This is a genomic window from Stenotrophomonas sp. YJH_SMC_14-1 (assembly GCF_059372275.1).
The window spans coordinates 1-53,969 of sequence record NZ_JCAFVK010000011.1 but is presented as its reverse complement, the minus strand read 5'-3'; the positions used below and the strand labels follow the sequence as shown (position 1 = coordinate 53,969).

Below are 53,969 nucleotides of genomic sequence, written 5' to 3'. Positions count from 1 at the left end.
GCCGCCGGTGGAGGCTTCGGTCGGCGACTGCATCGGCATCGCCTGCGGTGCCGGGGCGGCCGGAGCGGCGTACACCGGGGCGGCGACCGGGGCGGCATAGCCGGCCACCGGGGCACGCGACAGGCGCACCGACTCTTCGCCTTCCTTGATTTCGATTTCAGCCAGGTTCGACTCTTCCAGCAGGTCGATCAGCTTCTTGATTTTGCGCAGATCCATGAGGGCCTCTTTGGTTTCTATCTAGGTGAGGAGAGCGCCGTGGGCGCCCGGGTCGACAATCAGGTGGCGGATACCCGCAGCAGCGCCGCGTCCATCGCGTAGCGGTAGCTGTCGGCACCGAAGCCGCACACCACGCCCACCGCCTTGTCACTGAAGTAGCTGTGCTGGCGGAACGGTTCGCGGGTATGCGGGTTGGACAGGTGGATCTCGATGAACGGCACCGCCACCGCGGCCAGCGCATCGCGCAGGGCAACCGAGGTGTGGGTGAAGGCGGCGGGGTTGATCAGGATGAAAGCGGTTCCGTCGTCGCGTGCGGCCTGCACGCGGTCCACCAGCACGTGCTCGGCATTGGACTGCAGGCTCTCCACCGCATGTCCGGCGGCCGATGCCTGGCTGGCCAGGGCCTGGTCGATGTCGGCCAGCGTGGTGTGGCCGTAGACCTCCGGCTCGCGTGTGCCGAGCAGGTTGAGGTTGGGGCCGTGCAGGACCAGCAGCTTCGCCATGGGATCCGGAAGACGGGAAAGGGCGGCAGTCTGGCGGAACCGGCGGATGCTGTCCAGTTCGGCGAAGTTTGCAGCGTTTCAATCGAACGTTTGAAATCTGCCGGAGCGCTTGTGGCCGTATGGCGGGCCCTGGATCAAGGCGCGCTGAATGGCTCGCAGGGCGGGGATGCTTGCACGTAGGCCGACGATGGCGGCAGGCATGGGCAGGCTGATGCTGCCATGGGCGGTGCTGCGGTAGATCCACGCCACGCGCGGATGAGGCTACCGGTCAGTAGATCCACGCCACGGGTGGATGATGGGCCTCCGGTCGGTAGATCCACGCCATGGGTGGATGAAGGACGTTCGGTACGTAGCACGCTACGCACCCACCGAGGGGCAGCCCAAGGTGCGCCGCACACCTACTGCCCCCCGCCACGCCCCCGCTCACGTCTCCAGCGGCACCGTCGGCACCACATTCGGAAACACCTCTTCCAGCGGTTCCCGTTCTCCAGGCTTCGGTGCCGGCCAGTTGTAGGCATTCACCGGCTGCGCGCGGTTTACCCACAACGCGTAATACAGGTGGTCGGCGCGGCCATCACCGGTATTGGGGTGGATCAGGATGGTCAGGCCCAGGCTGTTGAGCTGCAGCCAGGGCACCAGCACCGGCAGCAGGTCGTTGGTGAAGCCGAAGTAGAACGACGGGGTGACGTGCGGCCCGCGTGGTTCCAGGTTCCAGTTGCCCAGCTCCACCGGGAAGCGCTCGGCCGCCCAGCGCCGCAGCAGCGCAGCCTTCTCGAAGCTGTCCTCGTCGAAGTAGATGTGCGCGTGATAGCTCTTGATGTCGGTGTAGGCGCGTGGGGTCACGGGCAGGGTGGCCTCGCCGGGACGCACGCTGGCCGGGCGCGGGGTCGGTTCGCTGGCCGTGGCCTGGCCCCAGGGGCTGCGCCCTTCTGGTGCTGGCGGCACGATGGCACGGAAGCCGGGGCGGCCAGGCTCGGTGGTGTTCACCGCGTCGTTGCCGCGCGGTGCTGCGGCGGCCGTCGATGCACTGGCCAGGCCGCCAGCGGCCAGACCCGCCGAAGCGATCAGGCGGCGCCGCGCCGGCGACAGCAGGTCGGCCCAGTGGGCGTCATCATCGCCGGCGTCGGTGAGGGTCTGCGGGTCCGGGTGCATGAAGGGCTCCGTGGCGGCATCGTGTGGGCAGGCAAGCACGCTCGGGCACCCGCATCCACAGCGTCCAATAAGCAGGGGGCATCACCTCATGCAGGTGCGCCCCGTTGTCGTTGAGCGTGGCCGCTGGGCGGGCTAGGGTGCAGGTCTGCCGCCCGGAGCCCTTCCATGATCTCGCCCGATGCCGACACACAGCAAAAGCGCGCGTTCTTCCGCCAGCTGCACGCGCAGGGTTGCTTCGTGCTGCCCAACCCGTGGGATGTGGGCAGTGCCCGCTACCTGCAGCGGCAGGGCTTCCAGGCACTGGCCACCACCAGTGCCGGCTGCGCTTGGAGCGAAGGACGTCCGGACGGAGCGGTTTCGCTGCAGGCCACGCTGGCGCATCTGCGCGTGATGGCGGCAGCGACCCCATTGCCGTTGAATGCCGACTTCGGTGATGGCTTCGGCGCCACGCCGCAGGCGGTGCAGGAGGCGGTGGCCGCGGCGATCGACACCGGCATTGCGGCATTGTCGATCGAGGATGCCAGCGGCGTGGCCGATGCACCGCTGCGTCCGATCGACCAGGCGGTCGAGCGCCTGCGCGCTGCCCGTGCAGCCATCGACCGCGCGGGTGGCGACGTGCTGCTGGTCGGCCGCGCCGAGAACTTCTTCGTTGGCGTGCCGGATCTGCAGGACACCCTGCAGCGCCTGCGTGCCTACGCAGAGGCCGGTGCCGACGTGCTGTATGCACCTGGCATCAGCACGCGCGAGCAGATCAGCGCGGTGGTCGCCGCTGCCGGGTCGAAGCCGGTGAACCTGCTGGTCGGTGGACCGACACCGCTGCGCCTGCAGGACATTGCCGCGCTCGGCATTCGCCGGGTGAGCCTGGGCGGCGCACTCGCCCGTGCCGCGTGGGGCGGGCTGATGCAGGCGACCCAGCCGATCGTGCAGGACGGACGCTTCGATGGGCTGCAGCAGGCGGCGTCGGGCACGGCCTTGAACGCCCTGTTCCGCTGACGGAAACCCCGGCACTGGCCCAGGCCAGCAGACGGCAGTAGATCCACGCCATGCGTGGATGGATGCGCCTGCGATTACAGCGCCTGCATCCCGCCCTTGGGCAGCGTCACGCCAGGCTCCAGCGCCGGCAGCAGTTGCCGCAGCAGCGCGGGGTTGTCCAGCAGTGCAGCGCCGTCAATGAAACTCCATCGGGTTGTGCCGACGCGGCGCACGGCGAGCATGAACGAGGTGCTGCGCATCGGCGCCTCGCGCACGCGCAGCAGCGATTGGCGTGGCACGAAGCAGACTTCTTCATCACCGGCTGCATAGGTGCGGCCCGGCACACCGGCCTCGTCGCTGATGATGGTGACCCCGGCCTTGCGCAGCTCTTTCAGGGTGTCGCGGGTCATCCGCGCATAGGCCTCATCGCCCCCGGCCAGGCGCTTCAGGCTGGGATGGGTGCGGGCGATGATCAGCTCGGCATCGCCGCGGGCGAATGCGCCCATCATCGCCTGCACGTCCTGGCGCAGGGCCGCCGACTCGTCGGCGCTGAGTACGCCGGCCCGCGCCGCCGGGGCCATCGCGGCCAGCAGCAGGAGCAACAGGGGAACAAGCAGGTATCGGCGCATCGGCGGGTGTCTCACAGGGCACCGCCGCACTATACGGTGGATGCGAAAACAGCGTCCCATCGATGGCGCTGGTATCCCGAAAATCACTACTTACTATCGGTAGGGAGTGATTTCTGGAGACCCCCCATGCACAGCCTCATTGTCATCGCCCACCCTGAACCCGGTTCGCTGACCCATGCGATGGCGCATCGCATCGGCGACGCCATCACTGCTGCCGACGCCGGCAACACCGTGGCCTACGCCGATCTGATGGCCGAAGGCTTCGATCCACGCTTCAACGCCCAGGACCAGGCTTTGTTCCGCAGCACTGGCGCGGTACCGGCCGACATCGCCGCCGAGCACGCACGGCTGGAGGCGACCGATGCACTGGTGCTGGTGTTCCCGTTGTACTGGTGGTCGTTCCCGGCACTGCTGAAGGGCTGGATCGACCGGGTCTTCACCAACGAATGGGCCTACGCACAGGATGCGCAGGGCAAGCTGGTGAAGAAGCTGCAGCGCCTGAACGTGCATCTGGTGGGGCTGGGCGGCGCCGATGCAGCGATGGTTGAACGTCGTGGCTACGATGCGGCGATGAAGACGCAGATCGACATGGGCATCTTCGACTACTGCGGCGCGCGCGTGCTGACGTCCGACCTGCTGCTGGATGCCGATACCGGTGCGGCCGGAACGCATCTGCAGACCGCGCTGGCGATCGGCCGTAAAATAGGCACCCCGATGCGCTGATCGCCGTGTTCCGCCGATGCCTGCCAACGCCGCTCCCACGCGCCGCCGATTGACCCGCGAGCAACGCGCCCGCCAGTTGCTGGACGTGGCCTGGGCGCTGGTTGGCGAAGAAGGCACCGACGCGTTGACGCTGGGTCGGCTGGCCGAGGCGGCGGGCGTGACCAAGCCGGTGGCCTACGATCACTTCGTGACCCGCAACGGCCTGCTGGCCGCGCTCTACGATGACTATGACGGGCGCCAGACGGTGGTATTCCACGAGCGCATCGGCCGCGCCCGCGCGCAGCTGGCCGACCGTGCGGCGGCCATCGCCTCCGGCTACATCGACTGCATCCTCAGCCAGGGCAGTGAAGTGCAGGGCATCCTCGCCGCGCTGGTAGGAGCGCCGGAACTGCACGAGGTGCGGCGGCGTTACCAGCAGGACTTCATCGACAACTGCGACGTATGGCTGGGTCCGTTTGCCGCCGATGGCACGGTGCCCCTTGCTGGGCGCTGGGCGATTCTCGGTGCGGCTGAAGCCCTGTCCGAAGCCGTGGCGGCAGGCGCGCTGGACAAGACCAACGCCGAGGCCGAGCTGCAGCGGCTGATCGTGGCGACGGTCAAGCGGCGTTGAGCGGCTTCGGGCGTCAGGCCCCGGCGGTGGTGCTGGCCATCTTGGCGAATCCTGCCGCCAGCTGATCGCGCACCAGTGCGTCGCGCGCGTCACGGCTTTCAGAACCCAATACCACGGTGATCAGGCGTACCGGCTGATCCCGCCCGGGCACTGCCCGGCATGCGGTGGCGGCCAGGCAGAAGCCTGCTGCCTGGGTGTAGCCGGTCTTCAAGCCATCCACGCCGTCATCGCCAAGCAACGCGTTCTGGTTGTTGCGGCTGAAGCTGCCATGCACGAACGCGCGCTGCGCGGTGATTGCCCGTATCTGCGGATGGTCATTCAGCAGGCAGGCGGCCAGCACTGCCATGTCGCGCGCGCTGGATGCATGGCGCGGCGTGGTGATGCCGGAGACGCTGGCGAACCAGCTGCTGCGCAGGCCGAGCTGGCGTGCGTGCCGGTTCATGCGCTCCAGGAACGCAGGCTGCGATCCGTCCAGGTGGCGCGCGATGGCCAGCGCCGCGTCATTGCCGGAGACGATCATCAACCCTTCCAGCAGGCGCGCGAGCGTGACCGTTTCGCCGGGCACCAGGCCCATGCGCGTTTCATCGTCGGCGACCGCATGCACGTCGTCGGCGGCGATGGTGACTTCGTCGCGCCACGAGCGCCCGCGCTCCTCGACACATTCGTAAGCCGCGTAGGCGGTCATCAGCTTGGTCAGCGAGGCCGGCTGCCTGGCGATATCCGCGTTGTGCTGGTGAATCACCGCGAAAGTTGCCGCATCGAGGGTGATGGACGACAGCGGTGCACGCGCAGGAGCAGGAGACGGCATGGAAGCGACGATGGCAGTGGGAACCCAGGAGGATAGTGTGCGGCGGCTGCACGAAGCTGAAATATTGAAACGATATAACGTATCGCCATTGTGGGCCGCCGATGGCCCGACGGGACATCCGATGACTGCACGCATTCCACGCCGCTGGCTTCATTTTTCGTTGCTGCTCGCGCTGGCCGCACTTGGCGGCTGCCAGCCCAACCTGCGCGCCGAGGCTGTTTCCACCGCCGAAGCCGGTCCGCTCAATGTGATCGTGATGATCAACGACGGTGCCGGCTGGGGTACCTGGGACGCCGCCGCCTACTGGCAGTACGGCAGCCGTGAAGGCGCACCCTATGCGGATTTCCCACTGCGCCTGGCGGTGACCACCTTTCCGTTGAACGCGAGCAGCCAGCCGACCGGTGACAACGCGCAGACGCTTGGCTACGACCCGGGCAAGGCCTGGGATGACGCGCCGGTTCCTGCGCAGGACCTGCCCTTTGCGGGCTACCAGTACCTGGCCGCGGTGGCTACCGACAGTGCGGCGGCGGGCACTGCGCTGTCCTCGGGGATCAAGACCTACAACAACGCCATCAACTTCAACAACGATGGCCAGCCGGTCGAGTTCAATACGCTGCGCGCCAAGCGCCTGGGCATGGCCACCGGCGTGGTCACCTCGGTGCCGTTCGCGCATGCCACGCCGGCCGCGTTCGCGGCGCAGAACGAATCGCGCAGCAACTATCACGCCATCGCACACCAGATGCTGGCGCAGGGCCACATGGACCTGGTGATGGGCACGGGTGGCCCGGGCTACAGCGTCGACGGCCGCGCCTGCCATGAAGGTGCGGACGCCGCGAAGGCGGAGGGCTGTGCGAATCCATGGGAGTGGGTGTCGCAGCAGGATTGGCAGCAGCTGGAAGCGGGCAGCACCATCGGCGGCAATCCGGCGGGACCGTGGCGCCTGATCCGCAGCAAGGAAGCGTTCGCCGCACTGGCGCAGGGACGGTTGCCGGCCGACCGGCCGCTGATCGGTGTACCGCGCGTGGCCAACACACTGCAGCAGGCGCGCCAGCTGCAGGTGCTGGGCAAGGATGCAGGCACGCCCTCGGGAGTGAGGAAGATCGACAGCGTGCCCGATCTGGCGACCATGACGCGTGGCGCACTGCAGTTCCTGCAGCAGCGCTCGTCCAAGGGGCTGTACCTGATGGTGGAAGGCGGCGCCACCGACTGGGCCGCACATACCAGTGCGTGCGGCACCGAATGGCATTACGGCCAGTGCAGCGATCAGCCGCAGTATGGCCGGCTGATCGAAGAGACCGTGGAGTTCAATGACGCGGTGGCGGCGGTGGTCGACTGGATCGAGCGCAACGGTGGCTGGGAGCGCAACCTGTTGATCGTCACCACCGACCACGACAACAGCATGCCGATGGGCCCGGATGCACAGAACGTGGCTTTCGCGCCGGTACGCAACAACGGTCGCGGCCGCATGCCCGGAATCAGCTTCCGCCCCACCGGCAACCACTCCAACGCGCTGGTGCCGCTGTGGGCCAGGGGCGCCGGCGCGGAGCTGCTGGGCAAGCGCGTGCGGGGCGTCGATGCCGGCTACCGTCAGCACGTGCGCTGGAACGACGGCAGCTACATCGACAATACCGACGTGGCTGCCGCAGTGCAGGAAGCGCTGCAGCGTCCACGGTAACGCCCGGTTGCACGCGGACTGTTGTCGAGGCAGCCTGCGCACATGCAGTCGGATATCCGCATCGACGGTCGTGTCTTCGCCTACGTCTTCCCCTGTGCGTGGGAAGACTACGCGAAGATTGGTTTCTCACGTGATCCGCTTGGGCGCATCAGCGCATTGCACCGGCGTTGGTTCGAGTTCTTCGATCTCGACGCCGGTGCGCTGGTGGAAGCGGAAAGCGAGCGCGATGCGCGGGATCTGGAGCTGCAGCTGCGTTCGCCGTTCAAGGCGAACCGCGCGCCGGCGCCGATGACGGTCCAGGACAAGGCTGGAGGCCGCACCGAATGGGTACGTGGTGCCAACCACGCTTTGTCGCTTGCGGTTGCCGGCCTGGGCGAACAGGGCTATCGCTGCTATCCACTGAAGGGGTGGCTGCGAGCCGCCCTTCGCCTGCGCATGGACCGGCTGCACGACTGGGCTGCGGTGCAGCTTCCCGAAGAGGAAGGCCTGCGGATTCCCGGTGGCCCCGGCGAGGGCGCGCTGCGTGACACTCTCGACGGTTGTCGGGCATTGGACATCGATCCGATCCCATGGCTGCCTGAGCACGTCCAACGCTGGTATGCAGGTTGAGGAGCGTTCAACGGGTTCGCGGCGGCTGAACCGGCACGGCCGGTTGCCGCGCGCACTGCGGGGCAGGTGTGGACGGGCTGGCCAGCTGGCGTGCCAGCTCGGCGCTGGCCACGTGGCCCTGCAGGAACAACAAGCCGCCGAAGATGTTCATGAGCGTGCCTCCACTTGAGTGGATTGCACGATACGAGCAGCATGGACGGGCAAAAAGCGACATTTCCGCAAGCATGACTTGAGAGAATTTCAAGCCTTATGTCCCGCCCTCCGCTCCATGCCCTCCAAGGCTTCGTGGCTGCCGCTCGGCTTGGCAACCTGTCGCGCGCGGCGGCGTCGATGAACCTGACCGTCAGCGCGCTCAGCCACCAGATGAGGCAGCTGGAAGAACGGCTCGGGCAGCCGCTGCTGATCCGCCAGCCGCGTGGTATCACCCTTACCCTTGAGGGGCAGCGCCTGCTCGAGCAGGTGGGGCCGCATCTGGATGCGATAAACGAAGCCTTCCAGCCCTATGCCGCGCGTGCCGAGCACGTGCTGACGATCAGTGCGGTGCCATCGATGGCATCGGCCTGGCTGGTGCCGCGCCTGGGTCACTTCGTGGCTGAGCACCCGCAGATCGAGATCAACCTGCAGTCGAGTGAGCGCCTGATTGATTTCGAGCGGCAGCGCCAGTTCGACGCCGCGCTGCGGCTGGGCAGCGGGCAATGGCCGGGCCTGGTGGTGGAACCGCTGTTCGACGAGTGGCTGGTGCCGATGGCGAGCCCCGCGCTGATCGAGCGCATGGGGGGCATCGACCGTGTACCGCTGACCCAGTGGCCGCTGCTCGGTGATCCCGACGGCGCGTGGGGCGCCTGGTTCGCGTTGAGCGGGCAGAGCCCGCCATCGCGCTTCGTGGCGGTGCTGGATGATTCGGAGGCGCACCATCGCGCCGCACTGGATGGCGTAGGCGTGGCCCTTGGCCGGGTGACCCGGGCACGCCTGCTGCTGGAATCCGGCCAGCTGGTCGCGCTGTCCAGCCAGCGCCTGAAGACGGCGTGGCCGCATTGGCTGGTGTACCCGCAGCGCTCGGCCAGCCATCGCGGCTTCCTCGCGTTCCGCGACTGGCTGCATGCGCAGGCCGCCGAGCATGTGCAGCACATGGCGGACGCGCATCTGTAACGCCGCGCGGTGCTCGATCTCGACTCTACAGTCACTGCACCAGGGTGACCGCCTGCCCGGCACGCGCGAACGCTTCCTCCAGCAACGGGCCCGCCTTGATCGCTTCCACTTCCTCAAACAGCGCCCGCAGCGCATCGGCGGGGCGTGAGGCCGGTGCCGCCACTGCCTGCTGGATCGCGGTGAAGCGATCGGCCAGCACCCGATGGCCGGGATGTGCCTTCGCCCAGGCCGCCAGCGGCTGGCGTACACCGGCGGCGGCATCCAGGCCGTGCTGGTCGAACAGGGCGATGGCCGCTGCCGAGGTGTCCGCCCGCTCGATCGTGGCATGGCGCAGTTCCCGGCTCAGGAACAGGTCATAGGCCGCGCCACGCCCCACCGCGATGCGCAGTCCGTCGCGGTCGAGGTCGGCCACTTGCTGCGCCGGGCTGTCTTCGCGCACCAGGTAAGTGCCTTCGATCTCCACATACGGAGCGCTGAAGGCGATGCGGTCGGCACGCGCCGGATCGATCGCCAGGAAGGCCAGATCCCAGCCGTCTTCGCCCGCTGCGGCGACCACCGAGGCTGCGGCACCGTGGCAGGTGAAGCGTGCCTGCACCCCCATCCGTTGCGCCAACGCGGTAGCCAGTTCCAGCGAGGGGCCGCGCGGTGAGCGCGCGTCGCCCTGTGCCAGCACCGGGTTGCCCAGGTTGATCGCCACGCGCAGGAAACCGTGCGGTGCCAGCGTACGTCGGTGGTCGGCCAGGGACATGCAGGACTCCACGGGGCAGGGGAGACCCAGCATGCCAACAACGCTGTCCGCGTGGCGTGGACTCAGCCGCGCGCGGCGAAGGTGCCGTGGAAGCCCAGTGGCACCGCATACGGCAGCCACGCCTGGGCCAGCGGACCGTCATCCACATGGCGCGCATCCAGCACGGCCAGACCGCTGCGCTGGTTCACCGGATCGAGCAGGGTGCCGATCAGCCAGCCGTCATCGGCGTTGCGGCTGCGCGGGCGCGGTACGAACACATGCTCTTCGGCCATGATGTCCGCCCCGTAGTTCCAGAGCTGGCGGCGTCCGTGCTCGATCTCGAACGCGGCCACCGCGTTGAAGTACGGCGCAGTGGCCGTGCCGTCGATGGTCGGCGCATACAGCCGTGCGCCACGTGTGTTCGCCGAGCGCGGGTCGAACAACGGGAACTCCACGGCGCTGATGCCCAACGTCTGCCAGCGGGCCTGTCCACGACGCAGGTCCAGATGCAGCTCGACCAGGCTGGCGCCACTGTTGGCCGCGTGTGCGCCATCACCGGCCATCGCTTCCTTCATCGGCGAGCGCGCCTCATTGATGTCGTCGTGGCGCACTGCGCGCAGCACGATGCCGCCATCGCGGGTGAACGCGTCGCCGAAGTGGTAGATCGCCGCGAACGGGGCCTCGAACCATTGCGCCTTGTCCGGGGCATACTTGGCGACCACCGCGATGCGCACCGGACGCTGCGGTGCGAACTGCATGCGCTCGAAGAAGCTGCCACCTGCGCCGGTGAAATCGAACGGCATCATCACGAACACCAGGTGCTGGTCGGTCATCGCGAAGGCATGCAGGTAGCCATGCTCGGGTGTTTCGATCACATTGGCGCTGCGCAGCTGGCCGTCCGCACCGATGTGCCAGACCAGGAGGCCATGGCCCCCCATCAGGCTGATCGAGCCGAAGTTCCAGAGGCTGCCGTCGTGGTCGGTCAGCGGGTGCGCCGAGAACGGCAGCGCCGCCAGGTCCGGACGCCAGGTGACAGGGCCAAGCGTCTGCAGCGAATCCTGGTCCACTTCGAACGCCGAACCGGATTCGCACAGGGCGAACAGGCGGCCATTGATCATCGTCACCGAGGTGTTGGCCACGTTGGCACCATCGTTGTTGCGTACCGCCAGCGCACCGGGAACGCTGGTGCCGGCGGCCGGATATTGGAAGCGGCCGGCCTTCTGTTCACGGGTGAATTTCGGCGTGGCGACCATGCGCCCGTGATGGGTCAGGCTGCCATCACCATTGAAGCGCCAGCCATGCACCATGCCGTCGCCGTCGAACCAGTGGTCGTAGCGGAAGCCATCGCGCTCGGTCCACGCCGGACCGTTGCGGTACAGCGTGCCAGCCAGGCCTGACGGCAGCTTTCCCTGCAACTGCACGGTGGCCGGGCCGAGGCTTTCGCTGCCGACGCTGCGCCAGCCGAGCAGCCACGGGTGTTCCTGCATGCCCTGCGCGAACCGCGCCGGGTCGCCGGCGAAGGCGGGAGCGCTGCGCAGCGCGGTGGTGCCCAGGGCCAGACAGGCACTGCTGCTGAGCAGGGTACGAAGGAAGCGGCGACGGTCCATGGTGGCCTCGGGTCTGGATGCAGGAATCAGCGCAGGGTGATGTCGATGGCGGTGCCGGCGGCCGGTACGTCGACGCGCGCCTCGTCGAAGGTCGGCTTGCGCATCACCTGCGGATTGTTGCTGAAGCCGTAGCCCTCCACCGGCATGCCGACCAGGTTGGTGTCGAGCTTGCCGTTGTCGTTCTCGTCGTGGGTGAGCAGCACGGCATAGCTGCCGGCCGGAACGCCCTTGAACGTGAAGTGGGCGCTGTCGCCGCTGGGCGCCGCCTGCTGGGCCTGCACGGGCCTGGCCTTGCCGTCCCAGGCGGCGGCGCTGTCGACCAGCGCAACGCGCAGGGTGCCGGTCTGCACACGGACGTCGTGCACGGTCACGGCCAGGTCGGCGGCGTGGGCACTGCCGGCCAGGGCCAGGGCAGTCAGGGCGGTGCTGAGCAGGGCGGTGCGGATCATGGCAGTGGCTCCGGAAGTGTGTGGCGGTGTGGCGCCAGTCTGCGTGCGGCGCTGCACCGGGTTCAGGGCCAGTGGTCATCGATTCGACGTGCCAGAAGTCACTTTCGGCGCCAGACCCATTGCCGCCGGCGTGTGCGGCGGTCAGCATCTGGCCATGCCCAGCCTGTTCCGCCATCTGTTGCGTCCCCTCAGCCTCGCCGGCCTGGCCACCGTGCTGGTGGTGGGCCTGTCATTCGCGGTGCAGCGCAACGGTGCCGGGCTGAGCCTGCTGCTGCTTGCCGTGTTCCTGCTGCTGTTCGTGGTGCACGGCTGGGCGTCGGTGCCATCCCGCGTGCGCGCTGTCGCGGCGGTGTTGCAGGCGTTGCTGGCGGTCGTGCTGGTTGCGCTGCAGCCGCGTACCGGCACCGCACCGGTACTGCTGGTGGTGCTGGTGGCGCAGCTGGCCGAGCATTGGCCACCGCGCTTCGTGCTCGCTGTTGCACTGCTGGCCAACCTCGCCATGTATCTCGTGCTGCGCCACAGCGGCTTCAGCCAGCCGCTGCTGGTGGTGCTGCTCTATGGCGGCTTCCAGGCCTTCGCCGCACTGACCGCACACTATGCCCGCAGCACGGCGCTGGCCCGCGATGACCTGGCCCGCGTCAATGCCGACCTGCTGGCTACCCGCGCGCTGCTGGCCGACAGTGCACGCGACGCCGAGCGCCTGCGCCTGGCCCGCGAACTGCACGATGTGGCCGGGCACAAGCTCACCGCGATGCGCTTGAACCTGCGTGCCCTTGCGGCCGACCCTGTGCTGGCCAAGCGCGAAGGATTGGTGCTGGCCGAGCAGCTGTCCGGCGAGTTGCTGGCCGACATCCGCCAGGTGGTGCAATCGATGCGCGATGATCGCGGCCTCGATCTGGCCACCGCATTGCACGCGCTGGCCGCGCCGTTCCCGCGCCCGAAGCTGCAGCTGCAGATCGGCGAGTGCGTGCGCGTGGTTGACCCGCTGATGGCCGAGACCGTGCTGCGCCTGGTACAGGAAGCGCTGACCAATGCCGCCCGGCATGGCAACGCAGACACCGTATGGCTGACGATCAACGAGGAGGATTCCCGGTTGCGTATCGACATCCGTGACGACGGCCAGCGCGCCGAGCGTATCCGCGAGGGCAACGGCATCGCCGGCATGCGTGAGCGCCTGGCCGCAGTGCGTGGCCAGTTGGAACTGGCCCGCACCGCACAGGGCGGCATGCACCTGACCGCCTGGGTGCCGGCATGAACGGCAGCGCGATCCGTGTTGCCCTGGCCGACGACCAGGCGCTGGTCCGCGCCGGGCTGCGTGCGTTGTTGCAGGGGTTGGGCGTGGACGTGGCGCTGGAGGCCGAGGAGGGCCAGGCGTTGCTGGACGCGCTGTCCACCCAGCGCGTGGATGTTGTGCTCAGTGACATCCGCATGCCCGGGATGGACGGCATCGAAGCAGTGCGCCAGCTGCGCGCGCGCGGCGATGCCACGCCGTGGCTGCTGCTGACGACCTTTGATGAAAGTGATCTGCTGCTGCGTGCCAGCGAGGCCGGCGCACAGGGCTTCCTGCTCAAGGACGCCGCACCCGCAGACCTGCGCGAGGCGATCGAGCGCGTCGCCGCAGGTGAAACCCTGCTGCTGCCGGTCAGCACCGAGCCGGTACGCGCCCGCTACCGCTTCCACGATGAAGCACCGCCCACCGATACCTTCGGGGAACGCGAGGTGGCGATCCTGCGCTTGCTGGCCGGTGGCTACAGCAACAAGGAGATCGCGCGCAGCCTGTTCCTGGCCGAGGGCACGGTGAAGAACTACGTGTCCGCCATACTCGACAAGCTGGGCACCCGCGATCGCACCCGTGCGGTGCTGAAGGCGATTACCCTGCGCATCATCTGAGTGGACCGAGCAAGGAGTGCCAGTGAACCCGATCCTGCATGTGGAAATCCCGGCCAGTGACCTGGACCGTGCCATCACGTTCTACCAGCGGTGGCTGCAGGTCGCGGTGGACGAACCTGTGGTGCTGCACGACTGCCGGATGGCCTACCTGCCGTTCTCCGATGAGGCCGCCGGTGCCAGCATTGCGCTGGTGCTCGGCGCGGACTACCGGCCTTCCGAACAGGGGGCGCGCGTCTACATCGGCGTCGATGACCTGGATGCGAGCCTGGAGCGAGCACTGCAAGCGGGCGCCGAGCTGTGCTTCGGACCCGCCGATGCGGGCGACTGGCGCGTGGCCGAGATCCGCGACAGCGAAGGCAACCGCATTGCGCTGCAGGCGCGCGCAGCTCTGTAGAGCCGGGACCACGCTCGGCTGCTGTTGGCCCAGCCGCTCCAGCTCAGCCGAGCATGGGCTCGGCCCTACAAGGTCGCGGCGCGCGAGCGCTGCAGCCAGTCATTGATGGCCGGGTCCAGTCGCGGGTCGTCCGGTAGCTGCATGCCGAAGCGCTGTTGCAGCACGGCACGAACATCACCCACATCATGCAGCGGGCGCTTGTCCGGTGCCTGCCCGGGGCGATACTCGGTGTAGTTGCCGCTGCCGATGGTGCGGCGCCAGTCCGGCCCGGTCAGCGACGCGCGCAGCTGCCCGGGGAAACTGGAATCGGGATGGGTGCATACGTACCAGTTGCCCACCACGTTGTCGATCGGTGCCGGCGCCTGCAGGTCGAACCGATACATCGCCCGCCAACCATCGTTGGACTCGGCCGACAGCACGAAATCACCGTCGTCGGGCAGGCGCTGCAGCAGATAGCGTTCGTGCGGCGTGGCCTGCGGCTGCGGATCATGCAGGCGCAGCGGCACGGTCGGGGTCAGGCTGCCGAAACCGGCATCCACCAGCCAGTCGCCGCTGTCTACGTTCACGCGCAGCAGCAGGTGGGTACGCGCGGTCAGTTCGCCGTCCTGGGCGGCCAGCAGTACCCGCGCGCTCAATGGCTGCGCATCGAAGCCCAATGCCTGCAGCAGCGCCAGCAACCCGCCATTGAGTTCGAAGCAGTAACCACCGCGGCGCTCGTCGAGCAGCTTGCGCTGCACGCTGTTCAGGTCGATCGGCACCGCATCGCGCAGCAGGCAGCTGAGGGTCTCGAAGGGCAGCAGTGCGTTGTGGCGCTGCTGCAGCAGGGTCAGGCCGGCCAGAGTCCGCGGTGGCGGCGCATCCAGCTGCAGGCGCTGCAGGTAGCGGGGGACATCGAGCGTCGTCATGGAGACACCGGGCGGGGGAGGGATGTCCACTGTGCTCCCCCAACCGGGGTTGAGGTCAAGCGCGGCGGCCGTGTCATGCCTCCGTCGCCTGCACCCGGTACAAAGGCCGCGTCCACCAGCGATGGGGGGACGCAGACGAAGAAGGCGCTAAAGTTGTCCTGAGTCAGGCCGATACAGGTGCGTCTTTTCGCCTGGAGTCTGTCATGTCGGCCGTTGTCCCCCACCTCCGGTCCCTGCGCACGCGCCTTGCTGCGTTGCACTCGGCGTCCCCCGGGCTGCTGCGCTGGCTGCAGCCACATCGGCTCAGCGTGGCCAACAAGCTCAAGGCCACACTGTGGATCTGCGGCCTGGGCCTGGTGGCGATCGCTGCTGTCTACGCCTGGACTGGCCGTGCCAACGCACTGGCTGCGCGCAGCCAGGCCAGCTACCAGCGCGGCAGCGATCTGGCTGCCAGCCTGTCCACGCGGGTGGCCGAAGCGCGTCGCCTGCAGACCCAGTATGCACGCAGTTTCGATGATGCCGACCGCGCGCAGCTGTTGGCCACGCAGAAGGCGTTGCAGACCGATCTGCAGGCGCTGCGCGCGATGCCGATGGATGCTGGCCGGCGCAAGGCCCTGCAGGCGCTGACCGAAGCCGCCGACGCGTTCTCGCAGGGTGTGGCCGCCCTGTTCGAACGGGTCGACGAGATGGGCCGTGGTGATGCCGGCCTCGCTGCGCAGCTGCAGCAGGCCGCCGACACCCTGCAGCCGCAGGTGGATGTGCAGCAGCGGCCCGCGCTGGCGCTGTCCCTGCAGACGATGCGAAGGCAGGAGGCACTGCTGCTGCTCGACGGTGATTCCACCCACGCCGACCGCGCCAGCGAGGAGAAGCTGCCGTTCGACCTCGCGCTGGCGGGCCTGCCTGCGGATGTGCAGGACACCCTGCGCACCGGGATGGAGGCGTATCAGGCCGCACTGCTGGGGTATACCGCTGCCCGCGTCGGCCTGGATGTGGAAGCGCAGTCGCTGCTGGATACCGCCACGGGCGTAGCGCCGGCGTTGGCCGCATTCCAGCAGGCACAGGTGGCGGCGCTGGCCGGGGCGCAGGCACGCCAGCAGGCCGGCGCGCGCACCATGAGCGTGCTGTTCGCACTGACCCTGCTGCTGGTGGCCGGCGTGCTGATCACCAGCCTGGTGCTGGTGCTGCGTGCGGTGCGCCAGCCGATCCAGGACACCCTGCGTTTCGCCAGCGACATCGCCGACGACCGCCTCGACACCACCCTGCGGGTCTACAACGCCAACGATGAAATCGGCCAGCTGGCCCAGCGCCTGGTCGACATGCAGCAGCGCCTGCGCGCGCGCATCGAGACCGAGCGTGCGGTGGCCCGCGGCAACACCCGCGTGCGCCAGGCATTGGACAGCGCACAGGCCGGCTTGATGGTGATCGATGCCGAAGGCCTGGTGGCGTACGCCAATCCGGCGCTGCTGGAGCAGCTTGCACTCCGGCTTGAAGATCTGGTGGGGAGCGATGCGGTACGCCTGCATCCGGCACTGGCCAGCCTGGCTGGCGTGCGCCAGCGCGAGGAGCGCGAGATCGGTCATGCCGGTGTCCGCTACCAGTTGATCGCCAATGCCATCACCGACGAAGGGCATTTCCTCGGCGTGGCAGTGGAGTGGCGCAGCCGCGCGCTGGAAACGCTGCTGGAAACCGAAGTGGCAGCACTGGTCGATGCCGCCGCACATGGCGACCTGCACGGCCGCATCGCGCTGGAGGGAAAACAGGGCTTCGTGCGCACGTTGTCGACCAGCATCAACCGCCTGCTTGCGACCTTCGAGACCAACCTCGGCGATCTGCAGGCGCTTCTGGCGGCGCTGGCCCGTGGTGACCTCAGCGTGCGCATGGAAGGTGAGCTGCAGGGCGTGTTCGCACGCATGCGCGACGATGCCAACGCCACGGTCGCGCAACTGGGCCGCATCGTCACCCGCATCCAGCAGGCGACGTCCAGCCTCGACACCGGCGTTGGTGAGATCGTTGCCGGGCACCATGATCTGTCGCAGCGTACCGAACAGCAGGCGGCCAACCTGGAAGAGACGGCAGCGTCGATGCACGAGTTGACCGACACCGTTGGCCGCAATGCCGATGCCGCGGGCCGCGCCGATGCCCTGGTGCAGGGGGCGGCCGCGGTGGCCCAGCGCGGTGGCGAGGCCGTCGGCCAGGTGGTCGCGACCATGCATGGCATCAGCGAGGCCTCGCGGCGGATCGGCGACATCACCCAGCTGATCGATGGCATCGCTTTCCAGACCAACATCCTCGCGCTGAATGCCGCGGTGGAAGCCGCGCGTGCAGGTGAGCAGGGCCGCAGCTTCGCCGTGGTGGCTGCGGAAGTGCGCCTGCTGGCCCAGCGCAGTGCCGAAGCGGCCAAGCAGATCAAAGGACTGATCGAGGATTCGGTGGCGCGTGTTGGCCAGGGCAACCAGCAGGCCGAGCAGGCGGGCATCACGATGGGCGAGATCGTTGGCAGCGTGCAGCAGCTGGCCGAGCTGCTGGCCGGTATCCGCAGTGCGTCGCAGGACCAGCATGCCGGCATCGCGCAGGTGAAGCAGACTATCGTGCAGATGGAAGCCAGCACCCAGCGCAACGCCAGCCTGGTGGAAGAGGCTGGTGCCTCCACCGCGCAGATGCAGGCGCAGGTACACGCGCTGACCGAAGCGGTGGGCGCGTTCCAGTTGCAGTCGATGCCACAGGCGCGCGCTGCGGCCTGATCGTGCTCCGGTAGTGCCGGCCGCTGGCCGGCACGCCCCTGATCATGCCGGCCGGCGGCCGGTACTACCCTTGTGGCTCAATACACGTCGCGACGGTAGCGCCCGGTCTCCAGCAGCGTTTCCACTTCTTCATCACCCAGCGCTTCGCGCAGCACCTGGTCCACGCCTTCGGCCATGCCCAGCAGCGAACCGCAGACGTGGATGACCGCACCACGCTGCATCCAGTCGCGCAGGGCATCGGCTGCTGCACGCAGGCGATCCTGCACATAGCCGCCCTCACCATCGCGCGAGAACGCCAGGTCCACCCGCGCGAGATGGCCATCGGCCTGCCACGCTTCGATCTCATCGGCGAACAGGAAGTCGTGCGCGCGCTGGCGTTCGCCGAACAGCAGCCAGTGCCCGTGTTCACCTGCATGCGCGGCTTCGCGCAGCAGGCTGCGCAGGCCCGCGATGCCGGTGCCATTGCCGATCAGCACCATCGGCGCACCGCCAACGCGATGGAAACCGGGGTTGCGGTGCACGCGGGCCACGATGCTGGCACCGACCGGCGCATGCAGCGACAGCCAGCCCGAACCCAGGCCGGTGCGTCCGGTTTCGTCATGGACCAGCCGCACCACAAGTTCGACCGCACCGTCATCCGTACAGGATGCGATGGAGTACTCGCGCCCCGGCAGCAGTGGCAGCCCTGCCAGCCAGAGGCACGCATCCTGCACCGCCAGCGCAGCATCGGCATCGGGCAGCTCGCGCTCGCTGGCCAGCGCCAACAGCGTGCGCGGCTGGCCGTCAATCAGCAGCGGCTGCTGGGGATCCAGCCCATGTGCCTTCAGCACCGCAGCGGCGTGCCGCGCGTTGTGGCGGGGCGCGATGTGCAGGATGTCGCCCGCCTGCCACTGCACATCGGCCGGTGGCGCAAGACGGATGCGCCAGATGGCGCCGCCCACGCTGCCTGGATTGAGGCGGTCACGGCCGAGCAGGCGCCACTCGTGCATCTGCGTCGCGGCCGGCAACACGCTGTCATCGGTGGCGATGCCGGTCAGCGCGCCGAGATGCTGCTGCCACTGGCGCAGCGCCGGTATCGCGGCGGCATCGACATCGATGCGCTCGAACAGCGCACGTGCGCCGTTGCCCAGCAGCCAGCCATCGAATTGGCGGCCAAAGCCGCAGTAATGCGGGTACTGGCGGTCACCCAGGGCGAGCAGGCCGAACTGCAGGCCCGACAGATCGGGCGCTTGTGCCAGCAGCCGTCGCGCAGCGCCCCGTGCCGCATCCGGCGGTTCGCCATCGCCGAAGGTGCTCAGCACGAACAATGCCTGCGCAGTGCGCGCGAGCTGCGGGGCATCGACCCGGGCCAATGGCAGTACCTGCACGCCATGGCCAGCGGCCTGCAGCTGCGCGGCGGCACGCCAGGCCAGCTGCTCGCCCAGCCCGCTCTGGCTGGCATGCACGACCAGCCAAGGTGCGCGGCCATCATCGGTGGCAACCGGCAGCGACCGGCGCAGCCCGCGCGCGGCACGCTGGCTGCGGCGGCGGTCCAGGTACAGCATCCAGCCGGTGATGAAGAACAGGCTCATGGCCAGACTGCTGAGCATCACCACGACACGCCCGGGCATGCCGAAGTAGCTGCCCGAGTGCAATGCGAACACGCTGGTGGCCAGCTGCGCGCCGGCGCCCTGGCGCGCGTAGGGGCGCGAATCGAGGATTGCCCCGCTGGCCGGATCCAGCTGCAGCAGATCATGTGCACGGTCATGGTGGCCACCGCGCTGTGACGGATCGCCAGCCATCACCCGCACGTTGAGCGCCTGGCCAGGCTTTTCCGGCAGGCGCAGGTCGATGTAGCCGGTGTGCACGCCGGGCAGGGCATACAGCTTGGCTTCGACGCGCTCCAGGTTCAGGGCGGCGCCGGTGGCGACCTTGTGCTTGGCGGCCGGTGCGACGCCCAGCAGCGTATTGGCGGCACTGCGATACCAGTCGAAGGACCACCACAGGCCGGTCAGCGCACTCATCAGGTAGATCAGCAGCATCCAGGTGCCGACCACCGAGTGCAGGCTCCACAGGAAGCCGCGGCCGCTGCGTTTCCATTCCACCGCCAGCCAGCTGCGCCAGCGCCACCAGCGCCGCGGCCAGCGCAGGTAAAGACCGGACAGGGTGAAGAACAGCAGCGCGATCGCACAGCTGCCGGTGATCCACTTGCCGCGCTCGCCCGCGGCGAGGTGGCGGTGCAGGTCCTCGACGAAGTCGAAGAACGCCTGCCCACGCAAGGCACTGAAGCGCTCGCCGCTGTACGGGTCGAAGTAGACCCAGTGTTCCTTGCCACCAGCGAAGCGTGCCACCGAAGGCCGCTGCCCGGTGGCGTCCACGCGCAGGCGCTGCAGGGGGCGATCACTGCCGGCCTGCAGCAGCGGCACCAGTTCGCTGAGTTGAAGCGGAAGCTGGCCGTCGGCATGGTGCTCGGCGATTTCGGCGAAGCCGGGGTTGGCCGCGCGCAGCAGTTCGTCCTCGAAGGACAGCACGGCGCCGCTGAGGCCCATCACGGCCAATACGGCACCGGCGGTGATGCCCAGCAGCCAGTGCAGTTGGAACAGGACGTTCTTGAACATGGAAGGAGGAGGGCCTGGAAGGCTGCCGCCCGCATCCTGCGCAACAGCAAATGAGAATTAGTCGCGGAATTCTCCGTGGCGCCCCGGCTGCGGTCAAGCTGGGGGTATCGGCCGGGCGGCGCCCGGCACCCGCGGTAGTGCCGGCCGCTGGCCGGCAACCTCAGAAGCAACAGCCGAAGCAACAGCAGGTTTCCTGTGAAGAGGCGGGGCGGGTCCGGTTGCGGGGGACGGCGCAAGTACGTCCCTGTAGCCTTGGCCGCGGCATCCATGCCGCGGACACCCCCGCAACCGGACCCACCCCGCCTTCGACAGTTTCCTGCGATCTGTCGGAACGGCGTTCTGCTTTGGTAGGTGCCGACCGTTGGTCGGCACGGGGTCTGATTCCGTTCTGAATATCGATATCTGACAGATGTGTCGACCAAGGTCGACACCTACCAACAGCCGCGAAGATCTGTCAGAGGCGGGGCGGTGTCGGAGTGCGGGGTGTCAGCCGCATGGATGCTGCTGCCAAGCTTACAGGGACGTACTTGCAGCGTCCCCGCACTCCGACACCGCCCCGCCATCCCACGGAATGCCCGCTTTGGCTTTGGCTGTTGCCGTTGCATTGAGCAGGGTGCAGGGCTGCAAGCCCTGCAAAAAACACCCTCACTTCACCCAGCTATCGATCTCGCCGTGGGCGAACGGTCCCAGCTTGGCCTTCACCAGCCGCCCCTGCGCATCGAACAGCACGCTGTAGGGCAGCAGGCCCTGTGTATTGCCCAGCTGCACGCTGGCATCGCGCGGCCCCGGGGTCTCGATCACGATCGGATAATCCACCGGTACCCGCTGCAGGAAACCGCGCACGTCCTCCGGCGTATCCAGCGCCAGTCCCAGCACCTGCACACCGTGCTCGCCCTGGATATGTGCGAAACGCGCCAGTTCGGGCATTTCTTCAACGCAGGGCGCGCACCAGCTGGCCCAGACATTGATCAACAGCGGGCGACCGCCAGCGTGCTGGCGCAGGTCCAGCGGCCGGCCTTCAAGATCGGGCAGCGACAGCGCGGGCAGGCTGTCGCCGACCTGCAGGGCAGGTGCCGCAGCCGCCACAGCAGGCGCCGCTGGCATGGCCTCAGGCGCAACCGGCGCAGGAGCCAATCGATGCCCGGCCCACAGGCCGAGGCCGGCGGCCAGCACCGCTGTCCACAGCAGCGCTGGCCGTTGCCACTTCATCGCGCGGTGCGCAGCAGCGCTTCTTCGACTACCGCCTGGGTCAGCAGGGTCGGCAGCACGGTCGGCGGCGCGCCGGGGCCGTACACCACGTACAGCGGTACGCCGACGGCCTTGTGCTCTTCCAGGAACGTGGTGATCTGCGGATCGACGTTGGTGTAGTCACCGCGCATGTACACCGCGTTGGTGCGCTTGAGCAGGTCCTTGAACTCCGGCCGCGACAGCACGGCACGCTCGTTGGCCTTGCAGCTCACGCACCAGTCGGCGGTCATGTTGACGAACACCACGCGGTTGTCGGCGCGCAGGCGGTCCAGCAGCTGCGGCGAATACTCCACCACGTTGTCGCTGGCGGCCTGTGCGGCGCGTGCCGGCGCTGCCAGCTGGGTCACGCCCCAGGCCGGTACCAATGCGCCGATCGCCAGCAGTACGCCGAGCAGGGTCACCGCACGCGAGCCGGTCCAGCGGTTGCGCTCGAACAGCCACAGGCCGAAGGCGAACAGCAAGAGGCCACCCAGCACCAGCGCCATGCCGTCCACGCCGCGCTGCTTGCCCAGCACCCACAGCAGCCACAGCGCGGTGGCGTACATCGGGAAGGCCAGCACGTGCTTGAGCGTTTCCATCCACGGGCCGGGCTTGGGCAGGCGGCGCGCCAGCGCCGGCACGAAGCCGATCAGCAGGAACGGCAGCGCCAGGCCCAGGCCGAGGAACAGGAACACGGTCATCGCCTTCAGCGGCGGGGCAATGAACGCGTAGGCAATCGCGCCACCCATGAACGGGCCGACGCAGGCACTGCCGACCACGCAGGCCAGCGCACCGGTGAAGAAGTCACCGGCCGGGCCGCTGCGGCTGGCCAGCGACTGGCCAAGATTGCCGATGCCGCCGCCGAGGGTGAATACGCCGGACAGGCTCAGGCCCACCGCGAACATGATGTAGGCCAGCGCCGCCACCACGCCCGGGTGCTGCAGCTGGAAGCCGATGCCGACGGCGTTGCCGATCGCACGCAGGCCTACCATCAGCGCGCCGATCCCCGCGAACGCGACCAGCACGCCCAACGTGTACCAGAGGGCATGGCTGCGCGCGCGCTCGGGGCTCTCGCCGCTCTGCGCCAGGCTCAGCACCTTCAGCGACAGGATCGGCAGCACGCAGGGCATCAGGTTCAGTACCAGGCCACCGGCCAGCGCCAGCAGCAGCACCCAGACGAACGATCGGTCCGGGTTCGGGGTGGTCGCCGGAGGACGCGTGCGCAGGGCGTTGCCATCGCGCGCATCGGCGGCGAATTCATTGCCGTCCACCGTGCCTGCGACGGCCGGGGGGGCGGCATCCGTATTGGGCACCGTCGGCAGCAGGCGCAGGGGGGCGCCGTTGGCGCCTTCGCGTGGCGCCACAGCCAACGGGCTGATTACCTCGTTGCGCGGCGGTGCCTGGTCGGCGCTGGCGCTGACCTTGCCGGCAGGGATCGACAGCTTCACCCGGCGGGTCATTGGCGGGTAGCAGATGCCATCGGTCTGGCAGCCCTGGAAGGTCACCACGAGGGTGCCGTCAACCGCGTCGGCAACCGTGCGCCGCAACGGCAGCGGCACTTCCACCTGGTTGAAGTACACCGAGACATCGCCGAAGTGCTCGTCGCGATGCGACTGCGCGGCCGGCCAGCGCGGCGTGCCGGCCTGCACGCCGGTGCTGCCTTCCAGCTTCAGCGAGGTGCGGTCGCGATACAGGTAGTAGCCCGGTGCCGGACTGAAGCGCAGCAGCAGGGTGTTCCCGTCGCTGGCGATGGCATCGAAGCCGAACGCCTGTTCCGACGGCAGCGGCAGCGCCTGGCTGTTGTTGGCCGCGCCCGGCAGGCGCAGGCCACCGCTGTTGCCGGCACCGGCCAGCGGGTTGTTGAACGGACTGGCGGCACCGGTACGCGCGGCAGGCACCGCGGCCGCCGCACCGGCACCCGGCAGGGTGACCTGCACCACGCGCTTCTGCGGTGGGTAGCAGACGCCGGCATCGGCGCAGCCCTGGTAGCGTACTTCCAGGCTGATGGTGCCGGCGGCGTCGGTCGGCGTGCCGGGCAGGGTGGCCTGCAGGCGCTCGCGATAGGTTTCGACCTCGCCGAAGAAATCATCGTGGTGCCTGTCACCCTTGGGCATCTGAAGCGTGCCGGCATTGAAGGCCGGATCCGCCTTGACGCTGGTGCGGTGGCGATACAGGTAGTAGCCCGGTGCGATCTTGAACTGCAGCTGCACCTGGCCCCGTTCGGGGGCAGTGGCGGTCAGCGCGAACGCCTGGTCCACCGGCAGCAGGTCCTTCTCATCCAGGGCCAAGGCGGGCAGCGAGAGCCACAACAGGGCGCACAAGGCAGCGCCACGCGCAAACAGAGTCTTCAATCAGTGTCCTCCCGGGTCTGTGCCCGGATCCAGTCCAGATATGCCGGCAGGCCGGCCCGGGTTTCGACCGCGATGCACTCCGGGAGTTCATACGGATGCAGTTCGACGATCCGGGCGATTGCGTCATCGACGCGGCTCGCGGTGGTCTTTACCAGCAGCTGCAGCTCGGCATCGGTGGTCACCTCGCCCTGCCAGCGGTAGGTGGACTGCGCGCCATCAAGGCGGGTCACGCACGCGGCCAAGCGCTCGCCGACCAGCGCGTGCGCGATGCGCTCGGCACTGGCCCGGTCCGGGCAGGTGGTCAACAGCAGCAGGACGGGATCGACGGTCGGCATGACCGTCGAGTATAGGGCCGCCGCCGGGTCTGGGCCCGGCGGCGGCAGTGGACCGCAGCGTTGCGCGGTCAGTTGGCCAGCTGGCAGGTGGCTGGCTTGGCCGAGGTGAACAGGGCCGGGGTGGCCCACTCGGGGTGATCGATGAACGGGTTGCGATTGCCCTGGAAGCTGTAGACCACGTCATTGCGGGCACGCTCGGCATCATCCGGCGGATCGGACAGGTGCCAGTCGATCAGCGTCGACAGCAGGCCCATGTAGGCCGGCGAACTGCTGGTCTTGACGATCTTGCTGCGGTCGTCGGTCAGCTCCAGGTCCGGCTCGGACTGACCGGTGGCCGCATCCTTGCCACCCTCATAGCGGATCGCCATGTACATCACCGCACGCGCCATGTCGCCCTTGCGCTTGCTCCACACCTCGAAGGTGCCGGTGTTGCCGTCCGGCGTGCGCACCCAGTTGGAGTTGCCCGGATAGCCACCACTGCCGCCACCCTGGCCGTTGTTGGCCTCGGTGGCGCGCTCGCCGCAGCTGGCGTCGCACTTGCCGAACGGCTTGTTGCCACGGTCGGCGTTCCACTGTGCATCGGTCAGGTACAGCATGTGGGTGTCGGTATACGGCGCGTACGGCAGGCCCTTGTCACCCGTGGTGGTGGCAAAACCCAGCGAGTTCGGCCAGGTGTGCTCGCGGTTGTACTTCAGGCCACTGCCGCTGCCGGCGCGATCGGTCACCTTGGCGTAGCTGCGGTTGCGATACGCGTCGAGGATGCGGTTCGGGTTGTTCGGGTCCTCGTCGGCGATCTCCAGGATGGTCCAGGTACTGGTGCCCGAGCCGCTGTACGGGTAGGCGGTGTGGCCCTTGATTGTCGCGTGCAGCGAGCAGCGCAGCTGGCTCGGGCTGCTGGTGTTGACCTTGGAGTAGTAACCGGCCGGCACACCCGGGTTGCCCGGGTCCGGATTGCCGCCGGTGCTGGCCACGGTGAAGGCGATGCGGCTGTCGGCCGCCGGGTGTGCGCCCTGCAGGTCGGTGATGCGTGCGGCGCGGATGTCGAAGCGGCAGGCTTCACCGGCCACCAGCGCGGTGTTGGTGGACAGCTTCACGCTGCGCCCGCTGGCCGGGAAGGTCAGCGGCACGCTGCCGGAGGTACCGCAGCTCAGCGCGAACGCGCCGCTGGCCAGGTTCACCGTCTCGCTGAACACCACTTCCAGATCGGCGGCGGCCGGGAAGGTGCTGCTGCCCTGCGCCGGGGTGGTGGTGGACACCGACGGCGGCGTGTTCGGGCCCGGGGTGCCGCCGCCACTGAAGGTCTGGCCGTTGTTGCAGCTGCCGAAGGTCTGCCTGGCCGACTCGGCCCAGGTGAAGTGGGCGTACTGGTTGCCGCTGCCGGTCAGCTGCAGCGAGGTGCCCGGCGCCGTGCTGTTGGTCTCGGCCACCGGAATGTTCTGGCTGGTCATGCCGGCGGCAGGGCCACCGGAGGCGGTGATGGCGCCCTCGTAGCTGAGGAACTGGACCACCTTGCCGCTGGCGTCGACCAGGGCGATGCCGTCGTTCGGCCCGTTCTGGATGCCGTTGGTCGGGTAGTTGACCACGGCGATGCTGGCGCTGCCGCAACTGGCGGCGGTGCCGGCCGGGACCGGGTTGTTGGCGTAGACCGTGGCGGCCGAAGGATTGCTGCCGTTGTAGAGGTAGAGGCGGTAGCCGGACAGGTCTTCACCTGCGGTAGCGACCACTTCGATGGCTTCGCCGACGTCACCGGCGGCGGTGCTGTCGTCGTAGTGCAGTTCGTTGATGAAGACCTCGGCCTGGGCCGGCGCCGCGGCCAGTGCCAGCAGGCAGGCGGCGGCAAGCGGGGACAGCAATCGCATCGACTACTCCTTGTGATTGGGAATGCGTGACCGAGCCTAAGGCCGATCCAGTGACACTTTGTCGTAAATGAACGTCAGATATCTGACAGTGCGACGCTTGTCACCGAAATTGTCCAGGACCGACGCCTTGGCCGAGGCGCGCGGGTGGAAAAAATTTTTTCATTCCGCCCTTGAAAGGGGGCGGCGGGGCTCCATCTCTGCCCTGCTCCCGACGTTGTCGGGTTTCTTCACGTGCGGTTCTGGCACTCGCCTGGGGTGAGTGCTAACATCGCCGGACTTTTTTAGACCAATCAATCACTTAAGAGGTCTCCTATGAGCATCAAGCCGCTGCACGACCGCGTTGTGGTCAAGCCGATCGAAGCCGACGAAATCTCCGCCGGTGGCATCGTCATCCCCGACTCGGCCAAGGAAAAGTCCACCAAGGGTGAGGTCGTGGCCGTCGGCCCGGGCAAGCCGCTGGACAACGGCAACGTGCGCGCGCCGTCGCTGAAGGTCGGCGACAAGGTCATCTATGGCCAGTACGCCGGCAGCTCGTACAAGAGCGAAGGCGTCGAATACAAGGTCCTGCGCGAAGACGACGTGCTCGCCGTCATCGGCTGAGCCTCGGCGCGACCTGTTTCAACCTGATCCCAAACTCCCAGCCGCCGGGCATCGTCCGGCGCTACCAATGAGGTAAATGCAATGGCTGCCAAGGATATTCGTTTCGGTGAAGACGCCCGTTCGCGCATGGTGCGCGGCGTCAACGTTCTCGCCAATGCCGTCAAGGCCACCCTGGGCCCGAAGGGCCGCAACGTCGTGCTGGAAAAGAGCTTCGGCGCCCCGACCATCACCAAGGACGGCGTCTCCGTCGCCAAGGAAATCGAACTGGCTGACAAGTTCGAGAACATGGGCGCGCAGATGGTGAAGGAAGTTGCTTCGCGCACCAACGACGATGCCGGCGACGGCACCACCACCGCCACCGTGCTGGCCCAGGCCCTGATCCGCGAAGGCGCCAAGGCCGTTGCCGCCGGCATGAACCCGATGGACCTCAAGCGCGGTATCGACAAGGCCGTTTCGGCCGCCGTCGCCGAGCTGAAGAACATCTCCAAGCCGACCGCCGACGACAAGGCGATCGCCCAGGTCGGTACCATCTCGGCCAACTCGGACGAGTCGATCGGCCAGATCATCGCTGACGCGATGAAGGAAGTCGGCAAGGAAGGCGTCATCACCGTTGAAGAAGGCTCGGGCCTGGACAACGAGCTGGACGTGGTCAAGGGCATGCAGTTCGACCGCGGCTACCTGTCGCCGTACTTCATCAACAACCAGCAGTCGCAGACCGCTGACCTGGATGACCCGTTCATCCTGCTGCACGACAAGAAGATCTCCAACGTCCGTGACCTGCTGCCGGTGCTGGAAGGCGTCGCCAAGGCCGGCAAGCCGCTGCTGATCGTGGCCGAGGAAGTTGAAGGCGAAGCACTGGCCACCCTGGTCGTCAACACCATCCGTGGCATCGTCAAGGTCGTGGCCGTCAAGGCCCCGGGCTTCGGCGACCGTCGCAAGGCGATGCTGGAAGACATGGCCGTGCTGACCGGCGGCACCGTGATCTCCGAAGAAGTCGGCCTGTCGCTGGAGAAGGCCACCATCAAGGACCTGGGCCGCGCCAAGAAGGTGCAGGTCTCCAAGGAGAACACCACCATCATCGACGGCGTCGGCGACAAGGCCAACGTTGATGCACGCGTGGCGCAGATCAAGACCCAGATCCAGGACACCTCCTCGGATTACGACCGCGAGAAGCTGCAGGAACGCGTGGCCAAGCTGGCCGGCGGTGTTGCCGTGATCAAGGTCGGCGCCTCGACCGAAATCGAAATGAAGGAAAAGAAGGATCGCGTCGACGACGCCCTGCACGCCACCCGTGCGGCCGTTGAAGAAGGCGTGGTTCCGGGCGGCGGCGTTGCCCTGGTCCGCGCGATCACCGCGCTGGCCGGCCTGAAGGGCGCCAACGAAGACCAGAACCACGGCATCCAGATTGCCCTGCGTGCGATGGAAGCCCCGCTGCGCGAGATCGTTGCCAACGCCGGTGACGAGCCGTCGGTCATCATCAACAAGGTCAAGGAAGGCACCGGCAGCTTCGGCTACAACGCCGCCACCGGCGAGTTCGGCGACATGCTGCAGTTCGGCATCCTGGACCCGACCAAGGTGACCCGTTCGGCGCTGCAGAACGCGGCCTCGATCGCTGGCCTGATGATCACCACCGAAGCCATGGTTGCCGAAGCTCCGAAGAAGGACGAGCCGGCCATGGGCGGCGCCGGTGGCATGGGCGGCATGGGTGGCATGGGCGGCATGGACTTCTAAGGCCCACGCCCGCGTCGGACGTTGCCGGCCCTGGCCGGCGCGTCTCCCCGATGCACGGAAAAACCCCGCCGCGAGGCGGGGTTTTTTGTTGCCCGGTTGCCGCCATGGCGCCGCGTCGCTACGCTCGCAGACCATGCCTACCTCGTTCATCGTCGTCGACGACTTCCTCTCTCCAGCCGATGCACACGGCCTGCGCCAGGCCGGGCTGGGCCTGACCTACCCGGCGCAGGAGGGGGCATTCCCCGGGCGTAATTCGCTCGAACGGCTGGAGCTGGACGGCCTGTCCGAGGCCGCGTCGCGGTTGGTCAACGAGCCGCTGCGGCCGGTCAATCCGTTGCAGTCGCACGGCAAGTTCCGGCTGACCCTGGCCAGCGATGTGGGTCGCGCCAAGGTGCACACCGACCATTCGCACTGGTCCGGCATCCTCTACCTCAGCGCCCCGGAGCACTGCGAAGGGGGTACCGAGTTCTTCCGCCATCGCCGCACCAACACCGAGCGCATGGCGCTGAACGCCTACGAGCTGGCTGCGCTGGGCTACGCCAACGGCGGCGACATGCATCGGGACATCATCGAGCGCGACAGCGTCGACGACAGCCAGTGGGAAATGACCATGCGCATCCCGATGCGCTTCAACCGCCTGGTGCTGCTGCGCCCGTGGTTCTGGCATACCGCCGGCCCGGCCTTCGGCGACCGGCCGGAGAATGGGCGGCTGGTCTACCTGATGTTCTTCGAGCAGGCGCGTTGAAGGGAGGTCATCCACGCATGGCGTGGATCTACTTCACGAATGCCTTCGCAGCGCCGTACTCCCATTGCCACGGTACGCCGATGTCGCCGAGCACGAAGGCCACCAGCGCCGGGAAGGTCGCCTCGGCGCGCACATCGTTGCCCAGGATCACCACGCAGCGCTGCTGCTGCTCGACGCACACCAGCGTATTACCGACCGCATCATCGTGGCCACCCTTGTAGAAGCCCGCGCCTTGCGGGCCACGGAACGTCACCACTCCCAGGCCGGTCGCCAGGTCCTTGCGCTGCAGCGCCTTCGGCAGCTCCGGCTGCAGGGTGGGGAACTGGCTGGCGGTGGTGATCGGCAGCTGCGGCCGCACCAGCTCCTTGCGCATCGTCGCTGACAGCCCATCGCCGCGCACGTAGCCGGCGGCGAAACGGGCCATGTCGGCGATGGTGGTATCCATCGAACCGGCCGCGCGCACGCGGCTGCGCTCATCGTGCGGCTCGGCGGTGCCCTCCATGGTCCAGCCGTCGGCCAGGTTGGTGGCGAAGTCCCCGCGCCACATCATGCTGGTGCGGGTCATGCCGAAGCGGTCGAATACCCGCTGCTGCATCAACGCACCCACATCCTCGCCCAGCCGTCCGCGTTCGATCACGAACTGCAGCAGGATCAGCCCTTCGCCGGAATAGCCGTAGCGGCTGCCTGGATCGAAGTTGAACTTCAGCCGGCCGTCCGGTTCAAGAAACGCGAAGTTGGCAAAGCCACTGGCGTGGTTGAGCAGCAGGCGTGGGGTGAGCTGGCGCCAGCGCGCATCATCGGCCAGCACGCGGTAGTCGGCGTACTTCTTCGTTTCGGGCGGATAGTCCGGCAACGGCTTGTCCAGCGCTGTGGCGATGCTGGCATCCAGATCGATCCTGCGGTCCTGCGCCAGCTGCGCGACCAGATGGCCGAATGCCATCTTGGTCAGCGAGGCGGCGTACATCACCGTATCGGTGCGCAGTGGTTCGCCTGCGGTATTGCGCTCGCCGTAGGCGGCGACGTGCACCACCTTTCCGCCGTCGATCACCGCCAGTGCCATGCCGCGCGCCTGTGCGGCCTGCATCAACCGCTGCGCTTCGGCATCGATGCGGGCTGGCGAGGGTACCGGGGGAGGTGCAGCCAGCACGGCCAGCGGGAACAGCGTCAGCAACATCAGGGCAGCACGGCACATGCGTGGAACTCCTGGTGGGGCGCACGGTGATGCTATGCCAGGCTGCCGCTGGCGTCATTGCCGGATGTCAGCTGGCCTGCGGCCGGCGCAGGCAGATCCGGGACGCGCCGGCACCGATGTCCACCTGGCCGCCGCGCATTGCATCCGCACCAAGGATCAGCGCCGGCCGGCCCTCCAGGCCGATCGCCTTGAACACTGGCAGTTCGCTGATGCGGACCTCCATCGAGGGGTGCTGCCAGCCGTTGCCGGCCATGCCGGGCAGGGTGTACAGCCAGGTTGCCTGCTTTCCGCCGCCCAGGCCTTCGGTGCCCTTTTCACGCACCCGCACCCGTGCGTCGCTGCCGTCGGTGCGCAGCCCCAGTGCGCGGGCTGCTTCGGCGTTGAGGACGGTCTGCGCGGCACCGGTGTCGACCACGGCGATGGCGTCCACCGCGGGCGCGCCCAGTGCAAGCATGATGAAGCCGAACTGGCGCAGGCCGTCAGTGCGTCCGGGCAGCGCATTGGGCTGGCAACCCGGTCCTTCCAGGTTCAATCCGCCGGGTGTCCACAGCGCCAGTTGATTGCGGCCGAAGTCCCAACGGGTATCCCAGCGTCCGGTCAGATCGTTGCCGATCAAGCCGTCAATGGCCGGATCATCGTCCTTCGGCAACGACGACAGATCGACCTTCATGGCTTGGGCCTGCAGCTGCCAACTGCCCAGCTGCCAGGACGTTCTGCGTATGCGCTGCAGCCGCGCGGAGGCTGCACTTGCCCCTTGGGCCCGTGATACCTCCGCATCCGCATCTCCCAGACCGTAGCGCCGCACGACGCGGTCATCGACCAGCGTGGCGCCTGCCGCGCTGTCGACCACGAAGCGCAGCGGTTCGGCACGCCCGTCCAGCGACACGGCCACGGCCGGATGACCGCCCTGCATCCACATCGGCAGGATGTGTTCGGGGGAATCGGACGCCAGCGCAGCCAGCGGGGCAGCAAGCAGGACGAATGGGATGAGGCGCAAGGCAGGTCTCCGCAGTGATCATGGGTGACCATTGGCGCGCAGCCGCGTATCGCGGGAACATCGGCGTTGATACCGTCCTGATACAGACCTGCCTGATACTGCCTGCATGACGACTCCCGCCCGTGTCATCGTTGTCGATGACGACGCCAGCATCCGTGATGCCATCGCCGATTGCCTGTTGCTGCATGGCTACCAGGTACGGGTGGCAGCGGACGCGACGGCGCTGGACGTGCTGCTGCAGGTCGATCGCCCGGACGTGATCATCCTCGACTGGATGATGCCCGGTGAGGATGGCCTGTCGGTCTGCCGCCGGCTGCAGGCACGGGCCATTCCGATCCTGATGCTGTCGGCGATGGGCAGCGCACCGGACAGGGTGATCGGCCTGGAGATGGGCGCGGACGACTACCTGGCCAAGCCGTTCGACCCGCGCGAGCTGCTGGCGCGGGTACGCGCGCTGCTGCGCCGGCAGGACAAGCTGCGCGCGCAGGTAGCCAGTGAACTGCGCTTTTCTGGTTGGCGGTTGCTGCCGGAACAACGTCGCCTGCTGGCGCCGGATGGGAACGAGCTGGTGCTCAGCCGTGGTGAATTCAGCCTGTTGCTGGCGCTGGCCGAACGCCCCGGGCGGGTGCTGGGGCGCGAGCAGCTGCTGCAGCTGAGCCGTGGCGAACCGAGTGACAGCGTCGACCGCGCGGTCGACCTGGCGATCAGCCGCCTGCGCCGCAAGCTCGGGCAGGCCTCACCCGGTGCGGAAGCCCTGGTGCAGACATCGCGTGGCGAAGGCTATCGCTTCCACGCCGAGGTACAGGTGCTGTGAGCAGCCGGTGGCCGACCGCGCGTTGGATCACGATGCTGGCCCTGGCCAGCCTGCTGCTGGCGACACTGGTCAGCGTTGCCGTGGTTGGCTGGATGCCTCGGCCCGCGCCGCCACCGATGCGGTTGGACCAGGCCGTGCAGGTGCTGCGGGGGGAACAGGCCGCGGCACCACTGGGCCTGCATCTGGCGACGCAGGATGCGCCACCACAGGGCAGTGCCAGTGACTGGCTCACCCAGTTGGCGGCGCTGCAGATGGGTTTGCCGGCGAAGGAGGTGCGCCTGGTCTGGAGCGGACAGGGCAAGGCGCCTGATGTGCAGGTCATCGAAGGCGGCGCGGTGCTCGACGGCACGGCGCGGGTCGGTGTACTGAAGGCGCAGGCCGCGCTGCTGACCGCGATGCAATGGCCGCCGTTTGAACTGGGCGTGCGCCAGGCCGATGGCCGCTGGCGGGTGGTCGGCAGCGATCACAGTGATCTGGCAGCTTGGCGGCGACAGGTGATACTGGCGCTGCTGGGCGGTGCCGTGTTGCTGGCGCCGCTGGCGGCGTGGGCATCGATCCGGCTGGGGCGTCCACTACGACGCTTGGCCGATGCCAGTGCACGCGTGGACCTGCAAGCCGACACGCCCCTGCCGGATGATGGCCCGCGCGAGGTACAGATGCTGGCCGCCGCGATCGGCACCGGTCGAGAGCGCCTGCGTGCGCAGGCCCAGGACATGACCCATATGCTGGCTGCAGTGGCGCACGACCTGCGCACACCATTGACCGGCCTGCGACTGCGCGCCGAGTTCGCGCCCACACCACAGGCGGCCCGGATGGTGGCGGACATCGAGCGCATGGACACGATGATCGAGCAGGTGCTCGATTACGCACGCGGTGAACTGCAGCCGTTGCAGATGCGCCCGCTGGATCTGGCCGCGCTGCTGGAGGAGTGCGTGCAGGCAGCGTTGCTGCGCGGTGTCGAGATCTCCATCCAGGGGCCGGACAGTCTGCCCTGGCACGGCGACGCGTTGCTGCTTCGGCGCGCGTTCGACAACCTTATCGACAATGCCGATCGCTATGCCGGGGCGATGGAACTGCGGCTTGCCGTGGTTGAGCGAGGGGTCCAGCTGGAGGTGATGGATCGGGGCCCAGGTATCGCCGAGGGCGACCGAGTACGCCTGCTGCAACCGTTCCAGCGCAGCGAGCGTTCTCGTAGTCGCACCACCGGTGGAGCGGGACTTGGGCTGGCAGTGGCCGCCAATGTGGCGAGGCGGCACGCGGGCGAACTGCAGCTGCTGCACCGGGAGGGCGGCGGGCTGATTGCGTGCCTGCTGCTGGGAAAGTTCACCTGATATCGGCTGTGGTTTACAGGCAGCGGCTGTTTGGCTGTATGATTAGGCGCCTAACCATATCACGTGCGTGAGATGATCGAAGCCAAGCACCATGCCCTGATCGAGGAAGCGCAGCGACGCGGTCACGCCAACATCGCGCCGCTGCGCCTGTGTTTCCAGCTGCTCTCGCTGTCCTCGTCGATCGATCGCGACTGCGCCGCGCGGCTGGCACCGCATGGGCTCAGCGAGGGTCGCTTCATCGTGCTGTTCCTGTTGCACGGGGCCGGTGGCGCACTGCCGCCGCATGTGCTGGCCGAGCGCGCCGGCGTGACCCGCGCCACCATCAGCGGCCTGCTCGATGGCCTGCAGCGCGAAGGCCTGCTGCAGCGTCGCAACGATGACGGGGATGGCCGCCGCCTGCAGATCGTGCTGACCGCACCGGGAAAGCGTTTGGCCGAATCGCTGTTCGAGCAGCACACGCAATGGATCGGTGGGCTGTTCAACGGCCTGGATGCTGATGAACAGCAGCAGCTGTCACAGCTGCTGCACAAGGTCTGGCAGCACACGGACGCCGGGCGGGAATCCGCAGCATGAGCACGTCCATTCCTGCGGAACGCCGGCAAGCACTCAACACCGGCCGCGTCCCCGCCACCCATCTGGCAGAATGCCTGGCAGTGGATTTTGCCGCGCTGCTGCAGGTGGTGGCGCCTGCGCTTGCACCGGAGGCGCTGCAGCGCATGCGGGACGCCTCAGGCAAGGGCATCACGCTGCGCATGGCCCTGGCTGCGCAACTGCTGCGTGAGGCGGGGCAGGGGGCGCCTGCGCTCTGGCGGCATCACAGCTCCGATACCGTGCGCGGCTGGGCCTGCTACCTGATCGGCAGCGATGCCCGCGCAACGCTGGCAGAGAAGCTGCAGCAGATGCGCACACTGGCCGATGACCCCCACTTCGGTGTGCGCGAATGGGCATGGCTGGCACTACGCACGGACATCGTTGCCGCACCACTGCAGGCGCTGGAGCACCTGCAACCGTGGTCACAGGAAACATCGCCGTACCTGCGCCGCTTCGCCTGCGAAGCACTGCGTCCGCGCGGTGTCTGGGCCACGCATATCGCACTGTTCAAGCAGCGCCCGGAACATGCATCCGCGCTGCTGGAAGCACTGGCCGACGATCCGGAACGCTATGTGCAGGATTCGGTCGGAAACTGGCTCAACGATGCCGGCAAGACTCAGCCGCAGTGGCTGCGCCAGCTGTGTACGCGTTGGCAGCATGAGCGCCACAGCGACGCCAACGCCTACATCCGCAAACGCGCGCTGCGCTCGCTCCGGTAGTGGCGGCCGCTGGCCGGCAACCCCCGAACCCTCAAGGAAGAACCACCATGTCGCACACCTTCATCGAGCTCTACACCGCCACCCCTGCCTGGACCACACTTCCGCCCGAGCAGCGGAACGCCTTCTTCGCCCGTATCGGCGCCGGCATGCAGCAGTTCGATCCGGTCCGCATCACGCCGCTGGCGATGGGCCGCATTGCCTCGGGCGTACCGCACGGCAGCGATGAGCAGTTCTATGCGGTCTGGCGCTGCGCAAGCCGCGAGGAGGTCGATGCGTTGATGGCCGGCATTGCCGCTACCGGCTGGCATGAGTACTTCACCACCACCCAGGCGGTAGGCGCGATGGACAGCATGGCCCAGCACCTTGCCGACCTGGCCGCCTTGTAGCGGCGCGGCAGACGCCGGCAGATTCCGTGCTGGGCATGGGTGGCACATGCGCCTGTCACCCAGACGCGGTAAACAGGACATTGCCCATGTCCATCCGCAGGAAGGTCGATCATGCAGAGCACGCTCCAGGTCACGCTGTTCGGCCCTCTTGGCGACAGCCCGGCGTTGCAGTTGCCGGGGCTGGAGGGGCCGTCGGTGGCCATCCAGGAATCGGCCCTGCGGCGCTTGGTTTCCGATCTCTACACCGCGCGTTCCCTGCTCAACCCCGAGCAGCTGGACGAGGCCCGGCAGGAACTGGATCGCGTGCTGGAACGCTGGGCCGACATCCATGAGGGCCTGCTACTGGATGTGGAAGTGCATGGCAAATGAGCGACGTTGCGTGGTTGCCGCCGCGTGGGCAGGGCCGGCGCGCATCTCGCTGAACCGCGTCCCCAGTTGCGGATGAAACATTTTGCACTGCGCAAAAGCTGTGCTATCAATACAACCCATGAACGCAGCCGCCACCCGCTTTTACTGGTATTACTTTCCGAAGCCATTGGCGGAGGAAGGACTGCGCTCACCCTGAAGAAAGCTTCAGACGCATTCCCGAAAGCCGCCAGCGAACCTGGCGGCTTTTTTCATGCCGCCACGCTGGGGACCCCCAACGTTCCGGAGACCTCCCCCAATGCCCCCGCACACCGACGACCTGCGTATCCGCACCATCGAACCGCTGACACCGCCTGCCCAGCTGCTGGCGATGCTGCCGTGTGACGATGAAGCCTCCGACACCGTCAGCGCCTCGCGCGCGGCCCTGCACCAGATCCTGCATGGCCGTGACGACCGCCTGGCGGTGGTGGTTGGCCCATGCTCGATCCACGACCCGAAGGCCGCCATCGAGTACGCCCAGCGCCTGAAGCCGCTGCGTGACGCGCTGGCCGGGGAACTTGAAATCGTGATGCGCGTGTACTTCGAGAAGCCGCGCACCACGGTGGGCTGGAAGGGCCTGATCAACGACCCGGACCTGGATGGCAGCTTCAGGATCGACAAGGGCCTGCGCATTGCCCGTGGCCTGCTGCGCGACATCAACAAGCTCGGCCTGCCGGCCGGTGTCGAGTTCCTCGACGTGATCTCGCCGCAGTACATCGCCGATCTGGTGGCCTGGGGCGCCATTGGTGCGCGCACCACCGAAAGCCAGGTGCACCGCGAACTGGCCTCGGGGCTGTCGTGCCCGGTCGGCTTCAAGAACGGCACCGATGGCAACGTGAAGATCGCCGCCGACGCGGTGGGTGCGGCCTCCAATCCGCATCACTTCCTGTCGGTCACCAAGCAGGGCGGCACCGCCATCGTGTCGACCACTGGCAACCCGGATTGCCATGTGATCCTGCGCGGCGGCAAGCAGCCGAACTACGATGCAGGCAGTGTCGCCGAGGCCTGCCAGGCGCTGGCCAAGGCCAAGCTGCCGACTCGTCTGATGATCGACGCCAGCCATGCCAACAGCCTGAAGAATCCGGACAACCAGCCGAAGGTGATCGAGGACATCGCCGTTCAGTTGGAAGACGGTGAACAGCGCATCGTCGGTGTGATGATCGAGAGCCATCTGGTCGGTGGTCGCCAGGAACTGGTGGAAGGCCAACCGCTGGTCTACGGGCAGAGCATCACCGATGGCTGCATCGACTGGGACACCACCGTGACGGTGCTGGAGCGACTGGCCGCGGCCGTGCGCGCCCGTCGCGACGTGAAGGTGTCCGAAGCCGCTTGAGTGCGGCACGTGTGTGGATGGCGGCCAGCGCCTGCGGGGGTGCGGCCGCGATCAGGGCCGGTCGGAGTTGGAGACCGGCCCATCTGCACCGGCGATGCGCCTGGCGCTGCGCATGAGCGACAGCGCCAGGTACATCGCCGGGGTGGTGCGGATTCCGCCGCGCGAACCTCAATGCACTTCGTCGTGGTACACGAACTTCGGCATTTCCCAGCGGTAGTGGATCGCCAGCAGGCGTAGCGCGAAGCCGCCGCCGAGGCAGCACAGGATCGCGGTGGCGTCGGCCACGCCCCAGTGCAGCAGCAACAGGTAGGCCGCGCCGGTCAGCAGCGCGATGATCGCGTACAGCTCCTTCTGGAAGATCAGCGGCACCTCGTTGCAGAGGATGTCGCGCAGCACGCCGCCGAACGCGCCGGTCAACATGCCGGCGATCAGCACGATCGGCATCGCATGGCCGGCTTCGCGCGCAATCGAGCAGCCGATCAGGGTGAAGGCGATCAGGCCCAGGCCATCGAGCACCAGGAAGGTGCGGCGGAAGTGGTGCATCCAGCGCGCCACCCAAGTGGCGATCAGCGCCGCGCATACGGTGAAGCCCAGGTACTCCGGATGCTTCACCCAGCCCAGCGGGTAGTGGCCGAGCAGGATGTCGCGCAGTGATCCACCACCGAGGGCGGTGACGCAGGCGATCATGACCACGCCGAACAGGTCCATGCGGCGGCGGCCGGCGGCCAGCGCGCCGGTCATGGCTTCGGCGGAAATGGCGATCAGGTAGATGATGGACAGCAGCATTGGGCAGGCTCCGGGCGCGGTGGGGCCGGCCATGCGCGACTACCGCCACTGCCTGCGCAATGACGGGATGACGATGACCGGTGCCGCTCCCGCTGTCCTTTTGCCTGAGAGTTCAGCGGCATGGGCCGCGTGCCCCTTCGGCGGATCGTCCCGGGCATGCCCGGTGACCTCTCTCCAGCTCGGCGAGTCGAATGCATGGTTGGTGGGATTCCAGCCCACCGGCCTGAGCGATCATGGGAGCCTGCGCCTTCGGCGGGCGCCAGCGCGGCGCCTCTCTCCTGCATTCGGGCGCCAGTATATCCGCTGCAGTGCAGCACGGCATAATCCGGGCATGGCCCCGTCCCTCCGCCCGTGGTTCCTGTACCTGCTCGAATGTCGCGATGGCAGCTATTACGCCGGCATCAGCACCGACGTGGACGCGCGTTTTGCCGCCCACCAGGCCGGCAAGGGCGCGCGCTACACCCGGGCCCGGCCGCCGCTGCGCGTGCTGGCCGTGCGCGAGTACCCGGACCGGGCCGCCGCCTCGCGGGCCGAATGGCAGCTCAAGCAGCAGCCGCGGGAACGCAAGCTGGCCTGGCTGCAGGCGGTGGATGCTGGGTCCCTGTAGATCCATGGCATACATGGATGCCTCTGTGCCGCCATGCGATGATCGCCCAGCCCTCAGCGCTGGAGACCCGGATGTCCACCGTCGCCCTGTTGTTCGCTCTCTCCGCGTCAACCAGTCCCGCTGCCGACCCGGCCACCCTCGCGGCCATCGAAGCCACCTGCCATGACTACGTCGACGGCCAGCTGGAGGCCGACCCGCAGCGCGTCGCCCGCTCCCTGCACCCGGACCTGGCCAAGCGCGCGGTCCTCGGCGATACGCCCGACGAGCGGCTGGGCCTGCGCCGCATGTCGAAGGAAGAACTGGTCGCGCTGACGAAGCAGGGCGCGTTGAAGACCCCGAAGGATCAATGGGACCGCCGCTGCACGGTGCTGGACGTGACCGGCAATGCCGCCTCGGTGCGATTGGAAACGCCGTGGTTCGTCGATTACTTCCACATGGGGCGCTTCGACCAGCGCTGGGTCATCGTCAACGCGTTGTGGTACCCGAAACCGAAGGCGAAGTGAGCACGATGCGTGCCGCCGGTAAGGCATGGGTCTCCGTCGTCGTACTGGCCGCCGGCATCGCACTGCTGCCTGGCCTGCTGTACCTGCTCGGGCTTGCCCTGGTGGGCGGTTGGCCGAAGCCAGCAGACCGTGTGCCCAGTGGTGTGGCTGCGTGCACCAGTGAACCGCGAACAGGATTTCAGCCGATGAATCCCTGGAGTTTCGCCGCGCAGTTCTTCGACGACGACGCGATGAAGAAGAAGGTGCCAGAGGTGGAACGGGAGGCGTTCTGGATTGCCCGCCGCCATCTTTGGCGGCAGCCACGGCACGACATGCTGCGCTGGCATCTGAGCAGCACGGCACTGACGATCTGGATTACCCGCAACTGGAGTGCCGCGCAGATTGCCGACACCGCAAGGAAGGAGGACTTCTGCCGCGCATGGTCGAAACGGCGGGCGCCCGGCGGCCCGATGAAGCGGTAGATCCACGCCATGCATGGATGATGTTGACGGAGTCAGAGCCCTTTCCTGCGGAAAGGGATCGGACCGCGTGGCAGCCGGCCAGCGGCGGGCACTACCGCCTCGGTCGCCGGTCTTCCTGGTCATCACCGAAGATGATGCGCGCGCTGCGCTGGTAGCTCCAGTACGCCACGGCCCAGTTCAGCAGCACTACGATGCGGTTGCGGAAGCCGATCAGGAAGAACACGTGCGCGGCCAGCCAGAACCACCAGGCCAGCACGCCCGACAGCTGCAGCCGCCCCAGGTGCACGATCGCGGCCATGCGACCGATGGTGGCCAGGTTGCCGTAGTCGGCGTACTTGAACGGGCCGGGCTCGGGCTTGCCGTGCAGGCGTGCGCGGATCACCTCGGCCACGTATTTGCCCATCTGCTTGGCAGCGGGTGCCACGCCGGGTACCGGCTTGCCGTCGGCCTGGCTCAGTGCGGCCAGGTCACCGGCCACGAACAGCTCCGGGTGATCGGGCAGGGTCAGGTCCGGTTGCACCGGCACGCGGCCGGCGCGGTCCAGCGGCACGTCCAGCGTGCGCGCCAGCGGTGAAGCGGCCACGCCGGCGGCCCAGACCACGGTGCGGGCCGGTACGAACTGGTCACCGAGCGTGAAGCCCTGGCTGTCGATGTCGCTCACCGGGGTACCGGTCAGCACTTCCACGCCCAGCTTTTCCAGCTGGCGGCGTGCTTTCAGCGAAAGTACTTCCGGGAACGAGGACAGCACGCGCGGGCCGGCCTCGACCAGCCGCACCTTGGCGCTGGCCGGGTCGATGTGGCGGAATTCGTTGCGCAACGTATGCCGCGCGATCTCGGCCAGGGTGCCGGCCAGTTCAACACCGGTGGGACCGCCACCGACCACCGCGAAGCTCAGCCATGCGGCCTTCTTCGCCGGGTCCGGTTCCGCCTCGGCGCGCTCGAACGCCAGCAGCAGCTTGCGGCGCAGCGCGATCGCATCGTCCAGCGTCTTCAGGCCGGGCGCATCATCGGCCCACTGGTCGTTGCCGAAGTAGGCGTGGGTGGCGCCGGTGGCCAGCAGCAGGCTGTCGTAGTCCAGCGTGCTGCCATCGGCCATGCGGATCTGCCGGGCCTGCTTGTCGATGGCGACCACTTCGCCGAGGCGGACTTCCACGTTGCGCTGGTGGCCGAGGATATGGCGCAGTGGTGCAGCGATATCCGGCGCGGACAGGCCAGCGGTGGCCACCTGGTACAGCAGCGGCTGGAACAGATGATGGTTGCGGCGGTCGACCAGGGTGATGCGTATGCGCTCGCGGGCCAGGGCACGGGTGGCCCAGAGACCGGCAAAACCGCCGCCGACAACAACCAGGTGGGGAACGCGCTCGCGACTCATCGACTCACTCCAGTGGGGGCATTGGGGGAAGCGCCTGGCATCTTCGCACGGCGACTGCCTGTCACGTCAGCGCCCGCGTGGATCGGCGATACTCGGGTTCAGGCAACCGCCCGCGAGGAGTCCATGAGCGAACCGGAAAAGCGCATCGCCCTGTTGATCGACGCCGACAATGCGCCGGCCTCGAAGATCGACGAGGTGTTGGCCGAAGTGGCCCGCTATGGGGTGGCCAACGTGCGCCGCGCCTATGGCAACTGGAAGAGCCCGCGACTGAAGGGGTGGGAAGCGGTGCTGCATGAGTATGCGATCCGTCCCATCCAGCAGTTCGCCTACAGCAAGGGCAAGAATGCCTCGGACATGGCGATGGTGATCGATGCCATGGACCTGCTGTACGCACGCAACCTGGATGGCTTTGCCATCGTCTCCAGCGATGCGGACTTCACCCCGATGGTGATGCGCCTGCTGACCGATGGCGTGAAGGTGTACGGTTTCGGCGAGAAGAAAACACCCGAGCCGTTCGTCAACGCGTGCTCGAAATTCACCTACCTGGAAGCACTGGGCCAGACCCACGCCAGCGTGCCGGATACCGAACAGGCCTCCAGCGAACAGGCCTCGAACGAGCCGGTGGCCAACGACGATGCGCGCCCGCGCAAGAGCGGTGCGGAAATGCGTAGCGACACGCGGCTGGTGAAGATGCTGCGCCGCGCGGTGTCCGCGGCCGAGGGCGAGGATGGCTGGTCGCACCTCGGCCCGGTCGGCAGCCAGATCGGCAACCAGGCGTCGTTCGACCCGCGCAACTATGGCTACGGCAAGCTCAGCGATCTGCTGGCCGCGATCGGCCTGTTCGAACTGAAGAAGGATGGCAAGTCGTCCTACGTGCGCGCGCTGCCGAAAAAGAACCGGTAATGCCGGCCGCTGGCCAGCGAGGAACCGGTAGTGCCGGCCGCTGGCCGGCAATTCCCGGACGCCAGATCCCGCATCCGGCATGCACACACCCCGCCCGATCAGGGGTATCGTTGCCGCTCGCATTGCCAGCAAGGAATACCCGCATGTTGAAGATCTGGGGCCGTCGCAATTCCAGCAACGTCCGCAAGGTGCTGTGGTGTGCCGAGGAAATCGGCCTGCCGTACGAGTCCATCGAGGTCGGTGGCAGCCACGGCGGCACGCAGACGCCGGAATACCAGGCGATGAATCCCAATGGCCTGGTACCGGTGATCGAAGACCACGGCCTGCCGCTGTGGGAATCGAACGCCATCGTGCGCTACCTGAGTGCGCGCTACGCGCTGGGCACGCTGTACGCCGAAGACCCGATGGAACGCGCCCAGGCCGAGAAGTGGATGGACTGGAGCACCTCGCGCATGGCGCCGCTGTACACCGACCTGATCTGGGGCATCATGCGCACCGCCCCGGCCGACCGCGACGAAGCGCGGATCAATGCCGCCATCGTGCGCGCCGGCGACTACCTGGCGATGGCCGATGCCACCCTGGCCAAGCAGCCGTGGCTGTCCGGCGAGACATTCGCGATGGGTGACATCCCGCTGGGCTCGCTGATCTATGCCTGGTTCGAACTGCCGATCCAGCGTCCGGAACTGCCGCACCTGGCCGACTGGTACGCCCGTCTTCGCGAGCGCCCCGCCTATCAGCGCGGCGTGATGTCGCCGCTGACGTAAGCGAAAGCGTCCGGGGTCAGAGCCCTTTTCTGCGAAAAGGGATCCGACCCCAGGGCATCGGGGTCGGATCCCACCCGACGGGTGGGCTCTGACCCCTCAATAAAGATCCGTCGGATCCACATCCAGCGACCAGCGCACCTTGCGTGCTTCCGGCAGCGCATACAGCTGCGGTACCAGTTGCGAAAGCACCCCGTGCAGCGGTGGCCGCTGCGCGGCAGACAGCAGCAGCTGGGCGCGCTGGTAACCGGCGCGCCGTGGCATCGGCGCCGGCATGGGTCCATAGGCTTCCACCACGTCCTGCTCGCCCAGCAGCTGTCGCGCTGCCAGCAGGAATGCATTGGCATGCTCCACCTGCTGCGCTTCGGCGCGCATCAGCGCCAGATGCGCGAACGGCGGGAATCCTGCGGCCTGGCGCTGGTTCAACTCGGCCTGCGCGAACGGGTGGTAGCCACCGCTGACCAGGGTTTCCAGCAGTGGGTGCCCCGGGTGATGCGTCTGCAGCCAGACTTCGCCCGGGTCGCGCGCGCGTCCGGCGCGACCGGCGACCTGGATCAGCTGCTGCGCCAGTTTCTCGCTGGCGCGGAAGTCGGCGGAGAACAGGCCTTCGTCGATGCCGGCCACCACCACCAGGGTCAGCTTGGGCAGGTCGTGGCCCTTGGCCAGGATCTGCGTGCCGACCAGGATGCCGGGCTGGTCGCCCAGTTTCGCCAGCTGTTGTTCCAGTGCATCGCGTCGCGACGTGGTGCCGCGGTCGATGCGCACCACCGGGAAGTCGGCGAAGGCGGCGGTGAGATGTTCTTCCAGGCGCTCGGTGCCGATGCCCTGCGGTTGCAGCGCCAGACTCCCGCACGCGGGGCATGCCAGCGGCGCCGGTTGCCGCGCACCGCAGTGATGGCACTGCAGGCGACGACCGCCGCCATGCACGGTCATCGGTGCATCGCAGCGGTTGCATGGCGCGGTCCAGCCGCAGTCGTGGCACAGCAGTACCGGCGCATAGCCACGGCGGTTCTTGAACACCAGCACCTGCTGGCCGCGCTGCAGGTGCTCGCCAATGCCGGCCAGCACGTCGGCCGAGAGGCCGTCATGCAATGGTCGCTTGCGCACATCAAGGATGCGCACGCGCGGTGGCCGCGCATCACCGGCACGCTGCTTCAGGCGCAGGTGGGTGTAGCGCCCGGCATAGGCGTTGTGCAGCGTCTCCAGTGAAGGCGTAGCGCTGCCCAGCAGAACCGGAACGCCCAGCGCCTTGCCCCGGACCAGGGCGAAATCGCGTGCGTGGTAGCGGATGCCATCCTGCTGCTTGTAGCTGCCGTCATGCTCCTCGTCGACGATCAGCAGGCCGGCCTGCGGCAGCGGCGTGAACACCGCCGAGCGGGTGCCGACGATCACCCGTGCCTCGCCGCGCGAAGCCGCCGCCCAGACCCGGGCGCGCTCGTTGTCGTTCAACCCCGAATGCAGTGCATGCACGGCGATGCCGAGGCGGCCGCGGAAGCGTGCCAGGGTCTGCGGGGTGAGGCCGATTTCCGGCACCAGCACCAGCGCCTGCTTGCCTTGGGCCAGGCAGTGGATGATGGCCTGCAGGTAGACCTCGGTCTTGCCGCTGCCGGTTACGCCATCCAGCAGGAACGGTTGGAAGCCCTCGACTGCGTTGATCGCCGCCACGGCCTCTGCCTGCTCCGTGTTGAGGGTGGGGCCAGGCAGTGGCTGCGCGTGCTGCGGAGCGACGCGCAGCGCCACGCGTTCGGCCAGCTCGCGCTTGGCCAGGCTGCGCGCGGCGGTGCGCCAGTCGTCCATGCGTTCGCCCAGCACGTCCTCATCGACGATGGCGTCGGCCAGCAGCTCGGCCAGCTGCCGGGGGCGGCTGCCGGCGCGCAGTTTTTCGCGCTGGGCGCGGCCTTCGGCGGTCAGCTGCCAGCCCCAGTGATGGGTGTCGGGCAGGGCGTCGCCATGGCGCAGCGGGCCCGGCAGGGCGGTGCTCAGCACCTCGCCCAGTGGCGCATGGGTGTAGCGCGCCAGCCACTGCAGGCTGTGCCACAGCTCGCCCTGGAGCAGCGGTTGCGGGTCGCACCAGGCCAAGGCCTGGCGCAGTCCCTGGCCGTCATCGGTCTGGCCGTGCCCCACCACCACGCCGACCAGCTCGCGGTTGCCGAACGGCACCTTCAGGCGGCAGCCGACCGCGACCGTGGGGCCATCGCGCTCTGGTGACAGGTAGTCGAACAGGCGCGGCAGCGGGACGGGCAGGGCGACCTGCAGGGTCGGAATGGGTGAAAGCATCGGGCCAGTGTAACGGGCCATGCGCGCGCGGATGGCAGGGGCCAGAGACTGCCGGGGGGCCTCCGTCGAATCTTAAATGTCACCTAAATATCGGTGTCCATTGGAGATTCAGTCTTATCCACATGTTCTGTGGATAACGTTGTGCGTTACCGGTCGACGGGAACGCAGGAGGCCGATGGCGACGAGCTCACGCTTGGGTTGGTCAAAAAATCGCCACAGTTCAAAGTCATTCAAAATCAACAACTTGAGTGTGAAACATTGCTGAAACAGAGTGAATTCAGCTGGATGCCGCAGTTTTCCCCGAGGCGGGCGTGGTGCTGTGCACAACCTGCAGCACGAAGTGCCTGCGCGCGCAAGTCCTACGGGTGCCGATGGGCTGCCGCTATCATGCCGGCAGACCTTTGGAGTGACCGATGACGGCTGTGCCCGCCCCTGTTTCCTCGACCGCGGCCGGCGCGCTGTCGGCGTTCCTGCGCGGCGTCGAGCGCCGCGCCCTGGTGGTGGCTGAGCTGCAGTGCGGCGATGCCGCGCGAGCCGAGCAGACCCTGGTGGCGGTGATGCGTGCCTTCGCCGCGGTCGCCAGCGACCTGCCGATGGCGCAGTGGCCGACCCGCTTCTGGACCCTGCTGGGCCAGCGCCAGGCGCTGCGCGAGCCGGTGGGCGGCCAGTGGCTGCCGCCCTTGGCCGCGCTGGGCGAAATGGGGCCGCTGCCGCGCTTGGCGCTCCTGCTGCGGGTGGGCGGCAGTCTGGACGAGGGTATCGCCATGCGCGTGCTCGACCAGGACGAAGCGGGCTACCAGCACCTGCTGGCTGATGCCTGCCCCCGTGATGCGCACGGCCAACCCGATGCGTCGGCATGGCGCCAGCTGGCCGAACAGGTGCAGCTGCGCATCCGCGACCTGCCGGCCAAGCGCCTGCAGCAGCTGCAACAGCCGGCTGCGTCGGCCGCCAGCAATGAAGCTCCCGCGACCAGCTGGCGCGCACCGCAGCGCGATGATCGTGCGGCCGCCCAGGGCAAGCGGCGGCGTCCCAATGCCAGGCCGCGCTGGCGCGGCCCGGTGATCCTGCTGGTGACGGTGGCGGTGCTGTTGGCCGCGGCACTGGGCTGGCGCTACTGGCAAGGACATTCATCCGGTAGCGACGCTCCACTGCCGGAAGGGGTAGTGGGCGAAGCTGGCCCGGTCACGGTGGAAGCGCTTCCGCCGAGCAAGGTCAATGCCACGCCGGATGCGACCCCGGCCCAAGCCTCCGACGACGCCATGATGCTGGCCGACCGCGACTATCCGCTGGTGGCCGATGCCGATCTGTATGCCTGGACCGCCGCCGGCGGCCCGTTGCCGGTGGACGAATCGCAATCCAGGCCGAGCCGGCCCGAGCCGGCCAGCGCCACGCTGGAAACCGCTGCCGCCGATGAATAAGACCCTGTTCGCCAGCCTGCTGCTGGCCCTGCCGTTGTCGCTGTCCGCCGCGCCGCAGACCTTGAGCGTGCCGCTGCCGCCGCCAGTGCCGGGCAGTTCACCGGCGGCTCCCGCTCCGGCCACCACAAACACGACGCCCGCTGCGTTCACCCAGCTCGACGCCCAGCAGCAGCGTCAGCGCCGTGCCGACTACGCGGCCTGGCGCGCCCTGCCGGAGAGCGAGCGGGAGCGCATCCGGCAGGCTGCGGCGCGGTTCAATGCGCTGCCGGCGGACCAGCAGCAGCGCCTGCGCGAGCAGTTCCAGGCGCAGGACCAGGCCTTCCGTGAGGGCTGGCGGCTGGGCCCGCAGCTGGGACTGGAGTTCCCCAAGCTGCACGGCCTGTTCGGCTTCGTGCCACCGGAACAGCGCGAGGCCGCGCTGGCCGTGCTGCGCCAGCTCAGCCCAGCGCAGCTGGCCCAACTGACCCTGGTCGCGCAGCGCACGCCACCGCAGGAGCGTGACACGGTGCGAGGCGCGTTCCTCGCCGTGCCGGCCGCCGAGCGCGATGCCTGGCTCAAGCGCCAGGCGGGTCAGTAAACCGGAAGGCGTAGCGTCCAGGGGTAGCGTCGACTGTTGGTCGACTGATCTTCATACTGATCCGCGAAAAATCCGCGCTGCGCGCGGAAGTCGACTGACAGTCGACTCTACAGGGCGGGCGATTTTCCCGGTAACGCGATCGCAACGCGTGATGCCGAGGCCTGCCGGAACCCAGCATTCACGCCATGTCATGGGAATGCGCGCGCTGCGCGCGTAAGATGACCGGCCGCAACCCGGTGCCTGTGCCCTTCGCGCGCAACCGTAGTTCGCGTCAAGCACCTTATGTCTACTGCAACCTCCACGCCGCGCTTCAGCAAGGAAGTCGGCGCCACCGGTCTGCTCGCCCTGCCGCTTGTGCTCGGGCATGTGTCCACCGGTCTGATCTCCTTCGTCGACAACGTCATTGCCGGCCACCACGCCACCGCGACCCTGGCCGCGGTGACCATCGGCACGGCGCTGTTGTGGCTGCCGATGCTGATCCCGATCGGCACCCTGATCTCGCTCACCGCCTCGGTATCGCAGCTGCACGGCGCCGGCCGCGAGCGCGAGATCGGCCCGCTGTTCCGCCAGGCACTGTGGCTGGCGCTGGGGCTGGGGCTGATCATGTTCACCTTCCTCACGGTGGTGCCGCCGCTGCTGCCATCGTTCGGCATCGCGCCGGACATCGTGCCGGGGGCGACCGCGTTCCTGCACGCGGTGCGCTGGGGTGGGCCCGCGCTGACCCTGTACTTCTGCATGCGTTACCTGAGCGAAGGCATGCACTGGACGTTGCCGACCATGCTGCTCGGCTTCGGCGGCCTGCTGGTGCTGGCGCCGATGGGCTACGTGCTGGCCAACGGCAAGCTCGGTTTCCCGGAACTGGGTGCTGAAGGCCTGGGCATCGCTTCGGCGGTGATGATGTGGCTGCAGGCCACGGCGTTTGCCCTCTACCTGTGGCGCACCAAGCGCTTCGCCCACCTGCAGCTGTTCTCGCACTTCGAAGGACCGCGCTGGAAGGCGATCTGGGACCTGCTGCGCACCGGCCTGCCGATCGGCATTACCGTGCTGATGGAAGGCGGCCTGTTCATCGTCACCGCGCTGCTGATCGGCCGCCTGGGTGCGAATGAAGCGGCCGCGCACCAGATCGCGATCAACGTGGCGCAGCTGTGCTTCATGATCCCGATGGGCGTGGCCGAGGCCACCACCGTGCGCGTCGGCCATGCGGTTGGCCGTGGCGATGGCTTCGGCGTACGGCGTGCGGCCTGGGCCGGCTACGCGATCATCATGGGCACGCAGACGCTGTCGGCGGCGGTGCTGCTGTTCGGCCACGATGCCATCGTCGGTGTCTACACCAACGACCTGGCGGTGGCCGGCCTGGCCTCGACCCTGCTGCTGTACGCGGCCACCTTCCAGTTCCCGGATGGCATCCAGGTGCTGTCGGCCGGCGCGCTGCGCGGCCTGAAAGACACCCGCGTGCCGATGTTCATCGCCATGTTCGCTTACTGGGGCCTGGGCATGCCGCTCGGCGCCGGGCTCGGCCTGGGTCTGGGCATGGGCCCGCAGGGCATGTGGATCGGCCTGATCGTTGGCCTGACCGCCGCTGCCATCCTGATGGGCTGGCGCCTGCGCCGCAGCAGCCTGCGCATCGGCCAGTCGATGTTGTCCTGACCTTTGCGCCCGTCATGCCGACCCATGGCGGGCGATCCCCTGACTTGTGTCCGATGCCGCATCACGCGGCACCGGCTATGCTGGTACCACGGCAAGAAGCCATCCGGAGCGTTCCATGAATCAACCCGTGCCCCCGCTGCCCCCGGCGCGTCGCAACCCCGTCGCCAGTTTCTTCATCGGGCTGTGGGACGTCATGAACTTCACCCGCCGGTTGATCCTCAACCTGCTGTTCTTCGGCCTGCTGTTCCTGCTGCTGGTGATGTTCGTCATCGCGGCGGGCATGGGTGCCGGTGCCAGCAAGTCACTGCAGGATCGCACCACCCTGGTGATCGCCCCGGAAGGTCGCCTGGTCGAGCAGTTCAGCGCCGACCCGGTCAGCCGCGCACTGGCCAAGGCGGTGGGCGACAACGGCGCCGAAGAGATCCAGCTGCGCGACCTGCTGCGGGTGATCGAGTCGGCCAAGGAAGACAAGAAGATCGAGCGCGTGGTGCTGGAGCTGGACAAGCTGCAGCCGTCCGGCTTCGCTTCGCTGCGTGAAGTGGCCACCGCGCTGCAGGACCTGCGTGCCTCCGGCAAGCAGCTGGTGGCCTACAGCGAGAGCATGGGCCAGTCGCAGTACCTGCTGGCCGCACAGGCCGACGAGGTCTACCTGGATCCGATGGGGTCGGTGGTGCTCGAGGGCCTGGGCCGCTACCGCCAGTACTTCCGCACCGGCCTGCAGGACAAGCTGGGCGTGGACGTGCACCTGTTCAAGGTGGGCGAGTACAAGTCCGCGGCCGAGCCGTACGTGCTCGATGCGGCCTCGCCGGCCTCCAAGGAAGCCGACCTGTTCTGGATGAACGACGTGTGGCAGCGCTATCTGGCGGACATCGCCAAGGCGCGTCGTCTGGACCCGGCACAGCTGGCCGCCGGCATCGACACGCTGCCGGAAGGCATCGCCGCCGCCGGTGGCGACCTGGCCAAGTTCGCCCTGCAGCAGAAGCTGGTGACCGCGCTGAAGACCCGCGAGGAGTTCGAGGATCTGATGATCGAGCGCGGCGTGGCCGACGACGATGCCGACGGTGGTTTCCGCAACGTCGACTTCGGCACCTACCTGGGCCAGCTCGATGCGCGCCGCAACCCGGTGGACAACCGTCCGCAGGTAGCGGTGGTTGTGGCCGCCGGCGAAATCAGCGGCGGCGATCTCCCGGCCGGCCGCATCGGTGGCGAATCGACCTCGGCGCTGCTGCGTGCCGCGCGTGACGACGAGAACGTGAAGGCGGTGGTGCTGCGCGTGGATTCGCCGGGTGGTGAAGTGTTCGCCTCCGAGCAGATCCGCCGCGAAGTGGTGGCCCTGCAGGCCGCCGGCAAGCCGGTGGTGGTGTCGATGGGCGACCTGGCCGCCTCCGGTGGCTACTGGATCAGCATGAATGCCGATCGCATCTATGCCGATCCGTCGACCATCACCGGTTCGATCGGCATCTTCGGCATGGTGCCGAACTTCAGCCGCGCGCTGGACAAGATCGGCGTGCACACCGATGGTGTCGGCACCACCCGTTTCGCGGGTGCGTTCGATGTCACCCGCCCGATGGATCCGGCCGTGGGCCAGGTCATCCAGTCGGTGATCAACAAGGGTTACGCCGACTTCACCGGTCGCGTCGCCGACGCCCGCAAGAAGCCGGTCGAGGCCGTCGACGAAGTGGCGCGTGGCCGCGTGTGGAGCGGTGCGCAGGCCAAGGAACGTGGCCTGGTCGATGCCTTCGGTGGCCTGAAGGATGCCGTGGCCGATGCCGCCAGCCGTGCCAAGCTGGGCAAGGCTGATGCCTACCGCGTGCGCTACATCGAGAAGGCGGCGACGCCGTTCGCGCAGTTCGTCAGCGGTTTCGCCGGCAGCCGCGCCGGCGCCTGGATGCTGTCCGACTCGGGCATGGCGCGGATGGTGCTGGCGCGCACGATGCCGGAAGTGGATACGCAGCTGCGCTTTGTCGAGAACGCGGCGCGCGAGAAGGGCAACGGCACGCCGGTGAAGGCGCTGGCCTACTGCTTCTGCGGGTTCTGATCGGCAACGGTGACGAATGAAAACGCCCGGCCCTGGCCGGGCGTTTTCGTTGGTGGGAGTCGGATCCCTTTGCCCCGCAAAGGGCTCTGACCCCACAGGTCACTGCGTCGCGTCGGCCTCGGCCTTGCGTTCGCGTGCGGCGGCTTCTTCCACCGCTTTCTGCGCGCCCTTGGCGCGGTCCAGCGGTTCCTGCATCGCACGCGACATCGCTTTGGGCACCGGTGGCTTCTCCGGGTTCGGCGTCGGCGGCCGGTGGCAGGCCACCAGCAGCACGCCGGCCAGCAGGGACGAGAACAGGGTCAGGATGCGCATGGCGGCTCTCCGCAGTGGGCGTACGTGCAGTGTCGCATCCTCGGCAGAGGGCCGCCGTGAGCGCGTATCCTTGCCGCATCGAAATGCAGCGGGCGCGGCCCCGGAGGACACATGACCCAGCAACGGTGGCGCCTGGACGGGCAGACCGCCCTGATCACCGGTGCCAGCGCCGGTATCGGCCTGGCCATCGCGCACGAACTGGCCGGCTTCGGCGCGGACCTGATGATCGTCGGGCGCGATATCGACATGCTGGAGACTGCGCGCGACGAGCTGCTGGACGTGTATCCGCAGATGCAGGTGCACGCGCTGGCCGCCGATGTCTCCGACGACGAGGACCGCCGGCAGATCCTGGACTGGGTGGAAGACCACAGTGATGGCCTGCACATCCTGGTCAACAACGCTGGCGGCAACGTCACCAAGGCGGCCACGGAGTATTCAGAGGACGAATGGCGGAAGATCTTCGAGACCAACCTGTTCTCGGCGTTCGAGCTGTCGCGCTACGCGCATCCGCTGCTGGCTCGCCACGCATCGTCGTCGATCGTCAACGTCGGCAGCGTGTCCGGCCTGACCCATGTGCGCAGCGGCGTGGTCTACGGCATGAGCAAGGCCGCGATGCACCAGATGACCCGCAACCTGGCCGTCGAGTGGGCCGAGGATGGCATCCGGGTCAATGCAGTGGCGCCGTGGTACATCCGCACGCGGCGGACTTCCGGTCCGTTGTCGGACCCGGATTACTACGAGGAAGTGATCAACCGCACGCCGATGCGTCGTATCGGCGAGCCGGAGGAAGTGGCCGCCGCGGTGGGCTTCCTGTGCCTGCCGGCGGCCAGCTATGTCACCGGTGAGTGCATCGCGGTGGATGGCGGCTTCCTGCGTTACGGGTTCTGATCTTTCAGCGGGTAGTGCCGGCCGCTGGCCGGCAACTGCAATCATCTGAAGATCCTGTGGTTGCCGGCCAGCGGCCGGCACTACCGGGTGGCGGTCACCCCGGTACCGGGCAGTTGCTGGCCTCCAACACCGCCTGCAGCCGCTCGCGTTCACCGCGCGCGGTATCGCGGTTTTCCGGTGCGGCGAAGCGTTCACGGCCGCGGGCATCACGGAAGCGCTGCTGCCAGCTGCCGCATCGCTGTGCTTCGGGAAGTTCCTCGCAGCGGTCGCGTACGACTTCGCAGCCGGCCGCGTTCATCGGCGTGACCCCGCCCAGGCCCTGCACCGTCATCGGTTCGCAGCGACCAGGTGATGCCTCGTACTCGTGCAGATAACCACCGCCCTGTCCGTCGGTGCACTGGAAGATCGGGGGAAGCGGCGGCTTCGGTGGACCGTTGCCTGCTTCGGCACGGGCATCGGCATCACGGCGCAGGGTCGCACTGTCGAGAATCTGGTTGGCACCTTCGCGTTCAACCATTCCCGCTTCCATGATGGTGCGTCCTTCGTCCGCGCGTCGTGGTTTCGCTGGGGCCGCAGGGGCAACGGCCGGTCCGGCCGGCACCGGCGCGGGTGTTTCGACGGGGGTGGGTGCAGGTTCCGCAGCCACAGGTGCAGCGGCAGCCGGCTGCGGGTTGGCCGGGCCGGGCACGCGCAGCACCTGCTGCTTGCTGCCGGTGGGGCACGGCGTGCGCTGCAGGGTAGGGACGTCACTACTGCTGGAGGTGCAGCGGTAGATCACGCCCTCTTCGGCCAACGCGCTTCCGGGCAGCAGCGCCAGAAGCAACCAGATCAGTCTGTTCATGCTCACAGCGTACAGGCTGCGCTCAACGCTGGCAGTCGCGTGACAGGCGCGCGTCGATGCCACGCTGTTCGTTGTTGATGGCGGTGCGCTCGCTCTGCAATGCGCTGTTGTAGCGACGGTCCAGTTCCCAGCGGCGGTCGCGCAGGCGCGCACAGACCTCCTGTGGCGGCAGCGCGTGGCAGCTGTCGCGCACCAGCACGCTGCCGGCCGGGGCCTGCACGCCTACGCCGACGGCGGGCGGCCGGTAACCGGCGCCCTCGCCGACGGGCGGACCGATCGGTGTGCCGATGGCCGGGCGCGGACCCGGGTACGATGGGCCCCGATGCCCGTGTGGCAGCCAGACGCTGGTCCACAACGGCACCCAACGCGGATTGCCCTCGTTGCTGTCGCTGGTATAGCGCTGGCCATCGTCGCGCACGCATTCGTACAGCGGCTGCGGCGGCTGGATGTAGACGTGGCGGACCTCGCGGTCACGCATCACCGGAGATTCGTCCGGCGGTGCGGGGGCCGCATCGCTGCGCACCACCTGCGGCGCTGGATCGCGCGGGCGCTGCAGGTCGCGGACTTCCTGGCGGCCGCTGTTGCAGGGCCTGTCCTGCAGGGCCACGCCGCCGTTGCTGGCGACGCAGCGGTAGACCCGCACGTCCTCGGCCGCCGGTGCCGTCGATGGCAGCAGCAGGCACAGGCCCAAAGCGGTGCGCAGCAGGTTCATGACGGCAGGGTGCGCGATTGTCCGGGGCAGCGCAATCGGCCGCTCAGGAGCGCAGCACGTTGCCGCTGAGCGCGTCGCGGATCGGGGTGGGCTGGGCCAGGCCGCCGGTTTCGCCATCCAGGATGCCATCAAGCAGGCGCAGCAGGCGGGGATCCAGTTCTTCGCGGCGGCGCGCCGGTGGTTCGCCGGCCAGGTTGGCGCTGGTGGAGACCAGCGGGCCTCCCCAGGCACGGCAGAGTTCGGCCACCAGCGGGTGGGCGCTGATGCGCACGGCGATGCCGCTGTGCTCCCCGGTGACCCACGGCTGGGCACGGGGTCCGGCCGGCAGGATCCAGGTGTTGGCGCCGGGCCAGCTGGCCAGCACCGCGCGCTGGCGTGCGTCCGGCAGGGCCTGCAGGCGCACCCAGCCTTCCAGCTGCGCCAGATCGGCCGCGACCAGAATCATGCCTTTTTCGATCGGGCGCTGTTTCAGTCGCAGCACCATGTGCACCGCCGCCTCGTGCGAAGGGTCACAGCCCAGGCCCCAGACCGCTTCGGTCGGGTAGGCGATCACGCCGCCCGCGCGGAGCGTGGCGACAGCAGAGTCCAGGGTGAGTTCTTTCATGGCGGCGACCGGCCCGGCGTGGGCCTTCATTATCCCCCTGCTGTGTGCAGAAGGGGTGGACCCTGGCACCCGGTAGTGCCGGCCGCTGGCCGGCATCTGATGCTTCTGGGGTTGCCGGCCAGCGGCCGGCACTGCCCCTCATCCACGCTTGGCGTGGATCTTATCTCTTGCCAATCTGGCACCTTGGGTGCCGAGAGCCCGGCGTGGGCGACCGTGTGGATCCAGGTCTTGCGACCGAGAAGTAGCTTGGGTCCCCACGCCGGATTCTCCCTGAACCGCCCGAACAGTTG

Annotated in this window: 54 protein-coding genes and 2 riboswitches (1 of these 56 running past the window's edge); of the genes, 30 read left to right on the top strand and 24 right to left on the bottom strand. The window is 68.0% G+C overall.

Annotated features, from left to right (window positions below; all coding sequences use genetic code 11):
- The 3 genes from accB to AC5P9P_RS18610 form a co-directional block, all read right to left on the bottom strand.
- Nucleotides 1–216 carry the 5' end (the start) of an acetyl-CoA carboxylase biotin carboxyl carrier protein gene (gene accB, locus AC5P9P_RS18620; RefSeq protein ID WP_005411252.1) on the bottom strand. 264 nt of this gene lie to the left of the window's left edge, so 216 of the gene's 480 nt are visible here — the first part of the coding sequence; the start codon lies at nt 214–216; the stop codon falls past the left edge of the window.
- A 59-nt stretch (nt 217–275) separates the two neighbouring features.
- Entirely contained in the window at nt 276–719 is a 444-nt protein-coding gene (gene aroQ, locus AC5P9P_RS18615; RefSeq protein WP_005411251.1) for a type II 3-dehydroquinate dehydratase, read from the bottom strand.
- Nucleotides 720–1,142: 423 nt separating this feature from the next.
- Complete coding sequence (locus AC5P9P_RS18610) at nt 1,143–1,871, bottom strand: DOPA 4,5-dioxygenase family protein (RefSeq protein WP_033834056.1); 729 nt, start codon at nt 1,869–1,871, stop codon at nt 1,143–1,145.
- A gap of 165 nt (nt 1,872–2,036) precedes the next feature.
- On the opposite strand from AC5P9P_RS18610, the gene AC5P9P_RS18605 reads away from it, so the two are divergent.
- Nucleotides 2,037–2,864 (top strand): isocitrate lyase/PEP mutase family protein, encoded by an 828-nt coding sequence (locus tag AC5P9P_RS18605; protein ID WP_049403527.1) that lies wholly within the window; start codon nt 2,037–2,039, stop codon nt 2,862–2,864.
- Nucleotides 2,865–2,938: 74 nt separating this feature from the next.
- Here AC5P9P_RS18605 and AC5P9P_RS18600 read toward each other — a convergent pair whose 3' ends face one another.
- Nucleotides 2,939–3,472: a hypothetical protein gene (locus AC5P9P_RS18600; protein WP_033834054.1), complete on the bottom strand. Its 534-nt coding sequence runs from the start codon at nt 3,470–3,472 to the stop codon at nt 2,939–2,941.
- A 126-nt stretch (nt 3,473–3,598) separates the two neighbouring features.
- Here AC5P9P_RS18600 and AC5P9P_RS18595 point away from each other — a divergent pair, with 126 nt between their 5' ends.
- On the top strand, nt 3,599–4,195 hold the full coding sequence (locus AC5P9P_RS18595) for an NAD(P)H-dependent oxidoreductase (protein WP_049403528.1): 597 nt from the start codon (nt 3,599–3,601) through the stop codon (nt 4,193–4,195).
- A gap of 16 nt (nt 4,196–4,211) precedes the next feature.
- The gene (locus AC5P9P_RS18590; protein WP_005414647.1) at nt 4,212–4,805 is read left to right on the top strand and encodes a TetR/AcrR family transcriptional regulator; all 594 of its coding nucleotides are present in this window, start codon (nt 4,212–4,214) and stop codon (nt 4,803–4,805) included.
- Nucleotides 4,806–4,818: 13 nt separating this feature from the next.
- Here the strand turns inward: AC5P9P_RS18590 and AC5P9P_RS18585 are convergent, their stop codons facing one another.
- Nucleotides 4,819–5,613, bottom strand: a complete 795-nt coding sequence (locus AC5P9P_RS18585) for a D-alanyl-D-alanine carboxypeptidase family protein (RefSeq protein WP_495233019.1) — start codon at nt 5,611–5,613, stop codon at nt 4,819–4,821.
- Between the two features lie 121 nt (nt 5,614–5,734).
- Between AC5P9P_RS18585 and AC5P9P_RS18580 the strand changes: the two genes are divergently transcribed.
- Together AC5P9P_RS18580 and AC5P9P_RS18575 are read left to right on the top strand one after the other, a co-directional pair.
- Nucleotides 5,735–7,288 carry an alkaline phosphatase gene (locus AC5P9P_RS18580; RefSeq protein WP_495233018.1) on the top strand — a complete coding sequence of 518 codons (1,554 nt, stop codon included), beginning with the start codon at nt 5,735–5,737 and terminating at the stop codon, nt 7,286–7,288.
- Between the two features lie 42 nt (nt 7,289–7,330).
- Complete coding sequence (locus tag AC5P9P_RS18575) at nt 7,331–7,897, top strand: GIY-YIG nuclease family protein (RefSeq protein WP_495233017.1); 567 nt, start codon at nt 7,331–7,333, stop codon at nt 7,895–7,897.
- Nucleotides 7,898–7,904: 7 nt separating this feature from the next.
- Here AC5P9P_RS18575 and AC5P9P_RS18570 read toward each other — a convergent pair whose 3' ends face one another.
- A complete protein-coding gene (locus AC5P9P_RS18570; protein ID WP_174842251.1) occupies nt 7,905–8,048 on the bottom strand; it encodes a hypothetical protein in 144 nt (47 codons plus the stop codon).
- A gap of 98 nt (nt 8,049–8,146) precedes the next feature.
- On the opposite strand from AC5P9P_RS18570, the gene AC5P9P_RS18565 reads away from it, so the two are divergent.
- Nucleotides 8,147–9,046: a LysR substrate-binding domain-containing protein gene (locus AC5P9P_RS18565; RefSeq protein WP_005411241.1), complete on the top strand. Its 900-nt coding sequence runs from the start codon at nt 8,147–8,149 to the stop codon at nt 9,044–9,046.
- Between the two features lie 31 nt (nt 9,047–9,077).
- Here the strand turns inward: AC5P9P_RS18565 and AC5P9P_RS18560 are convergent, their stop codons facing one another.
- From AC5P9P_RS18560 to AC5P9P_RS18550, 3 genes are all read right to left on the bottom strand, one after another.
- Entirely contained in the window at nt 9,078–9,794 is a 717-nt protein-coding gene (locus tag AC5P9P_RS18560) for an ABC transporter substrate-binding protein (protein ID WP_049433113.1), read from the bottom strand.
- Nucleotides 9,795–9,856: 62 nt separating this feature from the next.
- Nucleotides 9,857–11,380, bottom strand: coding sequence for a carotenoid oxygenase family protein (locus AC5P9P_RS18555; protein WP_495233016.1), 1,524 nt, complete (start codon nt 11,378–11,380; stop codon nt 9,857–9,859).
- A gap of 26 nt (nt 11,381–11,406) precedes the next feature.
- Nucleotides 11,407–11,829: a DUF2141 domain-containing protein gene (locus AC5P9P_RS18550; RefSeq protein WP_012481398.1), complete on the bottom strand. Its 423-nt coding sequence runs from the start codon at nt 11,827–11,829 to the stop codon at nt 11,407–11,409.
- 154 nt (nt 11,830–11,983) lie between these two features.
- Here AC5P9P_RS18550 and AC5P9P_RS18545 point away from each other — a divergent pair, with 154 nt between their 5' ends.
- Genes AC5P9P_RS18545 through AC5P9P_RS18535 form a run of 3 tightly spaced genes read left to right on the top strand, consistent with a single transcriptional unit; the run spans nt 11,984 to nt 14,113 of the window.
- On the top strand, nt 11,984–13,084 hold the full coding sequence (locus AC5P9P_RS18545) for a sensor histidine kinase (RefSeq protein ID WP_049403532.1): 1,101 nt from the start codon (nt 11,984–11,986) through the stop codon (nt 13,082–13,084).
- A complete protein-coding gene (locus AC5P9P_RS18540; protein ID WP_005411236.1) occupies nt 13,081–13,719 on the top strand; it encodes a response regulator transcription factor in 639 nt (212 codons plus the stop codon). Before AC5P9P_RS18545 ends, AC5P9P_RS18540 begins: the two co-directional genes overlap by 4 nt.
- A gap of 22 nt (nt 13,720–13,741) precedes the next feature.
- Complete coding sequence (locus AC5P9P_RS18535) at nt 13,742–14,113, top strand: VOC family protein (protein ID WP_005411235.1); 372 nt, start codon at nt 13,742–13,744, stop codon at nt 14,111–14,113.
- Nucleotides 14,114–14,178: 65 nt separating this feature from the next.
- Here the strand turns inward: AC5P9P_RS18535 and AC5P9P_RS18530 are convergent, their stop codons facing one another.
- A complete protein-coding gene (locus AC5P9P_RS18530; protein ID WP_495233015.1) occupies nt 14,179–15,018 on the bottom strand; it encodes an arylamine N-acetyltransferase family protein in 840 nt (279 codons plus the stop codon).
- A gap of 203 nt (nt 15,019–15,221) precedes the next feature.
- Between AC5P9P_RS18530 and AC5P9P_RS18525 the strand changes: the two genes are divergently transcribed.
- Nucleotides 15,222–17,759: a methyl-accepting chemotaxis protein gene (locus tag AC5P9P_RS18525; protein ID WP_495233014.1), complete on the top strand. Its 2,538-nt coding sequence runs from the start codon at nt 15,222–15,224 to the stop codon at nt 17,757–17,759.
- Between the two features lie 77 nt (nt 17,760–17,836).
- On the opposite strand, the gene AC5P9P_RS18520 is transcribed toward AC5P9P_RS18525, so the two are convergent.
- The 5 genes from AC5P9P_RS18520 to AC5P9P_RS18500 form a co-directional block, all read right to left on the bottom strand.
- Nucleotides 17,837–20,356: a sulfite reductase flavoprotein subunit alpha gene (locus tag AC5P9P_RS18520; RefSeq protein WP_329772127.1), complete on the bottom strand. Its 2,520-nt coding sequence runs from the start codon at nt 20,354–20,356 to the stop codon at nt 17,837–17,839.
- A 645-nt stretch (nt 20,357–21,001) separates the two neighbouring features.
- Entirely contained in the window at nt 21,002–21,565 is a 564-nt protein-coding gene (locus AC5P9P_RS18515; protein WP_005411231.1) for a TlpA family protein disulfide reductase, read from the bottom strand.
- Nucleotides 21,562–23,934: a protein-disulfide reductase DsbD family protein gene (locus AC5P9P_RS18510; RefSeq protein WP_495233013.1), complete on the bottom strand. Its 2,373-nt coding sequence runs from the start codon at nt 23,932–23,934 to the stop codon at nt 21,562–21,564. Before AC5P9P_RS18510 ends, AC5P9P_RS18515 begins: the two co-directional genes overlap by 4 nt.
- Nucleotides 23,931–24,269: a divalent-cation tolerance protein CutA gene (cutA, locus tag AC5P9P_RS18505; RefSeq protein ID WP_005419675.1), complete on the bottom strand. Its 339-nt coding sequence runs from the start codon at nt 24,267–24,269 to the stop codon at nt 23,931–23,933. The genes AC5P9P_RS18510 and cutA overlap by 4 nt, the downstream gene beginning before the upstream one ends.
- A 68-nt stretch (nt 24,270–24,337) precedes the next feature.
- The gene (locus AC5P9P_RS18500) at nt 24,338–26,128 is read right to left on the bottom strand and encodes an endonuclease (protein WP_495233012.1); all 1,791 of its coding nucleotides are present in this window, start codon (nt 26,126–26,128) and stop codon (nt 24,338–24,340) included.
- 312 nt (nt 26,129–26,440) lie between these two features.
- Between AC5P9P_RS18500 and AC5P9P_RS18495 the strand changes: the two genes are divergently transcribed.
- The 3 genes from AC5P9P_RS18495 (at nt 26,441) to AC5P9P_RS18485 (ending at nt 29,204) form a co-directional block, all read left to right on the top strand.
- Nucleotides 26,441–26,728, top strand: coding sequence for a co-chaperone GroES (locus AC5P9P_RS18495; RefSeq protein WP_005411227.1), 288 nt, complete (start codon nt 26,441–26,443; stop codon nt 26,726–26,728).
- An 81-nt stretch (nt 26,729–26,809) separates the two neighbouring features.
- Complete coding sequence (gene groL / locus AC5P9P_RS18490; protein ID WP_005411226.1) at nt 26,810–28,459, top strand: chaperonin GroEL; 1,650 nt, start codon at nt 26,810–26,812, stop codon at nt 28,457–28,459.
- 133 nt (nt 28,460–28,592) lie between these two features.
- Complete coding sequence (locus AC5P9P_RS18485; RefSeq protein WP_033835262.1) at nt 28,593–29,204, top strand: DUF6445 family protein; 612 nt, start codon at nt 28,593–28,595, stop codon at nt 29,202–29,204.
- Between the two features lie 28 nt (nt 29,205–29,232).
- On the opposite strand, the gene AC5P9P_RS18480 is transcribed toward AC5P9P_RS18485, so the two are convergent.
- A complete protein-coding gene (locus tag AC5P9P_RS18480; RefSeq protein ID WP_495233011.1) occupies nt 29,233–30,396 on the bottom strand; it encodes a serine hydrolase domain-containing protein in 1,164 nt (387 codons plus the stop codon).
- Nucleotides 30,397–30,463: 67 nt separating this feature from the next.
- Nucleotides 30,464–31,393 (bottom strand): aspartyl protease family protein, encoded by a 930-nt coding sequence (locus AC5P9P_RS18475; protein WP_033835260.1) that lies wholly within the window; start codon nt 31,391–31,393, stop codon nt 30,464–30,466.
- A 106-nt stretch (nt 31,394–31,499) separates the two neighbouring features.
- On the opposite strand from AC5P9P_RS18475, the gene AC5P9P_RS18470 reads away from it, so the two are divergent.
- The 7 genes from AC5P9P_RS18470 to AC5P9P_RS18440 all read left to right on the top strand — a co-directional run bounded on the left by AC5P9P_RS18470 (nt 31,500) and on the right by AC5P9P_RS18440 (nt 36,972).
- The gene (locus tag AC5P9P_RS18470) at nt 31,500–32,207 is read left to right on the top strand and encodes a response regulator (RefSeq protein ID WP_005411222.1); all 708 of its coding nucleotides are present in this window, start codon (nt 31,500–31,502) and stop codon (nt 32,205–32,207) included.
- 32 nt (nt 32,208–32,239) lie between these two features.
- Nucleotides 32,240–33,538, top strand: coding sequence for a sensor histidine kinase (locus AC5P9P_RS18465; RefSeq protein WP_033835267.1), 1,299 nt, complete (start codon nt 32,240–32,242; stop codon nt 33,536–33,538).
- 72 nt (nt 33,539–33,610) lie between these two features.
- Nucleotides 33,611–34,111 carry a MarR family winged helix-turn-helix transcriptional regulator gene (locus AC5P9P_RS18460; RefSeq protein ID WP_005414623.1) on the top strand — a complete coding sequence of 167 codons (501 nt, stop codon included), beginning with the start codon at nt 33,611–33,613 and terminating at the stop codon, nt 34,109–34,111.
- Entirely contained in the window at nt 34,108–34,848 is a 741-nt protein-coding gene (locus AC5P9P_RS18455) for a DNA alkylation repair protein (protein ID WP_495233010.1), read from the top strand. The genes AC5P9P_RS18460 and AC5P9P_RS18455 overlap by 4 nt, the downstream gene beginning before the upstream one ends.
- 47 nt (nt 34,849–34,895) lie before the next feature.
- Nucleotides 34,896–35,234 (top strand): DUF6616 family protein, encoded by a 339-nt coding sequence (locus tag AC5P9P_RS18450; protein WP_005411218.1) that lies wholly within the window; start codon nt 34,896–34,898, stop codon nt 35,232–35,234.
- Nucleotides 35,235–35,345: 111 nt separating this feature from the next.
- Entirely contained in the window at nt 35,346–35,603 is a 258-nt protein-coding gene (locus tag AC5P9P_RS18445) for a hypothetical protein (RefSeq protein ID WP_005411217.1), read from the top strand.
- 295 nt (nt 35,604–35,898) lie between these two features.
- Nucleotides 35,899–36,972, top strand: a complete 1,074-nt coding sequence (locus tag AC5P9P_RS18440; RefSeq protein WP_005411216.1) for a 3-deoxy-7-phosphoheptulonate synthase — start codon at nt 35,899–35,901, stop codon at nt 36,970–36,972.
- A 168-nt stretch (nt 36,973–37,140) separates the two neighbouring features.
- Here AC5P9P_RS18440 and AC5P9P_RS18435 read toward each other — a convergent pair whose 3' ends face one another.
- The gene (locus AC5P9P_RS18435; protein ID WP_033835258.1) at nt 37,141–37,758 is read right to left on the bottom strand and encodes a trimeric intracellular cation channel family protein; all 618 of its coding nucleotides are present in this window, start codon (nt 37,756–37,758) and stop codon (nt 37,141–37,143) included.
- Between the two features lie 82 nt (nt 37,759–37,840).
- A riboswitch (glycine riboswitch) is annotated at nt 37,841–37,946 on the bottom strand.
- Between the two features lie 13 nt (nt 37,947–37,959).
- Nucleotides 37,960–38,049, bottom strand: a riboswitch (glycine riboswitch).
- Nucleotides 38,050–38,089: 40 nt separating this feature from the next.
- Here AC5P9P_RS18435 and AC5P9P_RS18430 point away from each other — a divergent pair.
- The 3 genes from AC5P9P_RS18430 to AC5P9P_RS18420 all read left to right on the top strand — a co-directional run bounded on the left by AC5P9P_RS18430 (nt 38,090) and on the right by AC5P9P_RS18420 (nt 39,329).
- Nucleotides 38,090–38,365, top strand: a complete 276-nt coding sequence (locus AC5P9P_RS18430) for a GIY-YIG nuclease family protein (protein ID WP_005411214.1) — start codon at nt 38,090–38,092, stop codon at nt 38,363–38,365.
- A gap of 71 nt (nt 38,366–38,436) precedes the next feature.
- Entirely contained in the window at nt 38,437–38,868 is a 432-nt protein-coding gene (locus AC5P9P_RS18425; protein ID WP_005411213.1) for a nuclear transport factor 2 family protein, read from the top strand.
- A 5-nt stretch (nt 38,869–38,873) separates the two neighbouring features.
- Nucleotides 38,874–39,329, top strand: a complete 456-nt coding sequence (locus tag AC5P9P_RS18420) for a hypothetical protein (protein ID WP_049452353.1) — start codon at nt 38,874–38,876, stop codon at nt 39,327–39,329.
- 91 nt (nt 39,330–39,420) lie between these two features.
- On the opposite strand, the gene AC5P9P_RS18415 is transcribed toward AC5P9P_RS18420, so the two are convergent.
- Nucleotides 39,421–40,701, bottom strand: coding sequence for an NAD(P)/FAD-dependent oxidoreductase (locus AC5P9P_RS18415; RefSeq protein ID WP_012481378.1), 1,281 nt, complete (start codon nt 40,699–40,701; stop codon nt 39,421–39,423).
- Nucleotides 40,702–40,824: 123 nt separating this feature from the next.
- Here AC5P9P_RS18415 and AC5P9P_RS18410 point away from each other — a divergent pair, with 123 nt between their 5' ends.
- Entirely contained in the window at nt 40,825–41,604 is a 780-nt protein-coding gene (locus AC5P9P_RS18410) for an NYN domain-containing protein (protein ID WP_005411210.1), read from the top strand.
- 143 nt (nt 41,605–41,747) lie between these two features.
- Nucleotides 41,748–42,368, top strand: a complete 621-nt coding sequence (locus AC5P9P_RS18405; RefSeq protein WP_005414615.1) for a glutathione S-transferase family protein — start codon at nt 41,748–41,750, stop codon at nt 42,366–42,368.
- 96 nt (nt 42,369–42,464) lie between these two features.
- On the opposite strand, the gene AC5P9P_RS18400 is transcribed toward AC5P9P_RS18405, so the two are convergent.
- A complete protein-coding gene (locus AC5P9P_RS18400; RefSeq protein ID WP_111173501.1) occupies nt 42,465–44,642 on the bottom strand; it encodes a primosomal protein N' in 2,178 nt (725 codons plus the stop codon).
- A 413-nt stretch (nt 44,643–45,055) separates the two neighbouring features.
- Between AC5P9P_RS18400 and AC5P9P_RS18395 the strand changes: the two genes are divergently transcribed.
- The 4 genes from AC5P9P_RS18395 (at nt 45,056) to sppA (ending at nt 50,322) form a co-directional block, all read left to right on the top strand.
- Nucleotides 45,056–46,060 carry a hypothetical protein gene (locus tag AC5P9P_RS18395; protein ID WP_033835255.1) on the top strand — a complete coding sequence of 335 codons (1,005 nt, stop codon included), beginning with the start codon at nt 45,056–45,058 and terminating at the stop codon, nt 46,058–46,060.
- On the top strand, nt 46,053–46,637 hold the full coding sequence (locus AC5P9P_RS18390) for a DUF3106 domain-containing protein (RefSeq protein WP_005414612.1): 585 nt from the start codon (nt 46,053–46,055) through the stop codon (nt 46,635–46,637). Before AC5P9P_RS18395 ends, AC5P9P_RS18390 begins: the two co-directional genes overlap by 8 nt.
- Before the next feature lie 282 nt (nt 46,638–46,919).
- Entirely contained in the window at nt 46,920–48,284 is a 1,365-nt protein-coding gene (locus AC5P9P_RS18385) for an MATE family efflux transporter (protein ID WP_005414611.1), read from the top strand.
- A 115-nt stretch (nt 48,285–48,399) separates the two neighbouring features.
- Nucleotides 48,400–50,322 (top strand): signal peptide peptidase SppA, encoded by a 1,923-nt coding sequence (sppA, locus tag AC5P9P_RS18380; protein WP_005411204.1) that lies wholly within the window; start codon nt 48,400–48,402, stop codon nt 50,320–50,322.
- Nucleotides 50,323–50,421: 99 nt separating this feature from the next.
- Here the strand turns inward: sppA and AC5P9P_RS18375 are convergent, their stop codons facing one another.
- Nucleotides 50,422–50,634: a hypothetical protein gene (locus tag AC5P9P_RS18375; protein ID WP_049430228.1), complete on the bottom strand. Its 213-nt coding sequence runs from the start codon at nt 50,632–50,634 to the stop codon at nt 50,422–50,424.
- Between the two features lie 111 nt (nt 50,635–50,745).
- Between AC5P9P_RS18375 and AC5P9P_RS18370 the strand changes: the two genes are divergently transcribed.
- A complete protein-coding gene (locus AC5P9P_RS18370; RefSeq protein ID WP_005411202.1) occupies nt 50,746–51,522 on the top strand; it encodes an SDR family oxidoreductase in 777 nt (258 codons plus the stop codon).
- Nucleotides 51,523–51,616: 94 nt separating this feature from the next.
- Here AC5P9P_RS18370 and AC5P9P_RS18365 read toward each other — a convergent pair whose 3' ends face one another.
- Genes AC5P9P_RS18365 through tsaC form a run of 3 tightly spaced genes read right to left on the bottom strand, consistent with a single transcriptional unit; the run spans nt 51,617 to nt 53,709 of the window.
- Nucleotides 51,617–52,363 (bottom strand): hypothetical protein, encoded by a 747-nt coding sequence (locus AC5P9P_RS18365; RefSeq protein ID WP_033835253.1) that lies wholly within the window; start codon nt 52,361–52,363, stop codon nt 51,617–51,619.
- Between the two features lie 22 nt (nt 52,364–52,385).
- On the bottom strand, nt 52,386–53,075 hold the full coding sequence (locus AC5P9P_RS18360) for a DUF4124 domain-containing protein (protein WP_033835252.1): 690 nt from the start codon (nt 53,073–53,075) through the stop codon (nt 52,386–52,388).
- A 43-nt stretch (nt 53,076–53,118) separates the two neighbouring features.
- Nucleotides 53,119–53,709 carry an L-threonylcarbamoyladenylate synthase type 1 TsaC gene (gene tsaC, locus AC5P9P_RS18355; RefSeq protein WP_005411199.1) on the bottom strand — a complete coding sequence of 197 codons (591 nt, stop codon included), beginning with the start codon at nt 53,707–53,709 and terminating at the stop codon, nt 53,119–53,121.
- Between the last annotated feature and the right edge of the window lie 260 nt (nt 53,710–53,969).

Excerpts from the sequence above, each read along its gene's own strand:
- AC5P9P_RS18465 (WP_033835267.1), top strand. The coding sequence starts at position 32,240 with ATGCTGGCCCTGGCCAGCCTGCTGCTGGCGACACTGGTCAGCGTTGCC.
- AC5P9P_RS18540 (WP_005411236.1), top strand. The coding sequence starts at position 13,081 with ATGAACGGCAGCGCGATCCGTGTTGCCCTGGCCGACGACCAGGCGCTG.
- AC5P9P_RS18585 (WP_495233019.1), bottom strand. The coding sequence starts at position 5,613 with ATGCCGTCTCCTGCTCCTGCGCGTGCACCGCTGTCGTCCATCACCCTC.
- tsaC (WP_005411199.1), bottom strand. The coding sequence starts at position 53,709 with ATGAAGGCCCACGCCGGGCCGGTCGCCGCCATGAAAGAACTCACCCTG.
- AC5P9P_RS18555 (WP_495233016.1), bottom strand. The coding sequence starts at position 11,380 with ATGGACCGTCGCCGCTTCCTTCGTACCCTGCTCAGCAGCAGTGCCTGT.
- AC5P9P_RS18525 (WP_495233014.1), top strand. The coding sequence starts at position 15,222 with ATGTCGGCCGTTGTCCCCCACCTCCGGTCCCTGCGCACGCGCCTTGCT.
- AC5P9P_RS18415 (WP_012481378.1), bottom strand. The coding sequence starts at position 40,701 with ATGAGTCGCGAGCGCGTTCCCCACCTGGTTGTTGTCGGCGGCGGTTTT.
- groL (WP_005411226.1), top strand. The coding sequence starts at position 26,810 with ATGGCTGCCAAGGATATTCGTTTCGGTGAAGACGCCCGTTCGCGCATG.
- AC5P9P_RS18425 (WP_005411213.1), top strand. The coding sequence starts at position 38,437 with ATGTCCACCGTCGCCCTGTTGTTCGCTCTCTCCGCGTCAACCAGTCCC.
- AC5P9P_RS18560 (WP_049433113.1), bottom strand. The coding sequence starts at position 9,794 with ATGTCCCTGGCCGACCACCGACGTACGCTGGCACCGCACGGTTTCCTG.
- AC5P9P_RS18470 (WP_005411222.1), top strand. The coding sequence starts at position 31,500 with ATGACGACTCCCGCCCGTGTCATCGTTGTCGATGACGACGCCAGCATC.
- AC5P9P_RS18385 (WP_005414611.1), top strand. The coding sequence starts at position 46,920 with ATGTCTACTGCAACCTCCACGCCGCGCTTCAGCAAGGAAGTCGGCGCC.
- AC5P9P_RS18450 (WP_005411218.1), top strand. The coding sequence starts at position 34,896 with ATGTCGCACACCTTCATCGAGCTCTACACCGCCACCCCTGCCTGGACC.
- AC5P9P_RS18580 (WP_495233018.1), top strand. The coding sequence starts at position 5,735 with ATGACTGCACGCATTCCACGCCGCTGGCTTCATTTTTCGTTGCTGCTC.
- AC5P9P_RS18550 (WP_012481398.1), bottom strand. The coding sequence starts at position 11,829 with ATGATCCGCACCGCCCTGCTCAGCACCGCCCTGACTGCCCTGGCCCTG.
- AC5P9P_RS18435 (WP_033835258.1), bottom strand. The coding sequence starts at position 37,758 with ATGCTGCTGTCCATCATCTACCTGATCGCCATTTCCGCCGAAGCCATG.
- AC5P9P_RS18420 (WP_049452353.1), top strand. The coding sequence starts at position 38,874 with ATGCGTGCCGCCGGTAAGGCATGGGTCTCCGTCGTCGTACTGGCCGCC.
- AC5P9P_RS18520 (WP_329772127.1), bottom strand. The coding sequence starts at position 20,356 with ATGTTCAAGAACGTCCTGTTCCAACTGCACTGGCTGCTGGGCATCACC.
- AC5P9P_RS18515 (WP_005411231.1), bottom strand. The coding sequence starts at position 21,565 with ATGAAGTGGCAACGGCCAGCGCTGCTGTGGACAGCGGTGCTGGCCGCC.
- AC5P9P_RS18610 (WP_033834056.1), bottom strand. The coding sequence starts at position 1,871 with ATGCACCCGGACCCGCAGACCCTCACCGACGCCGGCGATGATGACGCC.
- AC5P9P_RS18590 (WP_005414647.1), top strand. The coding sequence starts at position 4,212 with ATGCCTGCCAACGCCGCTCCCACGCGCCGCCGATTGACCCGCGAGCAA.
- aroQ (WP_005411251.1), bottom strand. The coding sequence starts at position 719 with ATGGCGAAGCTGCTGGTCCTGCACGGCCCCAACCTCAACCTGCTCGGC.
- AC5P9P_RS18395 (WP_033835255.1), top strand. The coding sequence starts at position 45,056 with ATGACGGCTGTGCCCGCCCCTGTTTCCTCGACCGCGGCCGGCGCGCTG.
- AC5P9P_RS18570 (WP_174842251.1), bottom strand. The coding sequence starts at position 8,048 with ATGAACATCTTCGGCGGCTTGTTGTTCCTGCAGGGCCACGTGGCCAGC.
- AC5P9P_RS18575 (WP_495233017.1), top strand. The coding sequence starts at position 7,331 with ATGCAGTCGGATATCCGCATCGACGGTCGTGTCTTCGCCTACGTCTTC.
- AC5P9P_RS18600 (WP_033834054.1), bottom strand. The coding sequence starts at position 3,472 with ATGCGCCGATACCTGCTTGTTCCCCTGTTGCTCCTGCTGCTGGCCGCG.
- AC5P9P_RS18485 (WP_033835262.1), top strand. The coding sequence starts at position 28,593 with ATGCCTACCTCGTTCATCGTCGTCGACGACTTCCTCTCTCCAGCCGAT.
- cutA (WP_005419675.1), bottom strand. The coding sequence starts at position 24,269 with ATGCCGACCGTCGATCCCGTCCTGCTGCTGTTGACCACCTGCCCGGAC.
- AC5P9P_RS18595 (WP_049403528.1), top strand. The coding sequence starts at position 3,599 with ATGCACAGCCTCATTGTCATCGCCCACCCTGAACCCGGTTCGCTGACC.
- AC5P9P_RS18440 (WP_005411216.1), top strand. The coding sequence starts at position 35,899 with ATGCCCCCGCACACCGACGACCTGCGTATCCGCACCATCGAACCGCTG.
- AC5P9P_RS18460 (WP_005414623.1), top strand. The coding sequence starts at position 33,611 with ATGATCGAAGCCAAGCACCATGCCCTGATCGAGGAAGCGCAGCGACGC.
- AC5P9P_RS18445 (WP_005411217.1), top strand. The coding sequence starts at position 35,346 with ATGCAGAGCACGCTCCAGGTCACGCTGTTCGGCCCTCTTGGCGACAGC.
- AC5P9P_RS18370 (WP_005411202.1), top strand. The coding sequence starts at position 50,746 with ATGACCCAGCAACGGTGGCGCCTGGACGGGCAGACCGCCCTGATCACC.
- AC5P9P_RS18430 (WP_005411214.1), top strand. The coding sequence starts at position 38,090 with ATGGCCCCGTCCCTCCGCCCGTGGTTCCTGTACCTGCTCGAATGTCGC.
- AC5P9P_RS18545 (WP_049403532.1), top strand. The coding sequence starts at position 11,984 with ATGCCCAGCCTGTTCCGCCATCTGTTGCGTCCCCTCAGCCTCGCCGGC.
- AC5P9P_RS18565 (WP_005411241.1), top strand. The coding sequence starts at position 8,147 with ATGTCCCGCCCTCCGCTCCATGCCCTCCAAGGCTTCGTGGCTGCCGCT.
- AC5P9P_RS18455 (WP_495233010.1), top strand. The coding sequence starts at position 34,108 with ATGAGCACGTCCATTCCTGCGGAACGCCGGCAAGCACTCAACACCGGC.
- AC5P9P_RS18360 (WP_033835252.1), bottom strand. The coding sequence starts at position 53,075 with ATGAACCTGCTGCGCACCGCTTTGGGCCTGTGCCTGCTGCTGCCATCG.
- AC5P9P_RS18500 (WP_495233012.1), bottom strand. The coding sequence starts at position 26,128 with ATGCGATTGCTGTCCCCGCTTGCCGCCGCCTGCCTGCTGGCACTGGCC.
- AC5P9P_RS18400 (WP_111173501.1), bottom strand. The coding sequence starts at position 44,642 with ATGCTTTCACCCATTCCGACCCTGCAGGTCGCCCTGCCCGTCCCGCTG.
- AC5P9P_RS18480 (WP_495233011.1), bottom strand. The coding sequence starts at position 30,396 with ATGTGCCGTGCTGCCCTGATGTTGCTGACGCTGTTCCCGCTGGCCGTG.
- AC5P9P_RS18405 (WP_005414615.1), top strand. The coding sequence starts at position 41,748 with ATGTTGAAGATCTGGGGCCGTCGCAATTCCAGCAACGTCCGCAAGGTG.
- AC5P9P_RS18410 (WP_005411210.1), top strand. The coding sequence starts at position 40,825 with ATGAGCGAACCGGAAAAGCGCATCGCCCTGTTGATCGACGCCGACAAT.
- AC5P9P_RS18375 (WP_049430228.1), bottom strand. The coding sequence starts at position 50,634 with ATGCGCATCCTGACCCTGTTCTCGTCCCTGCTGGCCGGCGTGCTGCTG.
- AC5P9P_RS18390 (WP_005414612.1), top strand. The coding sequence starts at position 46,053 with ATGAATAAGACCCTGTTCGCCAGCCTGCTGCTGGCCCTGCCGTTGTCG.
- AC5P9P_RS18605 (WP_049403527.1), top strand. The coding sequence starts at position 2,037 with ATGATCTCGCCCGATGCCGACACACAGCAAAAGCGCGCGTTCTTCCGC.
- AC5P9P_RS18530 (WP_495233015.1), bottom strand. The coding sequence starts at position 15,018 with ATGACGACGCTCGATGTCCCCCGCTACCTGCAGCGCCTGCAGCTGGAT.
- sppA (WP_005411204.1), top strand. The coding sequence starts at position 48,400 with ATGAATCAACCCGTGCCCCCGCTGCCCCCGGCGCGTCGCAACCCCGTC.
- AC5P9P_RS18495 (WP_005411227.1), top strand. The coding sequence starts at position 26,441 with ATGAGCATCAAGCCGCTGCACGACCGCGTTGTGGTCAAGCCGATCGAA.
- AC5P9P_RS18365 (WP_033835253.1), bottom strand. The coding sequence starts at position 52,363 with ATGAACAGACTGATCTGGTTGCTTCTGGCGCTGCTGCCCGGAAGCGCG.